The sequence below is a fragment of the Streptomyces sp. Qhu_M48 genome (genome assembly GCF_051305195.1).
In the GTDB taxonomy this organism is placed as follows: Bacteria; Actinomycetota; Actinomycetes; order Streptomycetales; family Streptomycetaceae; genus Streptomyces.
This window is the reverse complement of sequence record NZ_CP195432.1, coordinates 3,043,805-3,101,475: the sequence shown is the minus strand read 5'-3', so window position 1 is coordinate 3,101,475 and position 57,671 is coordinate 3,043,805. Positions and strand designations below refer to the sequence as shown.

42 protein-coding genes and 1 pseudogene (2 of these 43 running past the window's edge) are annotated in these 57,671 nt (G+C 73.6%); 22 read left to right on the top strand and 21 right to left on the bottom strand.

Annotated features, from left to right (window positions below):
* The 4 genes from ACRRSS_RS14260 to ACRRSS_RS14245 all read left to right on the top strand — a co-directional run.
* On the top strand, positions 1-1,882 hold the 3' portion of the coding sequence (locus ACRRSS_RS14260) for a galactose-binding domain-containing protein (protein WP_435971578.1). 317 nt of this gene lie to the left of the window's left edge; 1,882 of the gene's 2,199 nt are visible here — the last part of the coding sequence; its start codon lies beyond the left edge, outside the window; the stop codon is at positions 1,880-1,882.
* A 118-nt stretch (positions 1,883-2,000) separates the two neighbouring features.
* Positions 2,001-4,193, top strand: a complete 2,193-nt coding sequence (locus ACRRSS_RS14255) for a discoidin domain-containing protein (protein ID WP_435971577.1) — start codon at positions 2,001-2,003, stop codon at positions 4,191-4,193.
* Between the two features lie 139 nt (positions 4,194-4,332).
* Positions 4,333-5,424, top strand: coding sequence for a DUF1996 domain-containing protein (locus ACRRSS_RS14250; RefSeq protein ID WP_435971576.1), 1,092 nt, complete (start codon positions 4,333-4,335; stop codon positions 5,422-5,424).
* Between the two features lie 84 nt (positions 5,425-5,508).
* The gene (locus ACRRSS_RS14245; protein ID WP_435971575.1) at positions 5,509-6,930 is read left to right on the top strand and encodes a GH1 family beta-glucosidase; all 1,422 of its coding nucleotides are present in this window, start codon (positions 5,509-5,511) and stop codon (positions 6,928-6,930) included.
* 23 nt (positions 6,931-6,953) lie between these two features.
* On the opposite strand, the gene ACRRSS_RS14240 is transcribed toward ACRRSS_RS14245, so the two are convergent.
* Positions 6,954-7,853 carry a YhjD/YihY/BrkB family envelope integrity protein gene (locus tag ACRRSS_RS14240; protein WP_435971574.1) on the bottom strand — a complete coding sequence of 300 codons (900 nt, stop codon included), beginning with the start codon at positions 7,851-7,853 and terminating at the stop codon, positions 6,954-6,956.
* A gap of 500 nt (positions 7,854-8,353) precedes the next feature.
* On the opposite strand from ACRRSS_RS14240, the gene ACRRSS_RS14235 reads away from it, so the two are divergent.
* Positions 8,354-9,385 carry a terpene synthase family protein gene (locus ACRRSS_RS14235; protein ID WP_435971573.1) on the top strand — a complete coding sequence of 344 codons (1,032 nt, stop codon included), beginning with the start codon at positions 8,354-8,356 and terminating at the stop codon, positions 9,383-9,385.
* Between the two features lie 62 nt (positions 9,386-9,447).
* Here the strand turns inward: ACRRSS_RS14235 and ACRRSS_RS14230 are convergent, their stop codons facing one another.
* From ACRRSS_RS14230 to ACRRSS_RS14200, 7 genes are all read right to left on the bottom strand, one after another.
* Positions 9,448-10,893 (bottom strand): cytochrome P450, encoded by a 1,446-nt coding sequence (locus ACRRSS_RS14230; RefSeq protein WP_435971572.1) that lies wholly within the window; start codon positions 10,891-10,893, stop codon positions 9,448-9,450.
* Entirely contained in the window at positions 10,890-11,513 is a 624-nt protein-coding gene (locus tag ACRRSS_RS14225) for a GTP-binding protein (RefSeq protein WP_435971571.1), read from the bottom strand. Before ACRRSS_RS14225 ends, ACRRSS_RS14230 begins: the two co-directional genes overlap by 4 nt.
* The gene (locus tag ACRRSS_RS14220) at positions 11,494-11,850 is read right to left on the bottom strand and encodes a DUF742 domain-containing protein (protein WP_435971570.1); all 357 of its coding nucleotides are present in this window, start codon (positions 11,848-11,850) and stop codon (positions 11,494-11,496) included. Before ACRRSS_RS14220 ends, ACRRSS_RS14225 begins: the two co-directional genes overlap by 20 nt.
* Entirely contained in the window at positions 11,847-12,254 is a 408-nt protein-coding gene (locus ACRRSS_RS14215; RefSeq protein WP_351905908.1) for a roadblock/LC7 domain-containing protein, read from the bottom strand. Before ACRRSS_RS14215 ends, ACRRSS_RS14220 begins: the two co-directional genes overlap by 4 nt.
* Before the next feature lies 1 nt (position 12,255).
* Entirely contained in the window at positions 12,256-13,659 is a 1,404-nt protein-coding gene (locus ACRRSS_RS14210; protein ID WP_435971569.1) for a sensor histidine kinase, read from the bottom strand.
* A 668-nt stretch (positions 13,660-14,327) separates the two neighbouring features.
* Positions 14,328-15,731 carry an FAD-dependent oxidoreductase gene (locus tag ACRRSS_RS14205; RefSeq protein ID WP_435971568.1) on the bottom strand — a complete coding sequence of 468 codons (1,404 nt, stop codon included), beginning with the start codon at positions 15,729-15,731 and terminating at the stop codon, positions 14,328-14,330.
* A 486-nt stretch (positions 15,732-16,217) separates the two neighbouring features.
* Positions 16,218-18,347, bottom strand: coding sequence for a SpoIIE family protein phosphatase (locus ACRRSS_RS14200; RefSeq protein WP_435971567.1), 2,130 nt, complete (start codon positions 18,345-18,347; stop codon positions 16,218-16,220).
* A gap of 213 nt (positions 18,348-18,560) precedes the next feature.
* On the opposite strand from ACRRSS_RS14200, the gene ACRRSS_RS14195 reads away from it, so the two are divergent.
* Positions 18,561-20,996: a SpoIIE family protein phosphatase gene (locus tag ACRRSS_RS14195; RefSeq protein WP_435971566.1), complete on the top strand. Its 2,436-nt coding sequence runs from the start codon at positions 18,561-18,563 to the stop codon at positions 20,994-20,996.
* Positions 20,997-21,193: 197 nt separating this feature from the next.
* On the top strand, positions 21,194-21,838 hold the full coding sequence (locus ACRRSS_RS14190; RefSeq protein ID WP_435971565.1) for a class I SAM-dependent methyltransferase: 645 nt from the start codon (positions 21,194-21,196) through the stop codon (positions 21,836-21,838).
* A gap of 57 nt (positions 21,839-21,895) precedes the next feature.
* Here ACRRSS_RS14190 and ACRRSS_RS14185 read toward each other — a convergent pair whose 3' ends face one another.
* Positions 21,896-22,615 carry a TetR/AcrR family transcriptional regulator gene (locus ACRRSS_RS14185; RefSeq protein WP_435971564.1) on the bottom strand — a complete coding sequence of 240 codons (720 nt, stop codon included), beginning with the start codon at positions 22,613-22,615 and terminating at the stop codon, positions 21,896-21,898.
* A gap of 94 nt (positions 22,616-22,709) precedes the next feature.
* Between ACRRSS_RS14185 and ACRRSS_RS14180 the strand changes: the two genes are divergently transcribed.
* Positions 22,710-24,344: an amidohydrolase gene (locus tag ACRRSS_RS14180; RefSeq protein WP_435971563.1), complete on the top strand. Its 1,635-nt coding sequence runs from the start codon at positions 22,710-22,712 to the stop codon at positions 24,342-24,344.
* Positions 24,345-24,411: 67 nt separating this feature from the next.
* Here the strand turns inward: ACRRSS_RS14180 and ACRRSS_RS14175 are convergent, their stop codons facing one another.
* The gene (locus ACRRSS_RS14175) at positions 24,412-25,548 is read right to left on the bottom strand and encodes a LacI family DNA-binding transcriptional regulator (protein ID WP_435971562.1); all 1,137 of its coding nucleotides are present in this window, start codon (positions 25,546-25,548) and stop codon (positions 24,412-24,414) included.
* Between the two features lie 131 nt (positions 25,549-25,679).
* On the opposite strand from ACRRSS_RS14175, the gene ACRRSS_RS14170 reads away from it, so the two are divergent.
* The 5 genes from ACRRSS_RS14170 to ACRRSS_RS14150 are packed head-to-tail and all read left to right on the top strand — an operon-like array spanning position 25,680 to position 30,976.
* The gene (locus ACRRSS_RS14170) at positions 25,680-27,317 is read left to right on the top strand and encodes an ABC transporter substrate-binding protein (protein ID WP_435971561.1); all 1,638 of its coding nucleotides are present in this window, start codon (positions 25,680-25,682) and stop codon (positions 27,315-27,317) included.
* The gene (locus ACRRSS_RS14165; protein WP_435971560.1) at positions 27,314-28,267 is read left to right on the top strand and encodes an ABC transporter permease; all 954 of its coding nucleotides are present in this window, start codon (positions 27,314-27,316) and stop codon (positions 28,265-28,267) included. The genes ACRRSS_RS14170 and ACRRSS_RS14165 overlap by 4 nt, the downstream gene beginning before the upstream one ends.
* Complete coding sequence (locus ACRRSS_RS14160) at positions 28,264-29,142, top strand: ABC transporter permease (protein ID WP_435971559.1); 879 nt, start codon at positions 28,264-28,266, stop codon at positions 29,140-29,142. The genes ACRRSS_RS14165 and ACRRSS_RS14160 overlap by 4 nt, the downstream gene beginning before the upstream one ends.
* 5 nt (positions 29,143-29,147) lie before the next feature.
* Entirely contained in the window at positions 29,148-30,143 is a 996-nt protein-coding gene (locus ACRRSS_RS14155; protein ID WP_435971558.1) for an ABC transporter ATP-binding protein, read from the top strand.
* Positions 30,140-30,976 carry an ABC transporter ATP-binding protein gene (locus ACRRSS_RS14150; RefSeq protein ID WP_435971557.1) on the top strand — a complete coding sequence of 279 codons (837 nt, stop codon included), beginning with the start codon at positions 30,140-30,142 and terminating at the stop codon, positions 30,974-30,976. The genes ACRRSS_RS14155 and ACRRSS_RS14150 overlap by 4 nt, the downstream gene beginning before the upstream one ends.
* A 72-nt stretch (positions 30,977-31,048) precedes the next feature.
* On the opposite strand, the gene ACRRSS_RS14145 is transcribed toward ACRRSS_RS14150, so the two are convergent.
* Positions 31,049-31,453 carry a response regulator transcription factor gene (locus tag ACRRSS_RS14145; RefSeq protein ID WP_435971556.1) on the bottom strand — a complete coding sequence of 135 codons (405 nt, stop codon included), beginning with the start codon at positions 31,451-31,453 and terminating at the stop codon, positions 31,049-31,051.
* Here ACRRSS_RS14145 and ACRRSS_RS14140 point away from each other — a divergent pair.
* Positions 31,431-31,637 (top strand): hypothetical protein, encoded by a 207-nt coding sequence (locus ACRRSS_RS14140; RefSeq protein WP_435971555.1) that lies wholly within the window; start codon positions 31,431-31,433, stop codon positions 31,635-31,637. The genes ACRRSS_RS14145 and ACRRSS_RS14140 overlap by 23 nt on opposite strands.
* Before the next feature lie 262 nt (positions 31,638-31,899).
* Here ACRRSS_RS14140 and ACRRSS_RS14135 read toward each other — a convergent pair whose 3' ends face one another.
* Together ACRRSS_RS14135 and ACRRSS_RS14130 are read right to left on the bottom strand one after the other, a co-directional pair.
* Positions 31,900-33,291: an NAD(P)/FAD-dependent oxidoreductase gene (locus ACRRSS_RS14135; RefSeq protein ID WP_435971554.1), complete on the bottom strand. Its 1,392-nt coding sequence runs from the start codon at positions 33,289-33,291 to the stop codon at positions 31,900-31,902.
* A 191-nt stretch (positions 33,292-33,482) separates the two neighbouring features.
* A pseudogene (locus ACRRSS_RS14130) lies at positions 33,483-34,284 on the bottom strand (alpha/beta hydrolase); the annotation flags it as partial.
* A gap of 540 nt (positions 34,285-34,824) precedes the next feature.
* Here ACRRSS_RS14130 and ACRRSS_RS14125 point away from each other — a divergent pair.
* The 4 genes from ACRRSS_RS14125 (at position 34,825) to ACRRSS_RS14110 (ending at position 37,616) form a co-directional block, all read left to right on the top strand.
* Positions 34,825-35,283, top strand: coding sequence for a DUF6325 family protein (locus ACRRSS_RS14125; protein ID WP_435975327.1), 459 nt, complete (start codon positions 34,825-34,827; stop codon positions 35,281-35,283).
* A gap of 73 nt (positions 35,284-35,356) precedes the next feature.
* Positions 35,357-35,644, top strand: coding sequence for an SHOCT domain-containing protein (locus tag ACRRSS_RS14120; protein WP_435971553.1), 288 nt, complete (start codon positions 35,357-35,359; stop codon positions 35,642-35,644).
* 40 nt (positions 35,645-35,684) lie between these two features.
* Entirely contained in the window at positions 35,685-36,122 is a 438-nt protein-coding gene (locus ACRRSS_RS14115) for a DUF7144 family membrane protein (RefSeq protein WP_435971552.1), read from the top strand.
* 63 nt (positions 36,123-36,185) lie between these two features.
* Positions 36,186-37,616, top strand: a complete 1,431-nt coding sequence (locus tag ACRRSS_RS14110) for a DUF2252 domain-containing protein (RefSeq protein ID WP_435971551.1) — start codon at positions 36,186-36,188, stop codon at positions 37,614-37,616.
* A 41-nt stretch (positions 37,617-37,657) separates the two neighbouring features.
* Here ACRRSS_RS14110 and ACRRSS_RS14105 read toward each other — a convergent pair whose 3' ends face one another.
* The 3 genes from ACRRSS_RS14105 to ACRRSS_RS14095 all read right to left on the bottom strand — a co-directional run bounded on the left by ACRRSS_RS14105 (position 37,658) and on the right by ACRRSS_RS14095 (position 41,902).
* Positions 37,658-38,863 (bottom strand): DUF2254 family protein, encoded by a 1,206-nt coding sequence (locus tag ACRRSS_RS14105; RefSeq protein WP_435971550.1) that lies wholly within the window; start codon positions 38,861-38,863, stop codon positions 37,658-37,660.
* A 186-nt stretch (positions 38,864-39,049) separates the two neighbouring features.
* Positions 39,050-40,387, bottom strand: coding sequence for a cation:proton antiporter domain-containing protein (locus ACRRSS_RS14100; protein WP_435971549.1), 1,338 nt, complete (start codon positions 40,385-40,387; stop codon positions 39,050-39,052).
* Positions 40,388-40,627: 240 nt separating this feature from the next.
* Positions 40,628-41,902, bottom strand: a complete 1,275-nt coding sequence (locus tag ACRRSS_RS14095; protein ID WP_435971548.1) for a geranylgeranyl reductase family protein — start codon at positions 41,900-41,902, stop codon at positions 40,628-40,630.
* Between the two features lie 371 nt (positions 41,903-42,273).
* Between ACRRSS_RS14095 and ACRRSS_RS14090 the strand changes: the two genes are divergently transcribed.
* Positions 42,274-46,530 carry a molybdopterin-dependent oxidoreductase gene (locus tag ACRRSS_RS14090; protein ID WP_435971547.1) on the top strand — a complete coding sequence of 1,419 codons (4,257 nt, stop codon included), beginning with the start codon at positions 42,274-42,276 and terminating at the stop codon, positions 46,528-46,530.
* Positions 46,531-46,654: 124 nt separating this feature from the next.
* Positions 46,655-48,904 (top strand): alpha-N-acetylglucosaminidase, encoded by a 2,250-nt coding sequence (locus ACRRSS_RS14085; RefSeq protein WP_435971546.1) that lies wholly within the window; start codon positions 46,655-46,657, stop codon positions 48,902-48,904.
* Between the two features lie 129 nt (positions 48,905-49,033).
* Here ACRRSS_RS14085 and ACRRSS_RS14080 read toward each other — a convergent pair whose 3' ends face one another.
* Positions 49,034-49,378 carry a MerR family transcriptional regulator gene (locus ACRRSS_RS14080; protein WP_435971545.1) on the bottom strand — a complete coding sequence of 115 codons (345 nt, stop codon included), beginning with the start codon at positions 49,376-49,378 and terminating at the stop codon, positions 49,034-49,036.
* 103 nt (positions 49,379-49,481) lie between these two features.
* Positions 49,482-51,485, bottom strand: a complete 2,004-nt coding sequence (locus ACRRSS_RS14075; RefSeq protein WP_435971544.1) for a CASTOR/POLLUX-related putative ion channel — start codon at positions 51,483-51,485, stop codon at positions 49,482-49,484.
* A 213-nt stretch (positions 51,486-51,698) separates the two neighbouring features.
* Between ACRRSS_RS14075 and ACRRSS_RS14070 the strand changes: the two genes are divergently transcribed.
* Together ACRRSS_RS14070 and ACRRSS_RS14065 are read left to right on the top strand one after the other, a co-directional pair.
* Positions 51,699-52,184: a hypothetical protein gene (locus ACRRSS_RS14070; RefSeq protein ID WP_435971543.1), complete on the top strand. Its 486-nt coding sequence runs from the start codon at positions 51,699-51,701 to the stop codon at positions 52,182-52,184.
* Between the two features lie 209 nt (positions 52,185-52,393).
* Positions 52,394-55,948 (top strand): NACHT domain-containing protein, encoded by a 3,555-nt coding sequence (locus ACRRSS_RS14065; protein WP_435971542.1) that lies wholly within the window; start codon positions 52,394-52,396, stop codon positions 55,946-55,948.
* Between the two features lie 128 nt (positions 55,949-56,076).
* On the opposite strand, the gene ACRRSS_RS14060 is transcribed toward ACRRSS_RS14065, so the two are convergent.
* The 3 genes in view from ACRRSS_RS14060 to ACRRSS_RS14050 are tightly spaced (at most 46 nt apart) and all read right to left on the bottom strand, a layout consistent with a single transcriptional unit that may run on beyond the window.
* Positions 56,077-56,922 carry a hypothetical protein gene (locus ACRRSS_RS14060; protein WP_435971541.1) on the bottom strand — a complete coding sequence of 282 codons (846 nt, stop codon included), beginning with the start codon at positions 56,920-56,922 and terminating at the stop codon, positions 56,077-56,079.
* Positions 56,923-56,968: 46 nt separating this feature from the next.
* On the bottom strand, positions 56,969-57,511 hold the full coding sequence (locus ACRRSS_RS14055; RefSeq protein ID WP_435971540.1) for a nuclear transport factor 2 family protein: 543 nt from the start codon (positions 57,509-57,511) through the stop codon (positions 56,969-56,971).
* A gap of 26 nt (positions 57,512-57,537) precedes the next feature.
* Positions 57,538-57,671 carry the final stretch of a hypothetical protein gene (locus ACRRSS_RS14050; protein ID WP_435971539.1) on the bottom strand. The gene runs 586 nt beyond the window's last position, so only the last 134 of its 720 coding nucleotides appear in the window; its start codon lies beyond the right edge, outside the window; its stop codon occupies positions 57,538-57,540.

Here is a 57,671-nt window from a genome sequence, read left to right as displayed (position 1 = left end):
CTGGGAGGCCGCCTACGGCAAGAGCTACGACATCCAGGCCTCCGACAACGGCACCGACTGGCGCACCGTCACCTCGGTCACCGCGGGTGACGGAGGCACCGACAACGTCACCCTCTCCGGGACCGGCCGCTACCTCCGGATGAACGGCCACACCCGGGCCACCGGATACGGCTTCTCCCTCTGGGAGTTCCAGGTGTTCGGCACCACCGGTGGCGGCGGCGGTCCGCAGCTGCCCGGCGGTGGCGACCTCGGCCCCAACGTGCACGTCATCGACCCCGCCACGCCCGGTGTCCAGGCCAAGCTGGACCAGGTCTTCCAGGAGCAGGAGTCGGCCCAGTTCGGCAGCGGCCGGCACGCCTTCCTCTTCAAGCCCGGCACGTACAACAACCTGAACGCCCAGATCGGCTTCTACACGCAGATCGCCGGCCTCGGGCTGCGACCCGGCGACACCACCATCAACGGCGACGTGACCGTCGACGCCGGCTGGTTCAACGGCAACGCCACCCAGAACTTCTGGCGCGGCGCGGAGGGCCTGACCCTCAACCCGGTCAACGGCACCAACCGCTGGGCCGTCTCCCAGGCCTCCTCCTTCCGGCGCATGCACGTCAAGGGCGGCCTCAACCTGGCGCCGAACGGCTACGGCTGGGCCTCCGGCGGCTACATCGCCGACTCGAAGATCGACGGCCAGGTCGGCAACTACTCGCAGCAGCAGTGGTACACCCGGGACAGCGCCATCGGCGGCTGGTCCAACAGCGTCTGGAACCAGACCTTCTCAGGCGTCCAGGGCGCTCCGGCCACCTCCTTCCCCGAGCCCCGCTACACCACGCTGGAGACCACGCCGATCTCCCGCGAGAAGCCCTACCTCTACCTCGACGGCACCGAGTACAAGGTCTTCGCGCCCGCCAAGCGCGTGAACGCCCGCGGCACCAGCTGGGCCAACGGCGCCCCGCAGGGCGAGTCCATCCCGCTCAACCAGTTCTACGTGGTCAAGCCCGGCGCCACCGCCGCCACGATCAACCAGGCGCTGGCCCAGGGCCTGCACCTGCTGTTCACCCCGGGCGTCTACCACGTCGACCAGACCATCAACGTGAACCGGGCGAACACCGTCGTGCTCGGCCTCGGCCTCGCCACGATCATCCCGGACAACGGCGTCACCGCGATGAAGGTCGCCGACGTCGACGGCGTCCGCCTCGCCGGCTTCCTGATCGACGCCGGACCGGTCAACTCCTCGACCCTGCTGGAGCTCGGACCGCAGAACTCCTCGGCCGACCACGCCGCCAACCCCACCACCGTGCAGGACGTCTACATCCGCATCGGCGGCGCCGGCGCGGGCAAGGCCACCACCAGCATGGTCGTGAACAGCGACGACGCCATCATCGACCACACCTGGGTCTGGCGCGCCGACCACGGCGAGGGCTGGGGCTGGGAGACCAACCGCGCCGACTACGGCGTCCGGGTCAACGGCGACGACGTACTGGCCACCGGCCTGTTCGTGGAGCACTTCAACAAGTACGACGTCGAGTGGTACGGCGAGCGCGGCCGCACGATCTTCTACCAGAACGAGAAGGCGTACGACGCCCCCAACCAGGCCGCCATCCAGAACGGCGCGACGAAGGGGTACGCCGCCTACCGGGTCGACGACTCCGTGAACACCCACGAGGCGTGGGGCCTGGGCAGCTACTGCAACTACAACGTGGACCCGACCATCGTCCAGGACCACGGCTTCAAGGCGCCCGTCAAGCCGGGAGTGAAGTTCCACAGCCTCCTGGTGGTGTCCCTCGGCGGAATGGGCCACTACAACCACGTCATCAACGACACCGGGGCGTCCACCATCCCCGCCGGCACCTCGACCGTGCCGTCCACCGTCGTCTCCTTCCCCTGACGGTCCCGCCGGGACGCACCCGCCCGGTGCGTCCCGGCCCCCTCACCCTTCCGGGCGGCGCCAGTCCCCGCCGCGCCGCCCGGAAGGCGATCCCCTCCCCCTCCGTCCAGGAGCCGCCATGACCGCGACCACCACCCCCACGGCACGAAGGCGCACCGGCGCCCGCACCCGCACGACGGGTTCGCTCGTCTCCGTCGGGGCCCTGCTCGCCACCGCCCTCACCTCCGCCACGATGCTGACCGCGGCGCCCGCGACCGCCGCCGAGACCCTCCTCTCCCAGGGGAAGACCGCCACCGCCTCCTCGGCCGAGGGCCAGGCCTGGGCGGCGTCCGCCGCCTTCGACGGCGACCTCACAGGGACCCGCTGGGCGAGCCAGTGGAACGACGCCCAGTGGATCCAGGTCGACCTGGGCTCCCGTACGGACGTCAGCCGGGTCGTCCTGAACTGGGAGGGCGCCTACGGCAAGGCGTACGACATCCAGCTCTCCGACAACGGCACCGACTGGCGCACCGTCAAGTCCGTGACCAACGGCGACGGGGGCACCGACGAGCTCGCGGTCACCGGCGCCGGCCGCTACGTGCGCCTCCAGGGGGTCACCCGGGGCACCGGCTACGGCTACTCCCTCTGGGAGTTCCGGGTCTACGGCGGCGGGACCACGCAGCCCGGGCCGGGCGGCGCCGTCCGGGTCACCGGGAGCCAGGGAGACTGGCAGCTGACCGTCGGCGGACAGCCTTACACCGTCAAGGGCCTCACCTGGGGCCCGGCGATGGCCGACGCCCCCCGCTACATGCCGGACGTCAGGTCCATGGGCGTCAACACCGTCCGCACCTGGGGGACGGACGCCACCAGCAAGCCCCTGCTCGACGCGGCGGCCGCCCACGGCGTCAAGGTGATCAACGGCTTCTGGCTCCAGCCGGGCGGCGGCCCGGGCTCCGGCGGCTGCGTCGACTACGTCACGGACACCGCGTACAAGAACACGATGCTCACCGAGTTCGCGAAGTGGGTCGACACCTACAAGTCCCACCCGGCGACGCTCATGTGGAACGTCGGCAACGAGTCCGTCCTCGGTCTGCAGAACTGCTACGGCGGGACCGAGCTGGTGGCCCAGCGCAACGCGTACACGGCCTTCGTCAACGACGTCGCCAAGAAGATCCACTCCATCGACCCCGACCACCCCGTGACCTCCACGGACGCGTGGACCGGCGCCTGGCCCTACTACAAGCGCAACGCCCCGGACCTCGACCTGTACTCGATGAACTCCTACGGCGACATCTGCGGTGTGCGCCAGGACTGGGCCGACGGCGGTTACGACAAGCCGTACATCATCACCGAGGGCGGCCCCGCGGGCGAGTGGGAGGTGCCCGACGACGCCAACGGCATCCCCGACGAGCCCACCGACGTCCAGAAGGCCGACGGCTACACCAAGGCCTGGAACTGCGTCACCGGCCACCAGGGCGTCGCCCTCGGCGCCACCCTCTTCCACTACGGCCTCGAGCACGACTTCGGCGGCGTCTGGTTCAACCTGCTCCCCGACGGCCTGAAGCGCCTGTCCTACTACGCCGTCAAGAAGGCGTACGCCGGCTCCGTCGTGGGCGACAACACCCCGCCGGTCATCAGCGGCATGACCGTCACCCCCGCCGGATCCGCCCCGGCGGGCGGCGAGTTCACGGTCCGCGCCGACATCCGTGACCCCGACGGCGACGCCGTCACCACCAAGATCCTCCTGAGCGGCAACTACGCCAACGGCGACAAGCGCCTCGTCGAGACGCCGTTCCGCTCCCTCGGCAACAACACCTTCGCCGTGACCGCGCCCGAGAAGCTCGGCGTGTGGAAGGTGTACATCCAGGCCGAGGACGGCCGCGGCAACGCCGGCATCGAGACGAAGTCCGTCAAGGTCGTCGCCCCTCCCGTCGCCGGCACCAACATCGCCCTGAACCGGCCCGCCACGGCCTCCTCCGCCCAGGCCTCCTACGGCGACTGCCCCTGCCCCGCCACCAACGCCACCGACGGCAACACCGCCACCCGGTGGGCCAGCGACTGGAGCGACCCGCAGTGGATCCAGGTCGACCTGGGTTCGGTGCGCTCCTTCAACCGCCTCCAGCTCGTCTGGGACCCGGCCTACGCCCGCGCCTACGAGGTCCAGGTCTCCGACAACGGCACCACCTGGCGGACCGTCCACTCCACCACCACCGGCAACGGTGACATCGACACCATCGCGGCCGGCGCCACCGCCCGCTACGTCAAGCTCCAGCTCACCGCTCGCGGCACCGGCTGGGGCTACTCCCTGCACGAGTTCGGCGTCTACAGCTGACGCGCCGGACCCCCAGGACGGGTGGCGGGGCCTGCCGCTCGGCCCCGCCACCCCGGCACCACCGCACGGGAACCCACCACACCAGTCGCGTGGCGTGTTCGCGTCCACGCGAAACCATCCCCATGGGCAGGAGATCCCCATGAGAGCGAGTCCGAAACGACTCCCCGCACTCCTCCTCGGCACGGCCCTCATCGCCGGCGTCCTCGGCATCGGCACCATCGCCTCCGCCACGGGCCCGGACAGCGGCGCGCCGCCCACCGTCATCACGGCCGGCGCCCACAGCGGTCACACCATGGCCGTGTCCACACAGGCCTCGGGCGACGACGCCGACGGAGACGGCTACATCCCCGCCGTCCCACAGGTCACCGGCGTCACCCCGTCCACGGCCACCCCGCCCCCGGCCTACCACCACGAGTTCCAGGCCGGCTGCTCCGTCACCCACACCGCCCCCGACGACCCGATCGTCTACCCGGGCCAGTTCGGCAAGTCCCACGACCACACGTTCATGGGCAACACGACGACCGACGCCGCCAGCACCACCGGCTCCCTCTACGGCGGGAACACCACGTGCAAGGCGCCGGCCGACGCCTCCGCGTACTGGATGCCCTCGCTGTTCAAGGGTGACCAGAAGATCCTGCCGGTGGGTCCGCAGGTCATCTACTACAAGGCGGGCGTGACGGACTACCGGAGCGTGCGGCCCTTCCCCAAGGGCCTGCGGTTCGTCGTCGGCAACCCGATGCAGACCGCCCAGGAGTTCCGCGCCCACAAGGGCTTCGTCGAGGGCTGGGAGTGCGGTGACAGCTTCTTCAACACCGACATCCCCGCGAGCTGCCCGAGCCGTCCCGACGTGCAGCTCAACCTGCGCATGCAGGCGCCCAGCTGCTGGAACGGCCTCTACCTGGACACGCCCGACCACAAGAGCCACATGGCGTACCCCGTGGTCAAGCCCGGCACCAACGACAACATGTGTCCGGCCTCCCACCCGGTCGCCCTGCCGATGATCGAGTTCAAGATGGCGTGGCCGGTCAACGGCGACATGAGCCAGGTCCGCCTGGCCAGCGGCCGTGGCTACTCCTTCCACTACGACTTCTTCAACGCCTGGGAGGAGCGCACCCTCAAGGCCCTGGTCGACCACTGCATCAACGGTGGGTTGCAGTGCGACACACGGGGCTTCGACCTGTACCGCCCCGAACGCGGCACGGTGCTGAACGCGGACCACCGTCTGCCATGACCCGCCCCCGCCCCTACGGCCCGGACGCCCGCGAGGGCGCCCGGGCCCCTCTCCCGTCCGCCCTCTCGACCCCAGGAGGACCCCGTGACCGCCCCCGCACCGTCCCCCACCGCCGACCACGACGCGCTCATCGACCTCCTCCCCCCGCACTTCCGCTTCGGCGCCGCCACCTCCGCCTTCCAGATCGAGGGAGCCGTCGCCGAGGACGGCCGCACCCCGTCCATCTGGGACACCTTCTGCCGGGTCCCCGGGGCCGTCGACAACGGCGACACCGGCGACGTGGCCTGCGACCACTACCACCGCATGCCCGAGGACGTGGCGCTCCTCGCCGACCTCGGCCTCGACACCTACCGCTTCTCCGTCTCCTGGTCCCGCGTCCAGCCCCACGGGCGGGGCCCGGCCAACCCGGCGGGCATCGGCTTCTACGACCGGCTCGTCGACGAGCTCCTCGCGCGCGGCATCACCCCCTGGCTCACCCTCTACCACTGGGACCTGCCCCAGGAGCTCCAGGACGCCGGCGGCTGGCCCGCCCGCGACACCGCCCACCGCTTCGCCGACTACGCGGAACTCGTCCACGAGCGCCTCGGCGACCGCGTCACCCACTGGACCACCCTCAACGAACCCTTCTGCTCGGCCGTCCTGGGCCACGTCGAAGGCGTCCACGCCCCCGGAGGCCGCTCCCTCGCCGACGGCGTGCGGGCCGTGCACCACCTGCACCTCGCGCACGGCCTCGCGGTGCGGCGCCTGCGCTCCGCCGCCCGCCGCCCCCTCGACCTCGCCGTCACCCACCTCCTCGGCACCAGCGGGCCGGCCACCGACACCGCCACCGACCGGGAGGCCGCCCGCCGGTCCGACGCCCTCGGCTTCCGCTTCTACCTCGACCCGATCCTGCGCGGCCGGTACCCGCGGGACCTCGTGGACGACCTCGCCGCGGAGGGCATCGAGATCCCCGTCCGGGACGGCGACCTGGAGATCATCTCCGCCCCCATCGACACCCTGGGCGTCAACTACTACCGCTCGATGCGCACCTCGGGGGCCGACGAGCACGGTGCCACCGCCGACTCCCGTGGCGTCCCCGTCACCCGTAACCTTCCGCTCGGCGGTCTCCCGGTCACCGGCCTCGGCTGGGAGGTCATGCCGCACGACCTCACGGAACTCCTGCTGCGCGTCTCCCGTGACTACCCCGGCACACCGATGGTGGTCACCGAGAACGGCGCCGCGTACGAGGACCATCCCGACACCCACGGCTACGTGGACGACACCGAGCGCACCGCCTATCTAGCCGCCCATCTGGCCGCCGTCGCCGAGGCCCGGACGCGTGGCGCCGACGTCCGCGGCTACTTCGCCTGGTCGCTCCTGGACAACTTCGAATGGGCCTACGGCTACGACAAGCGCTTCGGCCTCGTCCGCGTCGACTACCCCACCCAGACGCGCACGCCCAAGCGCAGCGCCCTGTGGCTGCGCGACACGGCCCACCGCGTCCGCGGGGGCGCCGGGCACGGGTGAGGCGTGCGCGCGGGGCGGTCACGTCAGCCGTCCGTACCGCCCCGCGCGTCGCCTTCCGTACTCGACTCGTCGTCCTCCGTCCTCAGCGCGTCGTCGTTCGTGCCGAGGTAGTGGCAGAGGGGCGGCTCCTGCGCGAGGACCGCCCCGATGGTGAACGCGAACGTGACGGAGGCGCACACGACGATCAGCCAGGAGAACAGGGTGAGGACGAGCCCCAGCGCCCCGTACTCCGCCAGCGTCCTGTTGAGCGCCGGAGGCATGTACAGCCGCGCCGTCAGCGCCAGGGCGCTCGTGGCCGCCGCCGCCAGGACCGCGCCGGGCAGCAGGGGCAGCCAGGGGACGCGGTTGACCAGCAACAGGTGCTGCGTCCACATCCAGATGCCGGTGCTCACCAGGAAGAACACGGGGATGCCGAGCCAGAGGCCGGCGCCGAAGCCGTCCCGGATCGGCGCCTGGAGGAGGACCACCAGGACCAGTGCCAGCAGCCACACCACCCAACGCCAGACGGCGACCCGCGTCCTGGCCTTCGGCAGCGCCCAGGCGCGCTCGCAGACCCGTGCCATGGCCCGGCTGAAGCTGGTCGCCGAGGCGAGGGCGACGACCAGGCCGATCACGCCGGTCGTCTCCCGCAGGTCCTCGTCGGTGGAGTCGCCGCCCAGGACCTGTTGCAGTTCGACGTCGGAACGGCCGCTGAGACCGAACATGGCCCGCAGGGATTCCCTGAGCTGGTCCCGCACGGAGTGGGGGGCGAACGCCGCGACGGCGAAGAGCAGCGGCACGGAGGCCAGGAACGCCTGGGCCGCCAGTCTCGTCCCCCCGTCCAGCAGGTTCCCGGACAGCAGCCGGTTCGCGAGTTCGGTCAGGACGGGGAAGCGGCCCTCGGCCGTCGCGCGCAGCCGCCGCCACCGTGCCGCCCACGCCATCCGGCCTCCTCCGCGCACCCGCCCGTCCCCTGTCAGTACAGGGGACGGGCCCCGGGTCCGCGACCGGAACCGGGCCGACCGGCCCGGACCGGCTCACTCGGCAGACCGGCCGGCTCGCGTGGGCGTCCTCCTGCGCCGGGCGTCGGCCGGGCGGCCCGGCCGCCGGATGGCGTGGTCGTGGGCATCGGCGCCGCGGGGGATCCCGGACCGGCGCGGGCCGCCGTCGCCCTCACCGCCTGGCGTCGGCTCGACCGCTGAGGGAGTGCGGGGCGGACGCCCCGGAAGGATCGGTCCGCTGCGCGAAGCAATCGCACACCCACCTCTTCTGACCGCAGACCAGCGGAAGTTGAGGGATTGACGGTCGTCCGTGGCGGGCAGGTTTGGAGAGCCGCAGGCGGGGCACCGTCCGGCCTCACCTCCGGGTGCGGGGCGGTGGCCTCCCCACGCGGGTGCGTGCACAGCGCACGATGCGGGCCGAGGAGAGAAGGAGGTTGGTCCCCATGACAGTGCGTGCCGTCGAGCTCCCCCGGCTGTGGATGCCCTATCCGCTGCGGGTGAATCCGTATCTGTCGGCCCTGCACGAGGAGAGCGAGTCCTGGGCCCGCGAGATGGGCATGCTGGCCGGCGGTGAGGGGCCGCCGGACCACCGCCCGGTCTGGACCCGGTCCACGTTCCACGCCATGACCGTCGACCAGCTGACCGCCTGGACCCTGCCCGACGCCTCGCTCGCCGACCTCCGGCTCAACCACCGTTTCAACATCTGGGCGCTGGCCTGGGACGACTACTTCGCCTCCGCGTTCAAGCAGACCGGCGACCTGCCCGGGGCGCTGGTGTTCACCGCTCGGCTGCACGCCTTCCTCCGTCCGGAGCAGGGCGCCCGGCTGCCGGAGCCGACGAACGCCGTCGAGCGGGGAATCGCCGATCTGCAGCAGCGTCTCTTCCCTCCGCGACTGGCGCACTGGCGGCACGAGTTCAACCGGGCGCTGGCGAAGTACATCGACGCGGGGGTCGAGGAGCTGTCCAACAGCCGCAGCGGCCGCATACCCCACCTGATCGACTACGCCCCGTTCCGGCGCGAGAGCTTCGCCGCCTACACCGCCCCCTACTCGGTCGAGTTGGCGACCGGCGCGCGCATACCCGAGCAGATACGGAACAGTCGCACCGTCCGCGCCCTGCTCGACGCCTTCATGGACGTCATGGGTCTGGCGAACGACATCGCCTCGTACGAGCGGGAGGTGAACGAGGAGCGCGACGTCAACAACCTGGTCCTGGTGGTCGGTACGTCCCTGGGCATCACGCTCCACGACGCCGTACCCGCGGCCCTGAATCTGGTGAACGCCCGGCTGCGTGACTTCGAGCACCTCCGACAGAGCGAACTGCCCCTGCTCGTACGGCGATCCGGTCTCGACCACGAGGAGCGGGCCGAGCTGGAGACCTGGCTCCACGGGGCCGAGGGCTTCCTCGCCGGCCTCCATGCCTGGTACACCGGCGCCCCCCGCTACGCGTCCTCGGACGCCCCGTACCCCACGTAGGGGCGGCGGGGACCGCGGGAGGGGTACCGGCACGGACGCGCCGGCACCCCTCGGCCGCGGGGCTACCCCCTGCGCAGAAGACGCTTCACGCGGGTGAGCCACGAGGCACGCGGCTCGGGCACGCGGGCCGTCCCCGGATCGGTGACCTGCCACGGCGGCACCGAGGGCGTCCCGGTGCTCTGCACCGGCGGGGCCGGAAGCGGGGCCGGGGCGTCGAAGGCCTGCGGGAAGCGTGACGCGAAGGTCACCGGAAGCGCCGTCAGATTCCGCGCCCAGGTGGAGGAGCGCCAGCTGAGACTCTCCTCGGGGACCGCGAGGACGACGTCGGGAAGCCGGGTGAGGAGGATGTCGATGCCGGTGTCGGCGATGATGCGGCCGATGTCCTGACCGGGGCACTCGTGGGGACCGGCGCTGAAGGACAGGTGCGCCCGGTTGTGGTGCGCCGGGGCCGCGGAGTCCGGACGGATCGCCGTGTCGACGTTTCCGGCGGCCAGGCCGAGGAGGAGCATGTCCCCCGCCTTGATCTCCTGTCCGCCGAGGGTGGTGTCGGCGTTGGCCCAACGGCCCGGGCACACCATCAGCGGCGGCTCGTCCCAGAGGACCTGCTCGACGGCCTCGGGCAGGGTCATCTGGCCACCGGTGAGCGTCCCGCGGAACCGGGGGTCGGTGAGGACCATGCGCAGGACGTTGGACATCAGGTTGGCGGTCGTCTCGTAGCCGGCGAGCAGGATGAGACGGAGGTGGTGCTGCACCTCCTCGTCGGTGAGCCGGGCCGGGTGGGCCATCAGCGCGGAGGCGATGTCGTGGCCCGGATGGGCGCGCTTGGCGACGACGAGCCGTTCGAGGCTCTCCAGGATGTAGGCGTTGCTGGCGAGCGAGGTCTCGGTGGCCTTGAAGAGGTCACGGGCGGCGTGCACGAGCCGGGAGCCGTCCTCGTCCGACATCCCGAGCAGATGGGTGAGGGTGAGCATCGGCACGTGTTCGGTGAACTGTCCGACCAGTTCCGCCTCGCCCTTCTCGCAGAACGTGTCGATCACCTGGTGGGAGAAGCGCGTGATGTGGCGGCGGACCCCCCGGTGGTCGAACATGCCGAGGCCGGCCGTGACCGCGGCCCGCAGTCGCTGGTGCTCCTCGCCGTCCGCGCAGACGCAGTCGGGGCGCCAGCCGATCATCGGGACGAGCGGCGAGGTGGCGGCGTCGATCTCGCCGCTCTTCCAGCCGTGCCAGACCCGGGGGTCACGGGAGAACTGGGTCGGGCGGCTGGCCACGTCGCGGTTCTCGAGGTAGCCCAGGACGAGCCAGGCGCGGACGTCTCCGTCAAGCAGGACGGGCGCCACCGGGCCGTGGGTGGCGCGCAGCTCCTCGTACAGACCCATGGGGTCCGTCTCGGCGACGGGGCCGTAGAGCCGGGCCGCTCCGCCGGGTCCCGTGGCGGCGTGGGCCGGGCAGCCCGGGGGCGGGGTCTGCCCGGGCAGCGCGGTGGCGTGGTCGGCGGGTGGGACGGTCATGCGGTCTCCTGGGCGGCGGCGAGGGTGCACAGGTAGACCATCAGCGAGAGCAGGGCGTCGCGGCAGGACGCCCGGTCCCGTGCGTCACAGGTGATGATGGGCACGGAATCGCTGAGGGCCAGAGCGGTGCGCAGGTCTGGTAGGGGGTACTGCGGGGCTTCCGGGAAGGTGTTGACGGCGACGACGAACGGGACGCGGCGGTCCTCGAGACGGGTGATGACCTCGAAACAGACTTCGATCCTGCGGGTGTCGACGAGGACCACGGCGCCGAGCGCGCCTTCGAAGATGCCGTTCCACAGGAACCAGAAGCGCTCCTGTCCCGGAGTCCCGAACAGGTAGAGGATCAGTTCCCGGTTGACGCTGATGCGTCCGAAGTCCAGTGCGACGGTCGTGGTGTTCTTGCCCTGGGCGCCGGGGTTGTGGTCGATCCCGACGCCCGCCTGGGTCATGGTCTCTTCGGTGGTCAGGGGTGGGATCTCGCTCACCGCGCCGACCATGGTCGTCTTGCCGACTCCGAAGCCGCCGACGATCACGACCTTGACTCCTCTGGCACCGTGGGGCAGCAGCACGTCGATGTCGCGTGGCGGTGCGCCGCGTGTGTCAGAGCTTGCGTAGTCCATGGATCACCGCCTCCAGTAGGCCGCGTTCGGGGAATGCCGCCACGGGCACGGGCGCGATGGCCTCGACCCGCTCGTTCTCGACGAGTTGGGACAGCAGCACGGTGACCACGCTGAACGGAAGGCTGAGGTAGGCCGATACCTCGGCCACCGAGAGCGGGTACGTGCACATGGTGAGGATGGCGGCCTGCTCGGGCTGCATCGCCGGGTCGGGTTCCGACCTCGACGCGATCAGGGTGACCAGGTTGAACCCCTCGGCCGAGGAACCCGTGCCACCGGTGACCACGTAGAGCGGAACGGGAGTGCCTTCCTCCCAGGGAGTCTGGTGCTCTGATGTCACATCGCCTGCCCGACGTCGTCACGGGGCGGGCTGGTCATGTGCTGGCCGATCCGGACCACCAGGGTCCGCATGCGGTCGCCGAGCAGTCCGGCGTCCACCTCCTGGTCGGCTAGGACCGCGAGATAGGCTCCCGGGCCGGCCGCCATCAGGGAGAAGTACCCGCCGTCGGCCTCGATCCCGACCATCCGCGTCGAGCCGTCCCCGTGCGGGAACATCTGCGAGATGGCCCGGGCGAGGCTCTGGATGCCGGAACAGGCGGCGGCGATCGCGTCGGCGGTGTCCGACGCCGTGTTCGCCTGCCCGATGCAGAGGCCGTCCGCGGACAGGACGACCACGTGGCGGACGTACGGGACGCCGCCCACGAGCTCCTTGAGCATCCAGTCCATGTTGGGCAGTGGCTGCATGTTACTCGACCTCATCTGACGGCTCGCTGGGGGAAGGGGAAGGTTCGGCGACCGCTCTCCTGTCGCCGTTGAACGCCTCCCACATCAGCCCCGGCTGGCGGGTCGGGCCGGAGGAGGGCGGAGCGGCGGGGGTCGTGGGACCCGCCTGGACGAGCGGCGTGGGGACGGGTGAGTCACGGCGGCGCTGCGGGAGTCCGTTGGTGGTCTTCCTGACCGCGCCGGTCTCCGTCACGACGTCGCGCGGGAGTGCGGGCCTGGGCAGGACCGGGCCGCCCATGCGCCTCCGGGGGGGCTCGCGGTGCCTCGCGACGGGCTGCGGCACGGTGGTGATCAGGTTCCGGGGAACGAGCACGACGGCCCGTACGCCTCCGTAGGCGGAGGTGCGCAGGTCGACCTCGCAGCCGTGCTCGCGGGCCAGCCGGCTGACGACGGGCAGGCCGAGCTGGGTCACCTCGCCCAGGTTGGCCAGCTGGAGGCCGGTCGAGGCGTCGGCCATGACGCGCTCGACGCGCTGCCGGACCTCCTCGGTGAGTCCGACGCCGCGGTCCTCGATCTCGATCGCGATGCCCGAGGGCACCTCGCTCGCGGTCACCTCCACCGGGGTGTGCGGCGGCGAGAACGTCGTGGCGTTGTCGAGCAGTTCGGCGAGCAGATGCATCATCGGCTCGGCGCCGGGGCCGGTCACGGCCACCTCGGCCACCGACGTCAGCTTCACCCGGGGGTAGTCGACGATGCGTGACATGGCGCCGCGCAGGACGTCGTACAGTGCGATCGGCTTCGACCACTGCCGGCCGGGCCGGGCGTCGCCGAGGACCGCGATGCTGGCCGCGAGGCGGCCGATCAGGGCGTTGCGGTGGTCGACGTCCTGCAGACCGCGGGAGACCACGAGGTCCGTGCCGTGCAGGATCTGCATGGCGTGGAGGTCCTTGGCGAGCTGGTGCACGATCGCCTGCACCCGGCGTGCGACGGCCACGAGGGCCCGCTGGGAGATGTCCCGGATGTTCTCCTCGGCCTCCACGGCTTCCAGGAAGGTCCTCAGTGTTGCCCGGAGCGCCTGGGCGTACTCCTCGTCGAGGTGCTTCCCGAAGGTGACGTTGCGGATGATCTCCGAGGAGGGGGTGCCCCGCTGCATCCGGGCGACGGCCGCGGGGAGGAGTTCCTCGGCGAGCCAGACGGTGGCGGCGCGCTGGTCGGCCAGACGTCCGAGCAACGCGGCCTCGCGTTGCGCGTAGTACTCCTGTGCCTCGGCGCTCGCCCGTGCGAAGCGGGCCGCGTCCGCCGCCCGCAGCCGGCGGACGGCCGCGGCGGAGGTGACGGCCGTCAGCGCGACCGCGGCGAGGCCGCACCAGGCGAGTGGTGTCCGTATCTGTGCAGGGAGGAAGAGCAACGCTATTGCGAAGGCCACGGCCAGGGCCCCGGGGGGAAGGAGCCACACCCGGGCGCCCGCGGGTGGCCGGGCTCTGGAGATTGAACCTGCACGAACCATCGGGGTCCCTAAACAGTCTGGAGATGAGCGGACTGAGGTGATGTGATGCGCCGACGGGAACACGTCGGGCTTTCGTTCGGGCGAATGCGCATGCTCCGACGACGTTCCGACGGGTCGCTCCGGGACGGCGCCGATGATCGCGTCGCTTTCCCTCGCAGCCACGTTCCGTCCGCGCGCGCACCCAGCGTTCATGACTCGCTGTGAGCGCATCGCAACACATCGGGGAGCATAGTCAGTTCGGGTTCGCCATGTGCCCATGCTGGAAGGCCGCCCTCCACCGGTCATTCTGGCCGCATAAAACGACCAATCACCGCACGGAAAATGCCATGAACCGATCACATCAAGGCGCCATTTCCCATGGCTCCGACCGGGCCGACGCAGAACCGTACATCTGCGCGGCGATTCACCCGGGCCCGTCCTGAGGGAACCGGGGGCGAGCGGGCGGCGAGGCCGACCCTCACCGAGCGCGGGACGACCGAGTTCCGGGCCGACGTCCTCGCCGATCCCCCGCTCGTGATGCTGCGTGGGCGCACGGGCCGACCAGCCCGCGCCGCGATGTCATACGCCCCCGACGGCGGCGGGCCCGGTCAGTCCTCCAGGGGACGGGTGGCCGGGCCCTGGAGCACTGTGCCGTCGGGCGCGAAGCGGGAACCGTGACACGGGCACTCCCAGGTCTGCTCGGCATCGTTGAATCCCAGCTCACAACCCATGTGCGTGCAGCGGCGACCGGTCCGGAGGCCCGCCATGTAGTCGCGGGCCACGGTGGTCTGTCGCCGGGCGACCTCGGGCACCTCGCGCACGGGCAGCAGCCGGCGCGGGTCGAAGAGCTCCGTCCAGGGCGGGCGCGGTGCGCCGGTCACGTGGGCGGTGAGCAGGCGGCCCGCGGCGATCCCGTTGCCGAGCCCCCAGCCGCCGAAGCCGGTGGCGACATGGACGTGCTGGGTGTCCGGGTGCTCATGGCCGACGTAGGGCAGGCCGTCGACCGTGTGCACGTCCTGCGCCGCCCACCGGTGGACCCGCGGCGCCTCGGCGAAGCCGGGCAGGTGGCCGCGCGCCCAGGCCTCCAGGCGGGCGTGCCGTTCGCGCACGCCCCCGCTCCCCGGTTCGAACGCCTCGCCCGCGACGATCAGCAGCCGTCGTCCGCCGCCCAGCGGGGCGGTGCGCACCGACCGGACGCCGTGGTCGGGCGTCCAGTACATCCCGTACGGGGCGTGCCGCTCGTCGACGGCGGCGGCGACGACGAGCTCCCGGCGTACCGAGAGCCGCATCAGCAGGGTGCGGTGGCAGCGGAGCGGGAACTGGGTCGCGAGGACGACGTCGCGGGCGTGGACCGTGGCTCCGCCCTCCAGGGCGAGCCGGCATTCGGCGCCCTCCCGGAGGCCGGTGACGCGGGTGCCTTCGTGGACGCGGCCGCCGTGCGCGACGACGTCGTCCGCCACGGCGAGGAGGAAGCGGCGCGGATGGAACTGCAGCTGGTCCTCGACCCGTACGGCCGCCGCGACCGGGTACGGCAGGTCCGTCTCGCTCACGGCCGTGGCCCGCAGGCCGGCCTCCGCGGCGGCCGCCGCCTCCGCGCGGATCTCCGCCGCGCCCGCCTCGTCGAGGGTGTACGAGTAGGCCGGCCGGCGTTCGAGCTCCGCGTCGACACCCAGCTCCGCGCAGAGCGACACCGCCCGCCGCAGTGCGTCCTCCTGCGCCTCCGCGTACAGGGCCGCCGCCTCCGCGCCCCGCCGGCGGCGCAGCTGTGCGTAGCGGAGTCCGTGCAGCGACGTCAGTTTGCCGGTGGTCCGCCCGGAGACCCCGGCCGCGATCCGGCCGGCTTCGAGCACCACCACGTCGCGCCCCGCGCGCGTCAGCTCGCGCGCGGTGCAGAGCCCGACGACTCCGGCTCCCACCACGACCACGTCGGCGACGAGATCACCCTCCAACGGCGCCCTGGGCTCGTGGGGCGGTGCCGACTCCATCCAGTACGAGCCACCGGATCCGCGCATGATCACTCCTTGCAGGCGGCGGAGGTCACCGTGTGGCCGCTCCGCGTCGTCTTCCGCGACCTGGCCCGATCGAGGTGTCCGAAACGGGCGGCCATCGCCGTTTCGCCCCTCTCCATTCTCGCCGTTCCGCCCCGATCCGCGGGTTCGCCGGAGGGCGGGCGTGACGTGCGGCGGTGGCCGGGGGGAGTCGCGCGGTGTCGGCGCCGTCCGATCCGATCGGTGGTGTGTGATGTCCCTCTCCCCGCACGGCGACGCCCCGGAGACGGGCGGCGCGCGGAGGGCCACCCCCTCGCCGCTCCGTGTCCGGCCGCCCGCCGCAGCGCCGCTGCTCATCGAGGGGCCCGTCGAGACCGTCACGCCGGACGGGTCGGTGATCGCCTGCGACCGGCCCGTGATCGCCCTGTGCGTGTGCTCGGCTCGTACCGAGTGGGCGGCCGCCCCTCTCCCGGGGGCCCACGCTACGCAGGCTGTCCGGCGATCACACTCCTAGTCGCGCTCCCCCAGCTCGGCCCAGACGGTCTTGCCCTCACCGGTGTAGCGCACGCCCCAGTTCTCCGCGAGGGTGGCGCAGATGAGCAGGCCGCGGCCGCCCTCGTCGACGGCCCTGGCGTGCCGGAGGTGGGGTGCGGCCTGCCCCGCGTCGCCGACCTCGCAGATCAGCCCGGTGGCGGAGTCCGTGATGAGGCGCAGGGTGATCGGGGCGGCGCCGTAGCGGACGGCGTTGGTGACGAGCTCGCTGGCGACGAGGGTCGCCGTGAACGGGTCGGCGGGGTGGTTCCAGCGTCGGAGGCACTCCTCGACGCACGTCCGCGCGGTATCGGCGGCCGAGAAGTCGAAGGGGAGCGTCCACTCGGCGAGTTCGCTCGGCGGGAGGTGCCGGGTCCGCGCGAGGAGCACCACGCGGTCGGGGGCCAGGAGCCCTTCCACCGCGTCCGCCATCGCCTCCACGCCGCGGTCCGGGCGCCCGAGGGCGCCGAGGAGCTCCCGCGTACCGGGGTGTCCGTCCTCCGACGTGCCGGGAGAGACCATGCAGAGCGTGCTTCCTTCGGGCAGGTGGTGGGTGGCGCAGGCGAAGGGCGGGCCGCCGGAGCCGAGCAGGGGGCCCTCGTCGACGGGATGCGTGTCGGTCGATCCGTCGGGCCGGACGACGACGAGGAGCGAGGTGCCGGCGCGGGCGATGTCGAGCCGTCCGTCGACGGGGTCGTGGACGGCGACGGTGCAGCCGGCCGTCGGGCGGTCGGTCCCGGAACCGTTCGCGTGCTCGGCGGCGAGTCGGAGCGTGGTGGCGTGCAGGCGGGCGAGGAGTTCGTGCGGGTCGAGGTCGAGCGTGGTCAGGCTGTGGACGGCGGTCCTCAGCCGGCTCATGGTGGCGACGGCGCTGAGTCCCGCGTGCTCGACCTGGCCGACGACGAGCGCCACCCGCGCGCCCGGGAGCGGGACGACGTCGAACCAGGCCCCGGCGCCGCTCCCGCCGGGGAGGTGCCGCTGGGCCACGTCGACGGCCCGCTGCGTGGCCTCCTCCTGGCGCAGCGGCCAGCTCTGCAGCGCGGTCATGATCACGTGCTCGCGGGTGAACCGCAGGGCGTTCTCCAGACACGTCGCCGTACGGTCCGCGAGGCCCTCGACGAGTTGGGTGTCGTGGCCGCCGTACGGTTCGGCGCCGGGCGCCCGCTGGAAGGCGACGACCCCGAATATCTGCCCCCGTACGGTCAGGGGGGCGACCAGTCGGGTCCCGGTGGTCCCGTCCTCCTCCTCGCACGGGATCAGGACGGCCCGGGGCGGCAGGGTGGCCCCGAAGATCCCGGGGAGCAGGGCGGTGCCCGGCTGCGGGACGGGCGGCCCCGCCTCGGTGCGGCCCGCCGCGGCGCAGCGCAGCAGGGGGGCCGGGTTCCGGGACCGCAGTCCCGGCTCCCTGCCCCTCAGCACGGTGTCGGTGAGGGCGACCACGACGGAGTCGGCGAACCGCGGCAGTGTCAGGTCGACGAGTTCCCGTGCGGTCCGCTCCACGTCGAGGCTGGAGCCGATGCTCTCGTGGGCGTCCTGCAGGAGCCGGAGCCGGGCCTGGGCGCGTTCGCGTTCGGTGATGTCCGTGCTCGTGATGACCACGCCGAGCACGCGTCCTGCGGCGTCCTGGAGCCGGTAGACGGAGGCGGAGAAGACGTGCTCGGTCCGGGGGTCGGCGAGGGGCCGGCCGGTGACGCGCCGGTCGAGCACGGGGCGGCCCGTGGCGAGGACGGTCCGCAGCACGTCCTCGTCGACGCTCACCCCGGCGGGGGCGTAGGCCTCGGCCGCCGGCCGTCCGACGAGCTGGTCCGCCGGGAGGCCGCGGATGCCCACGGCGACCGTGTTGACGCGGACGACGCGCAGCTCGGTGTCCAGGACGTGGAGTCCCACGGCGGCCTGGGTGAACACGGACTCCAGGACCGCCTCGCCCCAGAGCGCCGCGTCGTCGGGTCCGGGAGCGGCGGCAGGGCCGGGGGTGTCGGGGCCGCCGGGGGCGTCGGGATCGGGAGCGGCGGGGCCCGGACTGGGGGCGGGGCCTGGGCCAGGGGTGGCGGGCACGGGGCCGGGAGCCGCTGCTCCAGGAGCGAGCTCGACGTCCTTCGATCCGGACACGACCTGACCTCCGATACGACGGAACCGGGCGCAGAGCGGTCGCGTCGGTCCCACCGGGCCGTCGCGCGCGCAGAGCGGTCGCGTCGGTCCCGCCCGGCCGTCCGCCCCGCATCGAGCCTCTCCCACTCGCTCCCGTCGTGCGAACGGAGCGCGGAGGCGGGGGCCCGGCGGCACCGGCGTGCGCCAAGCGCCCCGCGTGGCATGCTCAGACCTATGGAGGGCGAATTCGTGGCCCCCGACGCGGATGAGGGTGCGCCACCCGAGATCCTCGCCCTGGCCATGGTCGTGGCCAGGCTGCGCGCCGAGGTCGCGGACCTGGAGGGCAGCGCCTCGATGACGGCCGTCCTCGAACGGGCCAGGGGCGTGCTCATGGCCCGGACGGGTCTGTCGGCGGACGCCGCCTACCGGCTGCTGCTGGACCGCGCCGAGCAGGACCGCAGGACCCTCCTGGAGGAGTGCTGGCTCACCCTGGGGGGTGTCGGAGGGGAGTCCGGTCCGGCGCCCGCGCCGACCCTGAGCGGCCTGGCGCGGAAGGAGGGCCCGTCGCCGTTCAGCGCCGGCCGTTACGTCCTCCGCGGCGCCCGGACGGACGGACGCCGGGAGGCCCTGGCCCGGCTCGCCCGGGGGCTCGCGGACGCGCGTCCGCCGGCAGGTGTCGCGGAGCTGCTCCGGTCGGTGCTGGGTGGACCGGTGGGGGTGGACGCGGTGATGATCTACACCGTCGCGACGCCCGGAAGCCTGGAGCTGGTGGGCAGCGCGGGCCTCGCCTACGCGTTCGCCGAGCAGTGGAGCCACATTCCGCCCCTCAGCGGTGTGGCCGCCCTGGAGGCCGTCGAGGTCCAGGAGGCGGTGTGGCTGGAAGACCCGGTGCGGGACGCCCTGCGGTACCGGCTGATCGGGGACCCGCCCGAGCGGTGGCCCTCACGGGCCTGGCTCCCCGTGCCCGGCGGCCTGCCGATGACGACGGTCGTCGGCTTCCTCCGTCACCGGCCCGGGCCCTTCGACACGCCGACCCGGACGCTGCTGCGGCGAGCCGTCAGGCTGTGCGGCGGGCCCCTGCGGGAGGACCGGGCGCCCCGCGGAGCCGATGCTCCCGCCGATGACGTCTCCGTCGTGCAGAGGGTCTTCGACGCCCTGGCGGGCCCGGCGGTGCTGCTCACCCCCCTGCGGACGGAGGACGGTGACATAGAGGACTACCGGATCGACGCGGCGACGCGGGAGGCGGTCGACGTGGCCGGGCGGCGCGGGAAGGAGCTGGTGGGCCGCCGGATCCTGGAGACGTACCCGACCGTCGCGGGGACCGCCCTGTGGGACGGCTACCTGGAGACGCTGGTCACGGGGACGGCGTACGACGGCGAGCCCTTCACGTACGAGGAGGTGACCGCCGGTGTGCAGCAGGAGTCGGTGTACGCGGTGCACGCCTCCCGGCTCGACGGACGTCTCGTGGTGTCCTGGGTCCGCCACGACACCAGCGCGCGCGAGACCCGCCGGCTGGCCGACATGCAGCGTCTGGGCAACCTCGGGTGGGCGGGCTGGAACCTGGTCACGGACACCCTCACCTGGTCGGACCAGGTCTACGTCGTCTTCGACCGTGATCCCGCCCGGGGACCCGTGCGGCTGGAGGAGCTGCCCCGCCACCTGGTGGCCGAGGACCTGCCGCGGGTGGGCGCGGCCGTCCAGCGGCTGCTCGTCGCCGGAGACCCCATCGACCAGCCCTTCCGCATCACCACCGCGCACGGCGTACGCCATCTGCGGATCGTCGCCGAGGCGCAGCGGGATGGGGACGGCACCCCCGTCGAGGTACACGGCTTCTTCCAGGACCTGACCGCCCAGAAGGACGCCGAACTCGCCCTGCGCGACAGCGAACGCGACAACCTCGTCCAGCGCGGCATGCTCAAGGCGGAGCGGGCGCTCGGGGCCCGTCTGCAGGACACCCTGCTGCCGATCCCCGAGCAGTCGCTGGAACTGGCGGGGCTGCGCGTCGACGTCGCCTACGTCCCGGCCGACCGGGGTCTCAACGTCGGGGGCGACTGGTACTCGGCGATCGAACTCCCCGACCAGAGCGCGCTGTTCGTCGTCGGTGACGTCGCCGGCCACGGCTTGGCGGCCGTCGGCACCATGGCCCAGCTCCGGTTCACCACCAAGGGCATGACGGTCACGGGATCGCGTCTGCCCGACGTCCTCGGCCGGCTGAACGCCCTCCTCCTCCACACGGCGCCGAACGAGCGCCGTGCCACCGCCACCATGGTCATGGGGCGCTACCGCCCCTGGGACCACCGCCTGACCTGGGTACGGGCCGGGCATCTGCCGCCTCTGCTCGTGCGGGGCGGCAGGGCGAGCTTCCTGGCCCAGCCCGAGGGCTGTCTTCTCGGCGCCGCCCCCGACTCCCGGTACGGACAGGCCGAGGTCACCCTGCTCCCCGGGGACCATCTCCTCTTCTACACCGACGGGCTCGTGGAGCTGCCGGGCGAGGACCTCCGGGTGGGGCTCGACCGTCTGGCCTCCCAGGCGCTGCGCCTCCTGAGGGAGGGCGGCCACCCGGTGCTCGCCCGGACGCTGGCCGCGGCGGGCCCGGCGAACCGGGACGACATCTGCGTCCTCGCCGTCCACCTGCCGGAGGACTCCCCGCCCGGACAGCGGGGCTCATGAGGCCGTTCGGGTGACGGGACACGAGCCGGGCTCGGCCGTCCGGGTGAACCGGCGCCCCGCGCGGTGTCCGGGCCACCGCCCGGGTTCGCCGGTCCGGCCGATCCCGCCACCGATCCCCTGGCGCTTGGCATGCTGGGGCCGACGGCCCCGGCCGCAGGTGCCGTGGCCCCGTTCCACCCGGACCAGGAGGTTGTGCAGTGAGCGACAACTCACCGCCCCGAGGGAAGTCCGCCGCGGCGGTCTTCGACGAGGTCGGCGCACGGTACGAGGAGGTGTTCGCCGACATCCCCGGCCAGCTCGCGGCCCTGGACTGGCTCACCGGGCGCCTCGCGCCCGGCGCGCGCGTCCTGGACGTGGGCAGCGGCACCGGACGGCCGACGGCGGAGGTGCTCTCCCGGGCGGGCTTCGACGTCACCGGCATCGACGTGTCGGGCGAGATGGTCCGGCTGGCCCGGCGGCGGGTGCCCGCCGCCTCCTTCGAGCAGGCCGACGTGCGCTCGTACGCGCCCGCGGCCGGGGGGTACGACGCGGTGTGCGCCTTCTTCCCGCTGCTGGTGATGGATCAGCCCGAGGTCGCGGACTCGCTGGCGCGGATGGCGTCGTGGGTCGCCCCGGGCGGGTCGTTCGTGATGGCCACGGTGCCGGGTGACATCCGGGGGCTCGACATCGTGTGGATGGGGCACGAGGTGAGCGTGAGCAGCCTGGCGGCCGAGGACCAGGTGCGCGTTTTGGAGGAGGCGGGCCTCGACGTGGTCCACCACGACACCGCGCTCTACCGGCCGCACGGCCCCGGAGCCGAACCCGAGCAGCACCTCTACGTGCACGCCCGCCGCCCGGCCTGATCCGGACGACAGGCCCTGGGTCGTGTCCGGAGAGCCCCGCCCGGCCCACGTGCGGCGCTACTCTCCGGCCACGGCCTGACCCTCCGGGCGGAGCGCCCCCACCGCGCCGATCATCAGTTCCAGGGCGAAGGGGTAGCCGCTGTCGCTCATGTCGGCGGCGAGCAGGGGGAAGGTGGCGGCGATGTGCGGATGGGTGGCGGGCGACAGCTTGCCGTACACCGCGTGCCAGACCGCCGCCTCCTTCTCCTGTGCCGCGGGCGGCAGGGCGAGCGCGGCGGCGTCCTGGGCGGCGAACGCGAGGGCCTGGTCGACGAAGGCGTGGTAGATCCGCACGGCGAGGACGTCGGGGAAGCCCGCGGTACGGAGGATGCCGAGGATCCGTTCGACGGCGCGGGTCTCGTGGGGGCGGCCGGTGGTGCGGTGCGCCGCGAGGAGCGCGGCCTGCGGATTGGTCTGGTAGCAGGCGTGGATCCGCAGCCCCATCTCGCGGAGGTCGACGCGCCAGTCGCCGGTGGCCGTCCAGCCTTCCTGGGCGCGGCCGATCATCTCGTCGGCGACGGCGAGGAGCAGGGCGTCGGTGTTGCGGAAGTAGCGGTAGAGCGCGGTGGGGTCGGCGCCGAGCGCGGCGCCGAGTCTGCGGACCGAGAGCGCTTCCGCGCCGTGCTGGGCGATCAGACGGAGCGCGGTCTCCACGATGAGCCGCTCCGAGAGGACCGCGCCCTGCTTGGTGGGGCGGCGGCGCTGCCTGCCGCCTTCGGGGACGACGCGTTCGGACATGGCCGGAACCTTACGTCAACACCATTGACGTGTAAACGGCTGTCCCGCTTGCATGGCGCCCAACAATCCGTCACCCCACGCTCTGGAGCGCCCCATGACCACGGCCGATCTGGTCTTCACGCGCGGACCCGTCTTCACGGTGGATCCGGCCCGTACCCGGGCGACCTCGCTCGCCGTCGTCGGCGAGCGGATCGCGGCTGTCGGGCACGACGAGGTACGGGAGCTGATCGGCCCCCGTACGGAGGTCGTCGACCTGACCGGCAAGCTGCTGCTGCCGGGGTTCCAGGACGCCCACGTCCACGCCGTGTCCGGCGGCAAGGAGCTGGCAGAGTGCGATCTGACCGGCACGATCGGGGTCCAGGAGTACCTGGACCGGATCCGCGGGTACGCGGACACCCACCCGGACCACACCTGGATCACCGGCGGCGGCTGGTCGATGGAGAGCTTCGAGGGCGGTCTGCCCACACGGCAGTTGCTCGACTCGATCGTCCCGGACCGGCCGGTCTTGCTGTCGAACCGGGATCACCACGGCGCCTGGGCCAACACGCGGGCGCTCGCACTCGCGGGGATCACCGCGGACACACCCGACCCCGCCGACGGCCGCATCGAACGGGAGCCGGACGGCACCCCGAGCGGCATGCTCCAGGAGGGCGCGATCGGCCTGGTCTCCCGGCTGCAGCCGGCGTCCACCCCCGAGGAGCGGCTGGCCGGGCTGCTGCGGGCCCAGGAGCTGCTGCACTCGCTCGGCATCACGGCCTGGCAGGACGCGCTGCTCGGCTCGTTCGGCGGGATGCCCGACCCCTCGGACGCCTATGCGACCGCCGCCCGCGACGGCTCGCTCACCGCCCGGGTGACCGGGGCGCTCTGGTGGGACCGGGACCGGGGCTCCGAGCAGATCCCCGAACTGGTCGCCCTGCGCGAGAAGTTGAGCGTCGGACGGTTCCGCGCGGGCTCGGTGAAGATCATGCAGGACGGGATCGCGGAGAACTTCACCGCCGCGATGACCTCCCCCTACCTGGACGGCTGCGGCTGCGCCACCGCCAACAGCGGCCTGAGCTTCGTCGACCCGCGGGAGCTGCGCGGGTACGTGACGGAGCTCGACGCCCTCGACTTCCAGGTCCACTTCCACGCCCTGGGCGACCGGGCCGTGCGCGAGGCCCTCGACGCCCTGGAGGCGGCGATCGCCGCCAACGGGCGCCGGGGCAACCGCCACCACCTCGCCCACCTCCAGGTGGTCCACCCGGAGGACCTCACGCGCTTCGCCGAACTGGGCGCGCTCGCGAACATCCAGCCGCTGTGGGCCGCGCACGAACCGCAGATGGACGAGCTGACCATCCCGTTCCTCGGTCCCGAACGGGCCGCCTGGCAGTACCCGTTCGGCGACCTCGTGCGGGCTGGCGCCACCCTCGCGGCCGGCAGCGACTGGCCGGTGAGCAGCCCGGACCCGATCGCCGGCATCCATGTCGCCGTCAACCGCCGGGACCCCGAGGCCGACGACGACCGGGTGTTCCTCGCCGAGCAGCGGCTGGACCTGCCGACGGCGCTCGCCGCCTACACCGCGGGCACCGCCCATGTGAACCGGCTCGACGACACGGGCAGCCTGCGCGCCGGAAACCTCGCCGACCTCGTCGTCCTGGACCGCGACATCCTCACCGGCCCTCCGGAGGAGATCGCCGAGGCCCGGGTGGAACGGACCTACGTCGGCGGGCGGCTCGTGCACTCCCGCTGACCGGACCTGGACCGAGGGGCCCGGACCGTACGGCCCGGTCCTGCCGGACCGCCGGATCCCTTACGGCCTACTCCGGCCGGACGGACGAGGCCCGTACGTCGAGGCGGGTCGGGACGAGGGTCCCGGCCGACTCCCGGCGGCCGTGCTCCAGGACCGCCACGAGGTGCTCGACACCGGCCTCCGCCACGGCTTCGGGGCGCAGGCTCAGGGTCGTCACCGGCGGCGCGGTGTGCTCGGCCGTCACGTCCTCGCTCACCAGCACGAGGAGCAGGTCGTCGGGCACCCGGTAGCCGTGCCGGCGGACCGCCTCCAGGACGAGGGGCGGGCTGGCCTCGGCCACCACGAGGAGGGCGTCGGGACGCTCACCGTCGAGGTGTTCGCCCGCGGGGTGTTCACCCGCGGGGCGTTCGCCATCAGGGCGTTCACCGCCGGGGCCCTGCCCGCCGGGGCTCCAGGCTCCCGCGAGGGCCGTCTCGACGGCACGCACCACCGGTCCGTTGCCGGGTTCGGCGACCCGCACGACCCGTTCCGGCAGGTCGTGGGCGGTGCACCACGCGCGGTGCGCGGCGAACACCTCGTCGTGGAAGCGGGTGGTGCTGTCCGGCACCACGAGGACGGGCCGGCGGGCGCCCTGCTCGCGGACGTGGTCGAGGATGTCGCGCACGGCGGCGCCGGCGTCCACGTCCACCCAGTACGCCCCGGGCCGTCCCTCGACGGAGCGGTCGCTGAACACGGGGATGTGCGCGGCGAGGAGGTCGTCGACGACCGGGTCCCCGGCGACGGGGTCGGCGACGACCACCGCGTCGAGGGACAGGTCGGCCCACTCGCTCCGCAGGGAGCCGGCGGGCAGCAGCACCACGGCGTAGCCGCGTCGCAGCGACGTCGCCGCGGTGGCCGCGGTCAGCCGGGCGAAGTACGGCGACTCCAGGAAGGTCCAGGGGGCGTCGGCGAACTCCCCGACCACGTATCCGATCAGTCTGGCCCGTCCCGCGCGCAGGTGGCGCGCGGTGGGGTTGGGCCGGTAGCCCATTCTGCGGGCGGTCTCGCGGGCCTTCTCCCGGACTTCGGGGGAGAGCCTTCCGGTGCCGTTCAGTGCCGCCGAGACGGTCGTCTTGGAGAGGCCCGCCTCGCGGGCCACGTCGACGAGGCGGACGCGTGGGAGGGGCGGCGAGGGCTGCCCGCCGTGCGGTGTGGCGTCGGTCATGGGACTGATGCTGCCACCCTCGCGACCTTTGCAAAACCGTTCCCGCAGAGGGTTGTGCGGGAACGTTCCCGCATCAATACTCGCTCCATCCCCCAGCGCCCGTCACTACACCCGTAAAGGGGTGGGTCTGCATGCGCATGTCCAGAACCATCGCGCTTCTCGCCTGTACCGCCGCTCTCGCCGCCACCACCGGCGCCTGTTCCGGCGCGACGACGCCCCGTGCCGCCGCCGGCGGCACCGACTTCAAGGTCGCTCCGCTGTCGCCGCCCGCCCAGGGCCCACTGGACTCCTTCACCTGGTCCCTGTACGCCGAGCCGTACACACTCGACTACGCCCTCGCGTACGACTACCCGCCGAACACCGTGCTCGCCAACGTGTGCGAGCAACTCCTGCGGGTCACGCCCGACCTGCGGATCGAGCCCGGCCTCGCGGTGAAGTACGACCGCCCCGACCCGCGCACGCTCGTCTACACCCTGCGCCCCGGCGTGAGGTTCCACGACGGCACGACCATGACCGCCGACGACGTGGTCGCCTCCCTCAAGCGGCAGATGGACCCGAAGACCGGCTCCCCCTGGGGCTCGTCCTTCAAGAACGTCGACGCGATCGAGAAGACCGGACCGCTGGAGGTGACGCTCCGGCTCGGCAAGCCCGACATCCTGCTCCACGAGCTGATGGCCGCCTCCCCCGGCACCATCGAGAGCGCCGCCACCCTCGCCGCGGCCGGCAAGGACTACGGCACCCCCAAGGGCGGGATCAACTGCACCGGGCCGTACGCCCTGGACACCTGGTCCCAGGGCACCGAGATCACTCTCAAGAAGCACCCGGACTACTGGGACCCGAAGCTCTCCCCCAAGTCGGAGAGGGTCAGGTTCACCTTCGTCGAGGACCCTGCGGCCCGCACCAACGCCTTCCTGTCCGGCACGGCCGACGGCGGCTACATGGTGCCGTCCTCCTCGCTCGGGCAGCTCCGCGCCAGCGGCAAGGGCTCGGTCCTCTTCGGTCCCAACACCGCCGCGTCGAACCTCGCGGTCCTCGACTTCCACGGCCCGCTCGGCGACCTCAGGGTCCGCAGGGCCCTCTCCCTGGCGCTCGACCGCAAGAACATCATCAAGGCCGCGGCCGGTGGCGTCGGCGTCCCCGCCAAGGCCCCCGCCGCGCGCGGCGCCTGGGCCCTGGCCCCCGAGAAGACCGCCGCACTGTACGACACCCAGCCCGAGCCCGTGTACGACATCGAGGCCGCGAAGAAGCTCGTCCAGGAGGCGGGCGCGGCCGGCCGCTCGATCACCCTGGTCACCAGCACGCTCGCCCCGGAGATCAGCGTCGTCGCCAACGCCGTCCAGGCCGCCGGGCGGCAGATCGGACTCGACGTCAAGCTCAAGTCCGTCGCCCCGGAGGCGTACAGCGCCATCTTCGTCGACCCGAGCGCACGCGAGGGCCTCGACCTGGTCATCACCAGCGGGTACGACAACACGCCCGATCCGCTGGAGTTCTACCAGTACCTGCGCACCGGCGACTTCGGGAACTACGGCACGTGGTCGAACGCCGAGTTCGACGTCGCCTTCGACCGGGCCAACTCCGAGCCCGACGCGGGGCGGCGTGCGGAGCGGACCGCCGAGCTGCAGACGATCGCGATGCGCGAGCTCCCGGTCATCCCCCTGTACGAGGCGCCCCACTCCGTCTTCCTCGGCAAGCGCGTGACCGGCGCCCCGACCGGGATCGCCCAGCTGTACTACCCGTGGGCCGCGACGATCGGGGCCGCGAAGAAATGACCCGCTTCCTCGTCGGACGGCTCCTCGGCCTGGTGGCGGTGCTGTTCACGACCTCCCTCGTGGTCTTCGGCAGCGTCCACCTGGCACCCGGCGACCCGGTGTCGTTCCTGCTCCACGGCCGCCCCGCGACCCCCGAGGCCGTGGCGGCCCTGCGCGCCCAGTACCACCTGGACGACCCGCTGGCCGTGCAGTACGCGAAGTGGCTCGGCGGCGTCCTCCAGGGCGACTTCGGCACCTCCGCCCAGTTCCACCAGGACGTCGCCGCGCTCATCGGCTCCCGGCTGCCCGGCACGGCCCTGCTCGTCGGGTACGCGGCCCTGCTCGTCGCCCTCGTCGGTGTGGGGGCCGGGATCCTCGCCGCGCTGCGGCCCGGCCCGCTCGACCGGACGGTGCTCCTCGGCACCGGCGTCGCCACGGCCACCCCCTCCTTCGTGACCGCCATCGCGCTCGTGTCGCTGTTCTCCGTCCAGCTGGGCTGGTTCCCGGGCCCCGGCGGCACACCCACCGGGTTCTCCGAACGGCTCCACCACCTCACCCTGCCCGCCGTCGCCCTGGCACTGACCTTCGCCGGTCTGCTCGCCCGGGTCACCCGCTCGGCGATGCTCGACGAACTCGGCCGGGAACACGTCGAGGTGGCGCGGGCCCGTGGCGTCGCGGGGCGGACCGTGGTCCGCCGGCACGTGCTGCGCAACGCGCTCGGCCCGGTCGTCACCGTCGGCGGCACCATGCTCGCCGGCCTCCTCATCAGCACCTCGATCGTCGAGACCGCCTTCGACGTGCCCGGCCTCGGCTCCCTGCTCGTGCAGTCGGTCTCGGCCAAGGACTTCGCCGTCGTGCAGGCGATCACCCTGCTCAGCGTGGCCGCGTTCGTCCTCGTCAACCTCGCCGTCGATCTGCTCGCCCCCCTCATCGACCCCCGGCTGTCTCTCCACGGGGAAGGCTCCTCATGACCACCACCGCGCCCCCGGCGCCCACCGTCCCGCTCCGCAGGCCCGGCCTGCGCGCCCTGCGCCTCCTCGGCCAGGGGCCCCTGTTCACCGCCTCGGTCGCGGTGCTCGCCGCACTGGTCCTGGTCGCCGTCCTCGCCCCCGCCCTCGCGCCGTACGACCCCGAGGTCCTCGACCTGTCGGCGAGCCTGGCCGGCACCACCGGCGAGCATCCGCTCGGCACCGACCAGTCCGGGCGCGACATCCTGTCCCGGCTGATCCACGGCGCCCGCACCGGCCTGCTCGGCCCCCTGCTCGTCGTCGGCGTCTCCACCCTGCTCGGCACCGCGGTCGGCGTGGTGGCGGCCTGGCGCGGCGGCTGGGCGGACTCGCTCCTGTCCCGCTCGATGGACATGGTCTTCGCGATCCCGGGGCTGCTGCTCGCGATCCTGCTCGTCTCCGTCGTCGGCTCCGGGATGACCGCGCCGGTGATCGCCATGGCGGTGGCCTACACGCCGTACGTGGGACGCCTGGTGCGCGGCATCGCACGCCAGGAGAAGGCCCGGCCGTACATTGAGGCCTACCGGGTGCAGGGCTGGTCCGGCTGGACCGTCTGCCTGCGCCACCTGCTGCCCAACATCGCGCCCACCGTCTTCGCGCAGTCCGCGATGAACTTCGGGTACGCGCTGATGGACCTGGCGGCACTCTCGTACCTCGGCTTCGGCGTGCAGCCGCCGACCGCCGACTGGGGCGCCATGATCAACGAAGGCCAGGCGGCCGTCCAGCAGGGGGCGATGCTGCCCGCCCTCGCGCCCTCCGTGTGCATCGTGCTCGCGGTGGTGGCGTTCGGCATCGTCGGCGAGGGGCTCGCCGACCGGATCGCGAGGCGGGAACGGTGAACGGCATGCCGGACACGAGGAAGCAGCGGGACACGGACCCGGTCCTGGAGATCGACGGGCTCGGGGTCCGGCTCGCCGACGATCGCGCCGCGCGGCCGATCCTCGACGGTGTCGGGCTCCGGGTGGCGCCCGGGGAGAGCGTCGGCCTGGTCGGCGAGTCCGGCTCGGGCAAGTCCGTGGCCTGCCGCAGCGTCCTCGGGCTGCTGCCCGCTGGCGCGCGCACCAGCGGCGAGGTCCGGGTCGCCGGGCGGGACGTCCTCGCCATGAACCGCGCGGAACTGACCGCGCTGCGGGCCCGGCAGGTCGCGATGGTCTACCAGGACCCGCGCGCCTCCGTGAACCCGCTGCGCCGCGTCGGCGACTTCCTCACCGAGGGACTCCGCGCGGCCGGCACCCCGGCCGCCGCGGCGACCGCGCGGGCCCTGGACCTCCTCGACGCGGTCGGCATCCGCGACCCGCGCGGCGCCCTGCGCCGCCGTCCGCACGAGTTCTCCGGCGGCATGCTCCAGCGGGTGGTCATCGCGGCGGCCCTCGCGGCCGAACCCGCGCTGATCGTCGCCGACGAGCCGACCACCGCCCTGGACGTCACGACCCAGGCGGAGATCGTCGGCCTCCTCGCCGGACTGCGGGCGGAGCGCGGCACGGGCCTGCTGTTCGTGACCCACGACCTCGAACTGGCCGCCACGGTCTGCGACCGGGTGTACGTGATGTACGCGGGCCGGATCGTGGAGACACGGGGCACCGACGAACTGTTCGACCGGCCGCGCCACCCGTACACGGCCGGGCTGCTCGCCTGTACGCCGGACATCACCGCGGACGCGGCCCCGCCCCGGCCCATCCCCGGACGGCCCGTCTCCCTCTCCGAGGCGCCGCCGGGGTGCGCCTTCGCCGCGCGCTGCGCCCACGCGGTGCCGCGCTGCTCGGAGGAGAAGCCCGTGCTCGCCCGGCACGGCGACGGACTCGCCGCCTGCCACCGCGCCGACGAAGGGATCACGCTGTGACCGTCTCAGCGAAGGGGGGACCGGGCGCCGAAGGCCCGGTCGTCGAAGGCTCGGCCGTCGAAGGGCTGGTCGTCGAGGGGCTGCGGAAGCGGTACGGGGACCACGCGGCGGTCGACGGCGTGTCGTTCACCCTGGCGCCCGGGGCCTCCCTCGCCCTCGTGGGGGAGTCCGGCAGCGGCAAGACCACCACCGTGCGGATGCTCGTCGGCCTGGAGCGCCCGGACGGCGGGACCGTCCGCCTGAACGGCCGGGACCGCTCCACGCGGCCCCGGGGGCGGGCCGAACGGCTGGCCAGGGCCCGGGAGATCCAGATGGTCTTCCAGGACCCGTACCTCTCGCTCGACCCCCGGGTGACCGTCTCCGGCTGCCTCGACGAGGTCCTGCGCCTCCACACCGCCCTCGGCCCCGCCGGACGCCGGGCCAGGGTCGCCGAACTGCTGGACCAGGTCGGCCTCGGCACCCGCGAGGCCGCCGCCCTCCCCCGCGGTCTTTCGGGCGGCCAGCGGCAGCGCGTGGCGATCGCCCGCGCGCTCGCCGTGGAACCGCGGGTCCTCGTCCTCGACGAGGCCGTCGCCGCGCTCGACGTCTCGATCCAGGCCCAGATCCTCGAACTCCTCGGCGCGATCCGCCGCGCGTCGGGCATCGGCTACCTCTTCGTCACCCACGACCTGGCGGTGGTGCGGCACATCGCCGACGAGGTCCTCGTGCTCAGGTCCGGCCAGGTCGTGGAGACGGGCCCCGCCTCGCGGGTCCTGGCGGCCCCGGAACACCCGTACACCCGCCTGCTCCTGGACTCGGTCCCCCGCCGGGGCCGTTTCCCCGCGGGCCGGTGACGGATCCTGCGGCGCCCGGACGAGGCGAACGAAGGCGGCTGTCATGCCCCCCGGCGGGGGCCGGCGCCGCTCTCAGCGGACGGGCGGCCGGGCGTGCTCCCACGCCCAGGCGGCGACGCCGACCCGGTTGCGGGCTCCGACCTTGCGCTGGATCGTGGCGAGGTGGTTCTTCACCGTCCCGGGCGAGATGAACAGGGCCGCGCCGATCTCGGCGTTGGTGGCCCCGTCGCCGACGCGTCCGGCGATCTCACGCTCCCGGGCGGTCAGCGCCCCGACGCCGCCCGGCGCCTGCGCCGCCCGGGCGCGCTCCCGTGGCGCGGGCTCCGGGGCAAGCCGCCTCAGCAGCCGGACGGTGATCTGCGGGCTGATCAACGCGTCGCCGACGACCGCCGCCCGCACCGCCCCCGCCCCCCGCTGGGCCGTGCGCGCCGCCAAGGCGGCGGTCTGGTCGACGGTGCCGTCCGGACTGTGGCGCATCGCCTTCGCCTTCGGCGCGCCGATGGGGTTCTCCGGCGAGGCGCTCGCCCTGCTCCACGCGGACGTCATCGGGTGGGGCACCTTCTCCATGCTGACCCTGAGCACGCTCGCCGAGGTGCTGGCCTTCCTCACCCTCGGCCTGGTCCGCCCCTGGGGCCGGGTGGTACCGCGCCGGTTCCCCTGATCGGCGGCCGCCGGATCCACCCGCTCGCCGCGATCGTCCCGGCGGCCCTGGGCGCCCTCGTCCTCACCGCCGGCGGCGTCCTCGGCGCCCTCCAGTGGTACGGCCCCGACAACCTGGGTTCCCCCGACGCGCCGCAGGGCTTCGCCGGCCTGGTGATGACCGCCGCCTACCTCCCCCTGGTCGCCTGGGGTCCGCTGCTGGCGGCCGTCACCCTCGACCACGCCCGACGCGCCCTGCGCCGCCGGTGACCCCGGCGGCCGGGTCAGCTGTCGAAGCCGAGGCCGAAGCGGTCGAGGGTGCGCAGCCAGAGGTTGCGGCGTCCCTCGTTCAGGTCGGCGCGGGCCATGGACCACTTGGTGAGGGCGATGCCGAGCGAGCGGGCGGGCTCGGGCGGGAAGGGCAGCGGCTTGCGGCGTACGAGTTCCAGGCGGGTCCGCTCGGTGGACTCGCCCGCCAGCAGGTCGAGCATGACGCCGGCGCCGAAGCGGGTGGCGCCGACGCCGAGGCCGGTGAATCCGGCGGCGTAGGCGACCTTGCCCCGGTGGCTCGTGTCGAAGAAGACACAGAAACGGGTGCTGGTGTCGATGGCCCCGCCCCAGGCGTGACTGAAGCGGACCCCTGCCAGCTGCGGGAAGGTCGTGAAGAAGTGCCGGGCGAGTGTCGCGTACGTCTCGGGCCGCCGGTCGTGTTCGGGGCGGACCGGGCCGCCGTGGTGGACGGCGTCGTAACCGCCCCACAGGATGCGGTTGTCGGCGGAGAGGCGGACGTAGTGGAACTGGTTGGCGCAGTCCGCGAAGCCCTGGCGGCGCGCCCAGCCGACGGAGGCGAGCTGCGCCTCGGTGAGCGGCTCGGTCATCAGCGCGTAGTCGTAGACGGGGACGGTGTACGGGCGGTGGCGCCGGAGCAGGGACGGGTAGGCGTTGGTGGCGAGGGCGACGCGTCCGGCGGTGATCCGGCCGTAGGGGGTGCCGACGCCGATCACGGCGCCGCGCTCGTCGAACGAGGTCGCGGGGGTGTGCTCGTGGATGCGGACGCCGAGGTCGAGACAGGCCTGCCTGAGGCCCCAGGCGAGCCGTGCCGGGTTGACCATGGCGACGTCGTCCCGCTGGAAGAGGCCGCCGAGGAAGGTCGGGGAGTCGATCTCGGCCCGGACCGCCTCGCGGTCGAGGAGGAGCGGCCTGCCGCCGTGGCGGGCGGCGGCCTCGGCCTCCTCCGCGAGGCCGTCGAGCTGGTAGGGCTCGGTGGCGACGACGAGGGAGCCGGTGCGCTCCCAGTCGCAGTCGACGCCGTAGCGCTCGATCGTGTCCTCGATGGCCTGGAGGTTCTCGCGGCCGAGCCGTTCGAGGAGGCCGATCTCCTCGGGCCAGCGCTGGAGGCCGTTCGCCAGGCCGTGGGTGAGGCTGGCCTCGCAGAACCCTCCGTTGCGGCCGGAGGCGGCGCCGCCGACCTCGTCCGCCTCGACGAGGAGGACGTCGGTGGAGGGGTCGCGCTCCTTGGCGAGGAGGGCGGTCCACAGGCCGGTGTAGCCCCCGCCGACCACGAGCAGGTCACAGGTGGTGCCGCCGACGAGGGCGGGGGCGGGCCGCGGGCGGCGGGGGTCGTCGAGCCAGAAGGGGGTGGGGTCGACGTCCCGGAGCGAGTCGAGGTGGTCCATGGGCGTTCCTTCGGGTCGCGGAGGCACCCGGGCGCGGGGAGCCTCCGAAGTGGGCCCATGAGACTCCGCGGTGCTCGACAAGGTCAAGGGTGTTGACGTAAGCGCGGCGGTGTCGCTCCACCCGCAGAGCACGACGGTGGGGCTCTCCCCGCGGGGGGAGAGCCCCTTTCGTCAGGGGGCCGGGGGTCCGGTCAGAGGCCGAGCCGCCGGCCCGGGATGCCCGGGGGTGTCGGCAGCGGAAGCTCCAGGCGGTTCCGGGCCTGGGCCGGCGTGGCCTGGCACGTCACGTCCGCGGGGGGGCAGTCCGCCCGTCACCAGATAGGCCGTGGCGGTGCGGTCGGCGCAGGACCCGGAGCCGTAGACGCCGTGGCCCTGGCCGCCGAGGACCGTGACCATCCGGGAGCCCTTCATGGTGCGGCGCAGCCCCTGGCCGCTGACCAGCGGGGTCTGGGAGTCCCACTCGTTCTGCAGGATGAGCGCTCCGACGGTGTTGTCCACCTTGGTGGCGGGTTCGGACCCGTTCCCCCAGAACGCGCACGGCTTGATGTGGGACGCGAAGTCGCCGTACAGCGGGTACCTGGCCTTGTCGCGGACGGCGTCGCGGCGGTACCGCTCCGGGTCGCGCGGCCAGGCGCGGGTGTCGGCGCAGACGACGGCCCAGAAGCTCGTGCGGACCTCGGCCGGGGTGTCCCCGAGTCCGTACGTCGCGTGCCGTTCGGCGGTCCACCCGCTCCACCGTGTGAACGCCGGTTCCGCGCCCTCCGCCCACACCTGGATCATGCCGCGCCAGATCCGCGCCGGATCGACCGCGCTGTCCCGCACGAAGCGGTCGGCACGCCGCGGGAACATCTGCGTGTAGACGGCACCGAGGTATGTGCCGTAGGAGTACCCGAGGTACGAGATCTTCTTCTCGCCGAGCGCGGCACGGATCACGTCGAGCGGACCCCTGATCGTCGCGCACTCGTACTCCGCCGGCGCCTCGGCGTCGCAGCGCTTCCAGCGCGGTTTCTGCTGCGTGTACGGCTTCAGGGGATCGACGGCCGCCCTGGGCGCCGGGACGGCCGGGGCGGCGGCCGGCGGCGTGAGCGCGGGTATGAGTGTCTCGAGGGCGCTGAGGGCCACGCCGGATGCCGTTCGTCTGCTTCTCACAGTGCGTCAGGTCCTTGGCGGGGTGAAGGGACTCGTCTCACGCACCTTCGCTCAGAAGGGAGTTGGACGAATCCCTCCCGAGGCCGGATTCCCGTCCGACCGCAGGAGGAGCGGGCCGCGGCGAACTGGTTCCCGATGAGGAGAACCCGGCCCGCCGTTCTCGCGTCGGGGGTCCGTGTTCCGGCTCGCCGAAGGCCCCCCGGACGCGCCCCTCCGCGAGGGTGTGGGGCGGCCCCTCCGTAAAGGTGCGAAGCGGTCCGGCGGCTGTTGCAATGGAGGGAGAGTTCCGTCGGATCTTGCCTTCCCCCACACGACGGCGGACGAGGCCGGAAGCTGTCACGGCATCCAACCAGCGGGTGTGGAGTGGTCATGAGCGATCTGGACATGAGCGACGACTTCGAGGACATGGGACCGGTCGACTATCTGGTCGTCGAGTTCCCGGGCAACCGGATGACGGGCGAGGGGTTCTCCCTCCTCCTCGACCTGGTCGACCGCGGCATCGTCCGCATCCTCGACCTCCTGTTCGTCCGCAAGGACCTCGACGGGGGTGTCGTCGTCGTGGAGCTGAAGGACCTCGACGGTGACGGCGAACTCGACCTGTCGGTGTTCGAGGGCGCCTCGTCCGGACTCCTCGGTGAGGACGACGTCCTGGAGGCCGGCACCGCCCTGCAGCCCGGCAGTTCGGCCGGGATCCTGGTGTACGAGAACCTCTGGGCCGCCCCTCTCGCACGGGCGCTGCGGCGCAGCGGCGCGCAGCTGGTGGCCGGAGGCCGTATCCCCGTACAGGCGCTGCTGGCCTCGCTCGACGCCGAGGAGCCCGCGACGGGCGACGGCTACACCTGAGGAGCGGGATCCACCCGGTCGGAGTACGGCCGGGGCAGAGACAGGGCTCGGCAGAGGCAAGGAGACAACCGTCATGCCAGGACTTCTTCGAGGGGTCGCGCGGACCGCGGTGGTGGCCGGAACGGCGACCGCCGTCTCCAACCGCGTCTCGCGGCGTCAGGCCGGGCGCTGGGCCCAGCAGGAGCCGCCCCAGCAGCAGGCGGCGGCACCCGCCGCCGCGCCGGCGTCCGCACCGGCCGCGCCGGCCGACGACATGAGCAGCAGGATCGCCCAGCTCAAGGACCTCGGCGAGCTGAAGGCGCAAGGCGTCCTCACCGAGGAGGAGTTCGCGGCCCAGAAGAGCCGGATCCTCGGCTCGTGACCGCCTCCGCCCAGGTCGTCCGTACCCCAAGGAGAGCCCCATGACCAGCAACACGAGCGGAACCCAGCAGGGCGGGACGGCGCGAAGCCACGGCGGGAGCGGTCCCGTCGTCGGTGGGTGGGTGGTCTTCGCCGCGGTCCTCATGATCTTCGTCGGCCTGATGACCCTGTTCCAGGGGATCGCCGGCATCGCCAAGGACGACCTGTTCGTCACCACCCGCAACTACGTGTACCAGTTCAGCCTGACCGGCTGGGGCTGGGTCCACCTCATCCTCGGCATCATCATGCTGCTCGCGGGTTTCGCCCTGTTCAAGGGAGCCCTGTGGGCCCGGATGATCGGCGTCGCGCTGGCGGGTCTGGGCATGATCGCGAACTTCATGTGGCTGCCCTACTACCCGTTCTGGGCGATGCTCCTGATCGCCATCGACGTCATCGTCATCTGGGCGCTGTGCGCGGCTCCCCGGCTGCCGCGGACGTGACCCCGGGGTGAACCCCGGACGCACCCCGACGACGGTTCGACGGGCCAGGCAGGAGGGCTTTCGATGCCCCGGAAGACCAATGCGGCGACGCGCGCGGCGCCCCACGCCACGCCCGAGGAACGCGCGGCGCTCGGCAAGAAGGCCCGGCGCGGCGCACCCCGGTCGAGCCATGCCGAGTACCGGCCGTCACCCCACAGGCCGGACCCGCTGACCATCCTGGAGGCCCAGTCCGCGACACGGGTGCCCGAACTGGTCCCGATCCGGTACGCCCGGATGACGGAGTCCCCGTTCCGCTTCTACCGGGGCGCCGCCGCCATCATGGCCTCCGACCTGGCCGCCACCCCGCGCTCGGGCTTCACGGCCCAGCTGTGCGGGGACGCGCACATGCTGAACTTCCGTCTGCTGGCCTCGCCGGAGCGACGGTTGATGTTCGACATCAACGACTTCGACGAGACGCTGCCGGGCCCGTGGGAGTGGGACGTCAAGCGGTTGTCGGCGAGCTTCGTCATCGCGGGCCGGGCGAACGGCTTCGACGACGCCGAGCGCGCCCGCATCGTCCGGAACACGGTCCGTTCGTACCGGGAGGCGATGACCCGCTTCGCCGCCATGCGCACCATCGACGTCTGGTACGCCAAGATCGACTCGGACCGCCTCGAGGCCCTGGCCGCCGACCGGCTCCACCGGCGCGGTCAGCGGAACCTGGCCCGCGCCATGGCGAAGGCACGCACCCGGGACAGCCTGCAGACCTTCGCCAAGGTCACCGAGACGGTCGACGGACGGCCCGTGATCGCGGCCGATCCCCCGCTGCTCGTCCCCATCGGCGACATCCTCCCGGATGTCGAGCGCACCGAGCTGGAGCGCCAGTTCCGTGCCCTGATCGGACGGTACGTCCGCACCCTGAGCTCCGACCGGCGCACGCTCCTGGAGGAGTACCGCCTGGCGGACGTGGCGCGCAAGGTGGTCGGCGTCGGCAGCGTCGGGACCCGCTGCTGGATCTTCCTGCTCCTCGGCCGGGACGACGAGGACCCGCTCTTCCTCCAGGCCAAGGAGGCCGACACCTCCGTGCTCGCCGCACACGTCGGCGCGAGCATCTACCGCAACCAGGGCGAGCGGGTGGTCGCGGGACAGCGGTTGATGCAGGCCGCCAGCGACATCTTCCTCGGCTGGGAGCGGGTGGACGGCATCGACGGCCGGAAGCGCGACTTCTACATCCGCCAGTTGCGCGACTGGAAGGGCATCGCCATGCCCGAGCGGATGCGGCCCAAGGACATGGAGGCGTTCGGCGAACTGTGCGGAGTCACGCTGGCGCGGGCGCACGCGCGGTCCGGAGACCGGATCGCGATCGCCGCGTACCTCGGCGGCGGGACCTCCTTCGACCGGGCCGTCGCACAGTTCGCGGAGGCCTACGCCGACCAGAACGAGCACGACCACCGGGCACTGGTCGACGCGGTGGCAGCGGGCAGGCTGCCGGCGGAGGAAGTGCCGGCGTCCTGACCGGGGAAGGGCCCCGAGGGCTGAGCCGCGCTCCGTGCGGCTCAGCCCTCGGGGCCGTCCGCCGTCTCCCGCCACAGGGCGGGGAAGCCGTCGGCGAGTTCTCGCTCGACCCAGGCCAGCCGGCGGGTGAGGACCTCCCTGCCGTCCGGGGGGCTCTGGGCCGTCAGGCGCTTCAGCAGGGTGCGCAGGCGGACGAGGACCATCGGTGCGTCGGAGGCGGCGGCGATGACGTCGTCGAGCCCGGTGCGCAGGAAGGCGTCCCGGTCCGGCAGCTCGATCACGAGGCGCACCTCGCCGTCGGCGTCGGCGATCCGCAGGGGTCGGCCCGAACGGGTGGCGACGGGTCCGGTGAGCAGGTCCTCCAGGTGGTCGAGGCCCTGCACCGCGGTGGCGGGGTCGTTGACCGCCGGGGACAGGGCCCGCAGCACGATGTCGGCCAGGAGCCGGAAGGCGAGCAGGGGGTCCTGCTCGAAGGTCCGCTCGGCCCCGGTGACCAGCCCGTCCAGGACGGCCGCCGCGGGCAGTCGCGCGCCGTGCACGTCGGCGACGTGGGTCCCCCGGAGCAGTGTGGTGCCCGGGACGACGTGCAGGACGATGACCGCGTTCGCCGCCCGGGCGGTGGTGAGCAGCCGCTGCGTGTCGACCTGTTGCAGCACGGCGAGGGGTTCGGGCCAGGTGATCGTCGTACTCGGCGGGGGAAGCGGGGCGGGCGTCCCCTGTCCGGCGCTCCGCGCGTACAGGTCGTCGAGGAGTGCCCGGCCCCGCTCGGTGACCGCCTGGAGGACCGGAGCGAGCTGGACGGATTCGAAGGCCCTCAGCTGCAGCCTCCGCAGCAGGGCCAGCAACGCCAGCAGGACGAGCCCGGCGAGGCCCGGCACGGCCGCCGACACCTCGGGGTGGGCGCCGATGGCGAGGGCCGCCGTGACGCAGTACACGGCGAGGCCGAGGGCGAAGGCGAAGGTCCGCCAGACGATGGGGGCCTCGCGGAACAGCGTCAGCCGGGGCGAGAACGACGTGTGGGCCCACTGCACCACCAGGAACAGCAGCGAGAAGATCACGGCGGTGATGCCCAGGACGCCGAAACCCAGGGCCAGCAGCATGTCGACCACCTGCCGCGCCGGCATCCGCGGTCCCCGGGCGATCCTCGGCAGGGCGAGGCCCAGGGCCAGCCCGACGAGGACGAACAGCAGCTGGGTGGTGCCGGCGCGGAGGCGGCGGCTGCGTCGCAGCGGGGTTCCGCGCCTCATGCGGCGGCGCCCGGCCTCGGACCCCGGACGCCGTCGACGCCCGGCGGGGTCGGCAGTGCGATCAGCATGGTCGGATTCTCCCGCAATGCCCGGCCGGGCGCCTGATCTGCCACCCGTGACGATCCGGTGCTCCCCCGGACTCCGGAGAGCCCCGGGGGGCCCTCGACCCTGGAGAGCCGGGGCTCCCTAGCCGGAGGAGGCGCGCCCGCCCGGCGCGGCGTCGGCCGCGAGCGCGTTCTCGCGCAGATCCGGTGCGGTACGCAGGGTGCGCGCGAACCAGTCGCCGTAGCGCCGCCCCAGGAAGGGGGCCGAGGCGCCGTGCAGGAGGACGCTCAGACCGACGGTCACGGCGACGACCTCGCTCAGCAGGGCCACTCCGGGCAGGTGCTCCTCGAACGCCATCAGGCCGAACACCAGGGAGGCGAGTCCTCGCGGGCCGAACCAGCCGATGTAGGCGACGGAAGCCGGCCGCAGGCCCGTGCCGATCAGGGCGAGGGCGACCGGCAGCATCCGGATGACGGTCAGGCTGAGCACCGCGTAGACCACCGTCCGCCAGGTGAGGTGCTCCAGCACCGGCCCCAGGATGACCGCGCCGAAGACCAGGAAGCTCAGCGAGCTGAGCAGCAGACCGAGACGCTCGGTGAACTCCGTACTCCGTGCGGGGTCCGAACCCTCCTCGCGGACGCCGCCGCGCGGTGCGCCGCCTCCGAGCGGTGCGCCGCCGCCGGCCGGTGCCCGGCGCACCCGGATGCCGAACGCCAGGCCGGCGGTCCAGGCGCCGATGAAGCCGCTGCCCTCGGCCGCCACGCACAGCGCGTAGGTGACGACGGGAACGGCGATCGTCAGGAACGGCCGCCACGCGGCGCTGCTCCAGCCCCGGTCCGCCGACCGGCGGAGGAGGGCGGCACCGGCCCCTCCCACGACGATGCCGACCACACCGCTCAGCAGCAGCGCACGCAGAAACGTCTCGACGACGCCGGACTCCCCCGGGCCCTCGCCGGCGGCCGCGAGCGCCAGGACGAAGAAGGGCAGGGCCAGTCCGTCGTTCACACCCGACTCGACCCCCAGACCGCCCCGGACCAGGGCCGGAACCCGCTTGTCGGCGACGGCCTGCTGCCCGAGGGCGGCGTCCGTCGGCGCCAGGATGATGCCGACGAGCGCGAGTTCCCACAGGCCGAGCCCTGGCAGCAGGGGCCAGGCGAGGAGCCACCCCAGCGCGATGGTGAGCGGCAGACCCACGGCGAGCAGCCGCAGCGGCAGGAACTCCTCCAGGCGCAGGTCGCGGGGGCGGATCGCCGCCGCGTCCGCGAACAGCAGCAGGACCAGCGCACTCTCCAGCAGGCTCCGGGTGAGCTCGGGCTCCTCGGCCAGGCTCATCAGGTCCAGGCCCAGCGGGCCCATCGCCAGGCCGAACGCCATGAACACCAGGGGCCCGGAGATCACGGTCGTGGAAAGGCGTCGCGAGAACGCCCCGTACCCGGCCACCACGCCCCCGGCGACGACCAGGGCCCACTGGCTGCTCATCGGCACTCCTCACGCGGCGACACGGAACCTCACCCTACGTGTCCACCGGGAGGGGTTCGCGGCACCGCGCCAGCGGTCCCGGATCGCGAGGGTGGAGCGAGGTCACGGCTGCCTCGCCCACGACGAGAGCCTTCCTGACGGGCGCACGGGCGCACGGGTGTACAGGCGTGGGCGTACGGGCGCGGGCGTACGGGTGTAGGCGCACGGGCGTACGGGCGGCGGAGAGGTCCGTGCGGAGGGTCAGGCCGCCGGGACCGCGCGCTGGAGCGCGGTGATGACGCGGTCGAGGGCGTCGTCGCTGTGCGGGTCGGTGAGGTTGGCCCAGAGTTTGAAGATGAAGCGCTGGAGGACGGGCCGGCGGAGGCCCTTCGTGGCGACGATCTTCATGACACGGGGGTGGTTGAGGGCGTGCACGACGAGGCGCCCCACGGTGAAGTAGCGGCCGTAGGCCGCGCGGACGGCTTCGGGGTAGGCGAGCAGGGCCGCCTCGCGGGCGTGCGCGGTGGGCTGCCGCAGGGCGTGGGTGATGGTGTCGGCGGCCAGTCGGCCGGACTCCATCGCGTAGTCGATGCCCTCGCCGCTGAGCGGGTTGATCATTCCTCCGGCGTCGCCGGTCAGGAGCAGACCGCGGGTGTACTGGGGGCGCCGGTTGAGGCCAGCGGGCAGCGGCGCTCCGCGCAGCGGGCCGGTGGCGTGGGCCTCGTCGAAGCGCCACACCGGGGAGATGCGCTCGGTCCACTCCCCGAAGAGCCGCCGGTGGTCGAGTTCGGGTCTGCGGCCGATGTGGAAGGTGCCCAGACCGACGTTGAAGGAGCCGTCGCCGACCGGGAAGGCCCAGCCGTAGCCGAACGGCATGTACGTCCGGCCGCGCGGGTCGCGGGTCTCCAGGTCGAGCCAGGCCTCCAGGTGGTCCTGGTCGCGGTGGGGCACGGTGTAGTAGCGGCGCACGGCCACGCCCATGGGCCGGTCCCTGCGCTGGTGCAGGCCGAGGGCGACGGCCAGCCGGCTCGACGCGCCGTCCGCGGCGACCACCAGCGGCGCCCGGTAGGTGTGGGGCGCGCCGTCCCGCCGGGCGACCACGCCGCCCACCCGGTCGGTGCCCGGCTCGAAGACCGGCCCGGTGGCCTTGGTCCCCTCCAGGAGGCGCGCTCCGGACGCGACGGCCGTTCGGGCGAGCAGGTGGTCGAGGTCCATCCGGCTGCGCACGAGTCCGAAGTCGGGGAAGGACGCCACGCTGGGCCAGGGCATCTCCACCGTGGTCCCCGAGCCGTGGACCCGCAGGCCCCGAGTCCTGACCCAGCCGGCCCCCTCGGTGTCGACGCCCATGTCGACGAGTTCCTTCACGGCGCGCGGGGTGAGCCCGTCTCCGCAGATCTTGTCCCGGGGGAAGGTCGCCTTCTCCAGGAGCAGGACGTCGAGGCCGGCGAGGGCCAGGTGGTGGGCCGTGGCGCAGCCGGCGGGTCCGGCTCCGACCACGATGACGTCCGCCGAGTCGCGGTGGGGGGACAGGTCCATGGGTTCTTCCTCTGCTGCGGCCGGCACGAGGTGGGGGGAACGGCTCCCCATGTGTACCCACGGCCGAGGGCTTTGATCACCCGTCACCGGACGGTTGTCCCTCGTTCCGGGCCGCGGAGCCGCCCGTACGCGGGGCGGTACGCGCCGCCGGCCGCCCCCTGACCCCGCCCCGACCCCGTCCGGACCGTGCGCGCCCCGCTCACCGCGGGCGCCCGGCCGTCGTGCGGGCGGCGTAACCCTCCGTGCGACGGGGGCGTGATCATCCGGAAACCGGGCCCTTCTACGGTCGAGGGGTGGGAGACCTCCCACCGTCCGCCGCGCCGACGCCGGTGGGACGTGGGAGTGCCCGCACAGGGGAGGGAGGAGTCCAGGTGGCGTCTTCGGACTCGCGGACCGAGGCCGCACGGACCGAGGGGGTCCGGACGGTCTGCTCGTACTGCGGGGTCGGCTGCGGAATCGTCCTCGACGTGGCGCGCGACCCGGCGACCGGCCTGCGGCGGGCCCTGAAGGCCTCCGGGGACAAGGCCCATCCGGCGAACCGCGGCCGTCTGTGCACGAAGGGCTCCACCAGTGCCGACATGATGGCGGCCACCGGGCGGGCCCGCACCGCGCTCGTCCGGACGGAGCGCGCGGTTGAGCCCGCCGCGACGGACGTCGACGAGGCGGTCACGGCGGTGGCGGGCCGGCTGCGCGCGATCCTGGACGAGCACGGGCCGGACGCGCTGTCGTTCTACGTGTCGGGGCAGATGTCGCTGGAGGCGCAGTACCTGGCGAACAAGCTGGCCAAGGGGTTCGTGCGCACGCGGCACATCGAGTCGAACTCCCGGCTGTGCATGGCGTCCGCCGGCTCCGGCTACAAGCTGTCCCTGGGCGCGGACGGCCCGCCCGGCTCGTACCAGGACTTCGACCACGCCGACGCGTTCCTCGTCATCGGTGCCAACATGGCGGACTGTCACCCGATCCTCTTCCTCCGCATGATGGACCGGGTGCGGTCGGCGGGGGCGAAGCTGATCGTCGTCGATCCGCGGCGCAACGCCACCGCCGACAAGGCCGACCTCTTCCTGCGGATCAAGCCCGGCACGGACCTCGCCCTCCTCAACGGCCTGCTGCACCTGCTCGTCGAGAACGGACACGTCGACGAGGAGTTCGTGGCCGAGTTCACGGAGGGCTGGGAGGCGATGCCGGCCTTCCTCGCCGACTACCCGCCCGACCGGGTCGCCGCGGTCACGGGGCTCGCCGAGGCCGACATCCGGCGGGCGGCGCGGTGGATCGGCGAGGCGGGCGCGTGGATGAGCTGCTGGACCATGGGCCTGAACCAGTCGGTCCACGGCACCTGGAACACCAACGCGCTGGTCAACCTCCACCTCGCCACCGGGGCCCTCTGCCGTCCGGGGGCGGGTCCCTTCTCCCTGACCGGCCAGCCCAACGCCATGGGCGGTCGCGAGATGGGGTACATGGGCCCGGGACTCCCCGGCCAGCGCTCGGTGCTCGTCGACGCCGACCGGGCGTTCACCGAGGAGCTGTGGAACATCCCCGAGGGATCGCTCCGCACCGACGTCGGCCGCGGCACGGTGGACATGTTCGAGCGGATGGCGGCCGGGGACATCAAGGCGTGCTGGATCATCTGCACCAACCCCGTCGCCTCGGTCGCCAACCGCAAGACCGTCATCGCCGCCCTGGAGGCGGCCGAACTCGTCGTCACCCAGGATGTGTTCGCCGAGACGGAGACCAACGCCTACGCCGATGTCGTGCTCCCCGCGACGCTGTGGGCGGAGTCCGACGGCGTCATGGTCAACTCGGAGCGCAACCTCACCCTCGTCCGGGGCGTCGTCGACCCGCCCGGCCAGGCCCTGCCGGACTGGCGGCTCATCGCCCGGGTCGCCTGCGAGATGGGCTTCGCCGACTCCTTCACGTACGCCTCGTCGGAGGAGGTGTTCGAGGAGCTGAGGCGGGCGTGGAACCCGCAGACCGGGTGGGACCTGCGCGGCGTGACGTACGAGCGGCTGCGTGCCACCCCCGTCCAGTGGCCCGCTCCCACCGTCGACGGCCCCGACCGCAACCCGGTCCGCTACGTCAACGACGGTGTCAGCCAGACCCTGCTGGAACGCGAGGACGGCAGCCGCCCCCGGCTGGTCTTCCCGACGCCCGGCGGACGCGCCCGGTTCTTCGGCCGCCCGCACCTCCCGCCGGCCGAACTGCCGGACGACGACTACCCGTTCGTCCTCAACACCGGGCGCCTCCAGCACCAGTGGCACACCCTGACCAGGACCGGCAAGGTCGCCCGACTCGCCAAGCTGGACCCCGGTCCCTTCGTCGAGATCCACCCGGAGGACGCCCGGTCCCTCGGCGTCACCGAGGGCGACCACCTGGAGATCGCCTCGCGCCGCGGCCGCGCCGTCCTGCCCGCCGTGGTGACCGACCGGGTCCGGCCGGGCGACTGCTTCGCCCCCTTCCACTGGAACGACCTGTTCGGCGAGTACCTCAGCGTCAACGCCGTCACCCACGACGCCGTCGATCCGCTCTCCTTCCAACCGGGCTTCAAGGCGTGCGCGGTGGCGCTCGCGAGGACGACCGCCCCGGTCCCCCGCGTACGCCAGGACCGGCGTCCCCCGGCGGACGCGGAGGTCCCCACCGCGTCGCCGCCCGCCGCCCTTCCCACACCGTCGAGCGGCCCGGCGCCCGCGCTCGCCGCCCTGTTCGGCGTCGCGGACCTCGTCCCGCCACCGTTCACGGCGTCCGAACGCCGCTATCTCGCGGGATTCCTCACCGGCCTCGCCACCGCGCCCGCCGACGGCCGCGTCCCGGTGCTGCCGGCCTCCGCCCCCTTCGCACCGGACCACGGCCTCTGGGTCGACGGGGTCCTCGCCGGAACGTACGCGCGGGCCGACGCCCCGGCGCCCGGGCGCACGGCACCCCCCGTCCCGGCGGACCCGGCGTCCGGACCGGAGGCGCGGGGCGCGGAGCGCGCGCGCCGCCTGCTGGTCCTCTGGGCCTCCCAGACCGGCAACGCCGAGGAGGTCGCCGCCACCGCCGCCGGCCGCCTCGGCGAGGCCGGGTACAGTCCGGTGCTCCTCCCGATGGAGTCCGCCGACGTGACGCGGATCGGCCCCGAAGCCGATCTGCTGGTGGTGACCAGCACCTTCGGGGACGGCGACGCCCCGGACAACGGGGCGGCCTTCTGGCAGGCGCTGAGCTCCCCCGACGCCCCGCGCCTGGAAGGCGTGCGCTTCTCCGTGCTGGCCCTCGGCGACTCCAGCTACGACGACTTCTGCGGCCACGGCCGCCGCCTGGACGGGCGCCTCGCCGAGCTCGGTGCCACCCGTCTCCATCCCCGTACCGACTGCGAACCCGACCACGACGCCGGCTCCGAGGCCTGGCTGACGGCGCTCCTCCCCCTGCTCGCCGCCCCCGTCCCGGCGCCCGCCCCCGCGACGGTGGCGGCGGCCCCGGCGCGGACGCCCGCAGCGGCCGTCACCGCCGCCGCGTCCGGCCCGGCGCACCCCGCCGCGTACACGAAGGCGTCGCCGTTCACCACGCTCCTCGTCGGCAACCGGCTGCTGAGCCTGCCCGGCTCCCAGAAGGAGGTGCGCCGGTTCGCCTTCGACACCCGTGACGGCGCGCTCTCCTACGCGGCGGGCGACGCCCTCGGCGTGTGGCCGGCCAACAGCACCGACCTGGTCGCCGAGTGGCTCGCCCTCACGGGACTCGACGCCGCCGAACCCGTCGTGGCCGACGACTCCGGCTCCCTCCCCCTGGCCGAGGCGCTGCGCACCCGTCTCGACATCACCCGCATCACACCGGACCTGCTCAGGTTCGTGGCCGAGCGCACCGGGAGCCATGACCTGCGACGGCTCCTGCGGCCCGGCAACAAGGACGAACTCGCCAAGTGGAGCTGGGGACTCCAGGGGGCCGACCTGATCGGCGCCTTCCCCGTGCGCGCCACCGCCGCCGAATGGGCCGGTGTCCTCAAGCGCCTGCAGCCGCGCCTCTACTCGATCTCCTCCAGCCCGCTCGCCCACCCGGGCGAGGTCCGCCTCACCGTCTCCGTCGTGCGCTACACCAACGACCGGGGCCGGGACCGCACCGGAGTGTGCTCCGCCCACCTCGCCGACCACGCCGACGACGGCCCCGTCCAGGTCTTCGTCCAGCGCTCCCCGCACTTCCGCCCGCCCGCCGATCCCGGCACGCCCCTGATCATGGTCGGGCCGGGGACCGGCGTGGCCCCGTTCGTGGGCTTCCTGGAGGACCGGCGGGCACGCGGGCACTCCGGACGGAACTGGCTGTTCTTCGGCGAGCAGCGCGAGGCCACCGACTTCTACTACCGGGAGGAGCTGGCGGAACACCTGGCGTCCGGTCACCTCGACCGGCTCGACACCGCCTTCTCCCGCGACCGGCGCAACAAGGTGTACGTGCAGGACCGCATGCGCGAACACGGCTCCGCCCTCTGGTCCTGGCTCCGGGACGGCGCCCACTTCGCCGTCTGCGGCGACGCCGCCCGTATGGCCAAGGACGTCGACCGGGCCCTGCGCGACCTCGTCGCCCGTCACGGCCGCATGGGCGAGGAGGATGCCGCCGCGTACGTCCGGCAGATGGCCGCCGACAAGCGCTACGTCCGCGACGTCTACTGAGGGCCCCGGGGCGTCGCTCGGCGCTCGGTGCTTGGGGCTCGGTGCTTGGGGCCAAGTCGGTGAATCACGGCCCGCCGACTGCGGCGGAGCCGCCACGGTGGAGCCGGGTGCTCAGGATGGTGGCGTGAGAAGCCTCAGATCCTGGGCCTGTGTCCACGCGACGGTCCTGGCGCTCGCCGCCACCCTGCTGGGAGGCCCGTTCGCTCCCCCGGGCGCGACCGCGGCCCCCCGTGCCTCCGCGCCCGGCCCCGCGATCTCGGCCCTCGCGCGGCTGCTGCCGGCCCATGCCGCCCAGTTCACCCTCGTCCAGGTGAGCAGACCCGCGTCCGGCGACTACTTCACCCTCTCCGGCGGCGCGGGCCGCGTCCGGGTCGAGGGCACCACCCCGGCCGTGATCCTCGGCGGGGTGAACTGGTACCTGAAGCACACGGCCCGGGTCGACATCGGGTGGCCCGGTTCCAGCACGTCCATGCTCCCGGCGACCCTGCCCGCCCCCGTGCCGGTCCGCAAGGACGCCTCGGTCCCGCACCGGTTCGCGCTCAACGACACGGACGACGGCTACTCCGGCGCCTACCGCACCTGGGCCGACTACGAGCGGCAGATCGATCTGCTCGCGCTCGGCGGGGTCAACGAGGTGTTCGTGCAGATGGGCGCGGACGCCGTCTACCACGCGGCGTTCCAGGAGTTCGGCTACTCCGAGGAGGAGACGCGCGCCTGGATCCCGGGGCCGGCCCACCAGCCGTGGTGGCTGATGCAGAACCTGTCGGGCTTCGCCGGGCCGGAGTCCCGGCGGCTGCTCGGGCAGCGCGCCGCCCTCGGCCGCAGGATCGCCGACCGGCTGCGGAGCCTCGGCATGGTCCCGGTGCTGCCCGGCTACTTCGGCACGGTGCCGCCCGGTTTCACCGCCAGGAACCCCGGCGGGCCGGTGGTCCCGCAGGGACGGTGGGTCGGCTTCGACCGACCCGACTGGCTCGACCCGCGCAGCGCGGTCTTCCGCGAGGTCGCGGCGGCGTTCTACCGCCACCAGCGCCGGCTGTTCGGCGCGTCGACGCTGTACAAGATGGATCTGCTCCACGAGGGCGGCCAGGCGGGCGACGTACCCCTGGAGGCGGCCGGGAAGGCCGTCATGGACGCGCTGCAGACGGCCCACCCCGGTGCCACCTGGGTCCTCCTCGGCTGGCAGAACAACCCGTCGCCCCGGATCATCGACGCGGTCGGCGCGTCCAGGCTGCTCATCGTCGACGGGCTCTCCGACCGGTACGACGGACTCGACCGGGAGGCCGCCTGGCACGGGGCGCCCTACGCGTTCGGCACCATCCCCAACTTCGGCGGGCACACCAGCGTCGGTGCCAACACGGCGGTGTGGGCGACCCGGTTCGACGCGTGGCGCAGCAAGCCGGACAGCGCCCTCCAGGGCATCGCGTACCTGCCGGAGGCCACCGGCGGAAACCCCGTCGCGTACGAACTCTTCACCGAGCTGGCCTGGCGCACCGGCCCCCTGGACCACCGGGCGTGGTTCGCCGACTACGCCGCACGACGGTACGGAGCGGCCGACCCGCACGCCGCCACGGCGTGGGAGCTGCTGCGCACCGGCCCGTACAGCACCCCGTCGGGAACCTGGAGCGAATCCCAGGACAGCCTCTTCACCGCGCGTCCCCGGCTGACGGCCGTCACGTCGGCGAAGTGGAGTCCGCCGTCGATGCGCTACGACGCCGCCACCGTGCGGCAGGCGCTGACCGAACTGCTGCGGGTCGCGCCGGAGCTGCGGCGCACCGACGCCTACCGGTTCGACCTCGTCGACGTCGCCCGCCAGGCCCTGGCCAACCGCAGCCGCACCCTGCTCCCCCAGGTCAAGGCCGCGTACGACGCCGGGGACCTGCCGGTCTTCCGTGCGCGGGCCGCCGAGTGGAAGGAGGACCTGGCGCTCCTGGAGCGGCTCCTCGCCACCGACACGCGGTTCCTCCTCGGGCCCTGGCTGGAGGAGGCGCGGTCCTGGGGCGCGACGGAGGCGGAGCGGGCCGCGGCCGAGTTCGACGCCCGCTCGATCCTGACCAGTTGGGGTCACCGCGCCGGCAGCGACACGGGCGGACTGCACGACTACGCCAACCGTGAGTGGTCCGGGCTCGTGGCCGACTTCTACGCCGTGCGCTGGACGATGTACCTCGACTCCCTCGACACGGCCCTCGTCACCGGACAGTCCCCCGTCCCGATCGACTGGTACGCCTGGGAGAGCGCCTGGAACGGGCAGCGCACCACCTACCCCGTCACGCCGTCGGGCGACCCCGTGGCCCTGGCCACCGAGGTGCGCGACTCCCTCCTCACCGCCCGCTCCCCCGGGCCGGGTCAGGCGCGCCCCTGGCGGGTACGCCCCTGACGCGCGCACGGCGCCACCGGTCGACCGGCGTCCCGCGGTCTCCGCCCGGCGGAGCCGACCGAGCCGACGGGGGCACCGCGTCCGACCGGGCCGACGGACGCCCGCACCGCGCCGCCGTCGGACGCGGTGTCAGGGCCGCGCCAGGAGGCCGGCCAGCATGTCGTGGCTGCGGCGGAGGTCCTCGATGCGCTCCTCGGCGGCCGCCAGTTCCCGGTCCAGGACGGCCCGGACGTCGACGCACCAGTCGAACTCGGGGAGTTCGCCGTGCACGCACGGCAGGACCGCGCGGATCACCTCGGTGGTGAGGCCCGCGGCCAGGAGCACGCGGATCTGCCGGACGGTGACCACCGACTCCTCGTCGTAGACGCGGTAGCCGTTCGGACCGCGCCTGGCTTCGAGCAGGCCCTGCTCCTCGTAGTACCGCAGCAGCCGCGCGCCGACTCCCGTGCGCCGGGACAACTCCCCGATCAGCATGCCTACCGTCCGTTCCGAGACCGACCTTCGCACCGATGTCAGGCCCCAACGTCCCCGCGTGTGCGGGTATTCCGCGTGCGCCTGCCATGGACGCGCCGGGCGGTCACTCCGCCGGCGCGACGACCACGATCCGGTCGTCCGGATGCCAGGACCGGACCTGGGACTTCGGAGGGTTGACGCTCACGCCGTGCGGGGAGCCGTGCGCGCGGTAGCCGAGGGCGCACTCGCCTCGGCGGGCGGCCGATTCGACGACGGTCGCGAAGGAGACGTCACGGCCCGTCGTGATGTACCGGCCCACCGGGCGGAGGTGGAGGGTGGCCCCTCCCGGTGCGAAGAGTTCCTCGAACACCGCGGTCAGCCGGGGGTTCTGGGAGATCTGTGTCATCAGCAGCCCGATCAGCCTGCCGCTGACGACGAAGTCGGCCCCGTGGGCGAGGGGGGCGATCAGCCGGTTGCGGTCGTCGGTCATCTCCGTGACGACGGGCACGCGCCCGCCCGCCGACCGGATCCGCTCGCCTGCCCGTTCCCGCTCCCGGGCCCGGAGGTGGAGCAGGGTCACGAGGGTCCGGTCGTCCGGGTCGTCGTGACCCGGACGGGGGTCGGGGCCGAGGACGATCACCGCGTCGTGTCCGGTGAGGTCCAGGGCGTCCGTCGTGTCGCGCAGGGTCGGGTCGCCCGGATGATGGCGTACGGACAGGCGGTGGCCGACGGCCTCGGTGACGGCCCGGATGCCGGAGACCGTCGCGGTGCGCGGCTCGGCCACCACGTCGAGGACCGAGCCGGGGGGCGTGCGCCGGGACAGGTGCTCGATGATCCGCGGTGCCCTGCGGTTCCACCCCAGGAGGAGGAGGCGTTCGGCCGGGGCGGACGCCGCGGGCTGGGCGGGCAGGATCGCCGTAGGGTCGTACGGGGCGGGTGTGGCCGCCCAGTGGGTCGTGCCGGCGTCCTCGGCGACCACGACCAGGCTGTCGCCGTCCAGGATCGGTGTGCGACCGGGTGGGTTGAGGACGACGGTGCCGTCCTCGCGGACGATGCCGACGAGACTCGACACCGGGCTGACGGCGTTGGCCTCGTGGAAGGTCAGACCGATCAGTCCGGGTTCGCGGAGCGTGTGGAACTCGTGCCCGGCGAAGTCCAGCAACTCCTGGTGGACGAGGGAGAGTCCGGGTTGCCGTGCGCACTGGACCAGCAGGCGTGCGGCGATGTCGTCCATGTCCAGGACGGTGGACAGGGGGCCGCCGGCCAGCCGGGCGGCGCTGAGATAGCGGTCGTCGCGGACGGCGGCGACGACCCGCACCGGATGCTCCTCGCCCACGGCCGCCGAGAGGGAGAGCAGCGTCTTGACGACCTCGGCGTCGTCGTGGGGGCTGTCCCTGGGGAGGACGAGGACGCAGTCCGCCGTCGTCGGGCTCACCCGGGCGAGCGCGACCGGGTCGGTGGGACGGCCGCTGCGGCAGATGAGCCGGGTGCGTCCGGTGGCGCCGACGGTGGCGTGGAGTTCCTCGTCCATGTCGGCCTTCGCCCGGTCGGCGAGCACCGTGATGACGCCGCGGCGCCGATGGGCGTGTGCGGCGACGAGTTCGGTGACGACGGTCGGGATCTGCTCCGACCATCCGAGGACGACGGTGTGCCCGCTCTCCAGGACGGGGGCGTGTCCCCGGTCGAGGGCGAGCAGCTTGTCGGTGATGCCGGTGGTGATGAGGCTGACCAGGGTGGAGACGTAGAAGAGCGCGATGAGGGCGAGGAGGACCGACAGGACGACACGGAGCGGCGGGCCGACTTCGCCGCCCAGGCGCAGGGTCTGTCCGGTGTTGCGCCACACCGCGGCGATCCTCGAACTCAGGGTGGCGGGGGCGCGCTGGTCGGTCCACACGAGCAGGGCGCTCACGGGGACGACGAGGGCGAGGCAGGCGAGGGCGAGCCAGCCGACGAGGGCGGGCGTCCCCCGGGTCAGCGTGGTGTCGAACCAGTAGCGGAGACGCGCCTCGACGGACCCGGTCCGCCTGCCCGGGCCGCGGGGGGCGGGCGGCACCACGGCCCGGTCGGTCCCGGGTCCCGGTGCGGCGCTCCGCTGGGCGGGAACGGCCGTGTTGCCTTGTTTGCGCACGTCGGCAGCGTGGCGCCTCGCCCCGGCCGCCGGGACGCCATCGCGGCATATTCATCCCTTCGTGCTCAGCCGGCGGAGAGCGGGGCGGCGGATCGGTCAGACGTACGGGGTGACGCGGATCTCCCTGGCGGGGCGTCAGACGGCCTGCGGGGTCCCGGAGTCACGCGTTACCGTACGGGCCTGATCGACCGGACACGGGGAGGGCGGGCGGGAATGCTGGAACAGGCGCTGGTGGCGCTCGCCGGTGCGGGCGGCGTCGCCGTGGTGCAGGCCGCGGGCACGGACGCGTGGGCCGGTCTCCGGCAGGCGGTGGCGCAGTGGTTCGGCCGGGGTGACGGGCAACGCCGACAGGCGGAGCTGGAACGGCTGGACCGCACCGCGGCGGAGCTCGCGGCCGCGCGGGACGACGGCGGGGCGAGCGCGGAACGCGTGCGCGCCCGGCACGACGCGGTGTGGCAGTCCCGCATCGAGGACCTGCTCGAACAGCTGCCGGAGGAGGAACGGAACCACGCGGCGGACGCCCTGCGGGAGCTGCTGCGGCGGCACGGCCCGCGCGGCGGGGGCGCGGAGGGCGGGGGCGGGATCGCCGTACAGGGGGACCTGCGGATCCAGGCGGACCGGGGGTCGGTCGCGTTCGGCATCGCGCACGGGGACGTGACCGTCTCCGGCCCTCCCGCGCCGGATCCGACCCAGGGCTGAACGGACCGGCTGACACAGGCCCCCCACGCGCCGCCGACGACACCGGCGACGACGGCGACGACGGCGACGACGGCGACGGCGACGCGCCTTCCTCCCGCACCACGGACCGCGAGGCGCGTCCGCCCCGCCGCGCCGACGCACACCCGTCCCGTACCGCCGGACACCCGGCGGACCGTGAGGGTTTCACCGTCCGCGCCGACCACGGCGGTGTGGCGTTCGGCAGCGCCGAGCAGGTCCACCTCCACGTCCCCCGGACGGACGGGGGCGGACCCGACGTGGTGGTGCACGCCTACCGGACCGGCGACATCGTCTATCAGCAGGCCGCTCCCTCACGCTCGGAGCGGGCCGCGCCCGCGTCCGCCGTCCTCGTGGGCGTCCTGATCGCCGCCGGTCTGGCCTGGGACGGCGCCCGGCTGGGCTCGCAGACCGGGGACCGGTGGGCCGCAGCGGCGAGTCTCGTCCTGGGTGTCGTGATCGCCGTCGTCCTCGTTCGGGGCCGCGGGCGGCGCCGACCCGGGTCCCCGTCGGCCGGGGAGCTGCGCCGGGCCGCCTCGTCGTTGGCGCGCACCCTCGCGGAGCAGTACGCGCGGGAGGAGGCAGGCGTCCGCGTGCACGATCCCGGTCCGCTGCCGGTGCGCTGGACGGCGGCCCCGCGCGGCATCGGCGACCACGCGGTGAACCTCGTGGGCCCCGGGCAGGAGGCGCCCCGGCTCGACGGCTCCTTCTCCGACATCGTCCGGCTGTACGGGGGTCTGAGCCACGGGCGACTCGTGGTCCTCGGCGACGCGGGGGCCGGGAAGTCGGTCCTCGTCCTCCACCTGGCCGCCCGTCTGCTGGCAGGGCGCGGGGAGGGCGATCCGGTGCCCGTCGTGCTCCCGATCTCGTCCTGGGACCCGCGGGACGGCACACCGCTGTGGTGGTGGGCGGCCGGACGGCTGGCCCAGACGCACTCCGGCATCCTGGCCGGGGACGGTTCCCACGCCTCGGCCCGCACCGTCGCCCACCACCTGATCACCTCCGGACGTGTCCTGCCCGTCCTGGACGGTTTCGACGAACTCCCCTCCACGGCGCGGGCGAAGGCTTTGGAAGAGCTGTGCGGCAGCCTGCTGCCCGAGGGCCGCTTCGTCCTCACCAGCCGCACCGCCGCGTTCACCGACGCGGTGGAGGCCACGGGTCTGCGTCTGCCGGGGGCGGCGGCCGTCCGGCTGCTGCCCCTGGACATGACCGACCTGCGCGCCTACCTGCCGCGCACCAGTCGCGAGCAGGGCGACTCCACCACGAAGTGGGACCGGCTCCTGGACCGGCTGACAGCCCCCGACGGCGCGGGCGGCGACGCGGCCCGGAACCTGCGCGACGTCCTGCGCACCCCGCTGATGGTCTCCCTCGCCCGCGCCGCGTACAGCGACACCCGCGCCCGCCCCGACGACCTCCTGGACCGGCGCGACCTCACCACCCGGGACGCGGTCGAACGGCATCTGCTGAACGCCTTCGTCGACGCCTCCTACCAGCCGGACCCGGCGGGCGTACCGGGCCGCCGCGACCGGTTGTCCGCCGACCGTGCCCGCCGGTACCTGGCCCGGCTGGCCCGCGGTCCGGGCCAGGACATCGCCTGGTGGCGCCTCGGAGAGGAGGTGCCGTGGACCTTCCGCACCCTGTGCGTCTCCCTTCCGCTGGCGCTGCTCCTCGCGGTGACGGTCACCGCCGCGTCGCTGCCCGCGGCCGGACAGGCGGTCGTCCCCGGCCTCGGCCTCCGGGCGGGTCTCCTCGTCCTGGTGGCAGCGGTGTGCGCCGGGGCGCTCGACTGGATCGCCGAGCACCGGAGCCTGGTCCGTCCCCCGCAGCGCCTGCGCTCACCCCGCGACGCCGTGCTCCACGCCCTGCGGCACCGGCCGGTGGGGGCCGTCCTCTCCGTACTGCTTCCGGCGGGCGCGCTCGCGGTCTGGATCCGGGCCGTCGTGTCCGGCAACGGCGTCGCCGTCCTCTTCGCCACCTTCCTGTTGATCCTCCCCGTCGCGGCGATCACCCGCGCACTCGCCGTCGTCCGCCGCCCGGCCGACCTCCGGGCGAGCGATCCCGTCACCCTGCTGCGCGAGGACCGCCGCACCGCGCTGGCCCTGGCACCCCTCTCCTTTCCCGTCGCCCCCTCCCCGCTGTTCGCGCACAAGGCGGTGCTCGTCCCGGTCGTCGGCACCCTTCTGCTCTGGGGCCTGGGACGCGGGGAGGACGCCGTCACCGCCGGGCGCTGGGCGGCCGTGTACGGGGCGCTGGCCCTGTGGTGGTGGCTGTGGAACTGCGCCATGTCGGCGTGGGGCCGCTACACGGTGGCGCGCTGGTGGTTCGCCGCCACCGGACGCCTCCCCCGCCGGCTCATCGGGTTCCTGGAGGACGCGCACCGCCGTGGCGTGCTGCGGCAGACCGGCGGCGTCTACCGGTTCCGCCACATCGAACTGCAGCGCTGCCTCGCCGAGGGAACGGACCGGGAGGACCCCGAGGAGCCGGTGCGCCGTACGGGCCGGACGCGGCGGCTGCTCGTCGGAGCGCTCCCCCTGCTGGCGGGTGTGACCGCCCTGGTCACGCTGGCCGGGGCGGTGTTCACGGCCCCGGGGGCCATGGGGCCGCTCCGCACCCTCGCGCCGGCCTGCGACCTGCTCCCGCTCGGCTCCGTCCGCCCCCTCATGGAGCACCCGGCGGCGGGCGGGCGGCCGCGTACCGACATCTTCTCCGACGCCCTGCACTTCCTCGAGGACGGATTCCGGCAGCCGCAGTACGGGGACCGGCGCGCGCACGCGCGCAGCTCCTGCGTGGTGACGGAGCAGTCCGCGGTCCGGCCGGACAGCGAGGTCACGTTGACCGTGGCCCTCGCCTCCGGCGCGGGAACGGCGAGTAGCGCGGAGCGCGCGGAGGAGGAGGTGCGACGGCCCGGACTCCTCGATGCCCGGATCCGGAGCGCGGGCGTCGACTGGTCGCTCGTCGCCGGTACGGAGTGGGCCTCGTCGCCCGACTCCCTGGCGGCGCGGGCCGATCAGGACGTCCCCGTCGGCTGGGTCCGCGCCCGCATCGCGAACGTGGTGGTGGCCGTGGACGTGGCGGTGGAGTTCGGCACCGAACGCCAGGCCCTGCGTGCGGCGGAGACGCTCGGCCGCGAGGTCCTCGACCGAGTCCGCCGCGCCTACGGCCTGTCCGCCGCGCCCGTCCCGGGCGGAGAACCCCTCACGCGCGTCCCGTCCGGCCAGATCTCCGAGGAGTCGCGCTTCGGGCTCTTCGACGCGAAGCGGACCGCCCGGCTCGCGGGCGCGGTCTGGGAGGAGGGCGAACCCGCGCGCATCGAGACGCTCGACGGACTGGTGGCCGTGCGCGTGCCGCGCGAAGCACGGTGCGACCTCCCGGAGGCCACCGGGGAGGCGGGCATCGGCGGCGGGCTCACCTGCACGGCGACCCACGGCCGCGCGGCCGGCTTCCGCATGGACCTCCTCTTCGCGAACTGCGGCACATCCTGCTCGACCGCCGAACGACAAGCCTTCACGGAGCGGCGTGCGGGCAGGCCCGTGGCCGACTGGGACCACCGCGGCGCCGTCGACCACGACCGCTCCCCGGGCTCCGCGTACCTCGGCTGGACCGCCGCGGCCACGTACCGGGAGAGCGAGGGCGAGCCCGAACCGATCGAGGTGCTCCTCTGGCTGCGGGTGAGCTCCCCGCCGCGGTACCAGGACCTCGCCGACAAGATCCTCAACGACCTCTGGGCCCAGTCGGCGAGCCCCCGCTGAACCCGAACCAGCGGCGGCAGGAGGTTCTCCGTCACGAGGACGGTACCGGTGGTGCCGGAGGCGACCGTGTCGGCCACAGCCCCGTCGGGTACCGAGAGGGCGTCCCGCCGGGGTCGCGGCTCAGCGGCTCAGCGGCCGAAGGTGTCGATGTTCTCGACGAGCCAGCGTCCGTCCCGGTGCACGACGTCCACGGCGAACATGGCGCCCGCGTAGACGCCTTGGTCCTGGGCCTTCGGCTTCTGCGCGCCGCCGGTCCCGCCGGTCCCGGCCGTGCTCACGCTGCTCTGGTCGGCGTAGACGAGGACCCGGGCCCGGTCGCCGTCGATCCGCTCGACCGCGCTGTCGGTGACCGTCGTGGTGATCACCGTCTTCTGCCGGGCCGCCTGGGCGAGCACCCCGCCGAGGAGCGTCCGGTGCTGAGCGACGGCCTTGCCGGTGAGGAGGGTCTTCCCGGCCCGTTCGAAGGGGGCGGTGTCGGCGTGGTCGTACGAGAAGAGCGCGGCGACGGCCGCGGCCGTCTGCCCCTTGATCTCGCTGGTACGGGCGAGGTCGGTGAGGGCCGTGTTGCCGCGCGCGGGCTCGTCCCGCAGCTCTCCCGCGCGGCTGGACGCCCACCCGGCGAAGCCGCCGAGCAGCAGGGTCAGAACGCACAGGACCACGAGGGGAACGACGTGACGCCGCCGTGCCCCGTCCCCGGTGGCCCGGGTTTCCGACCCGCTGCCGTTGTCCTCACCCGGTGCCTCACCCGGTGCCTCGCGCTCCGGCGTTCCGGCCGGTCCTCGCGCGGGCTTCACCGCCGGTCGCTGCCGGGTCCGGGGGGCGGGTTCGGTCAGGAGACCCGTGGACGTACGGGACCTGCCGCCGCCGGACGGCCGGGCGTCGGCGTCCCCGGACACGGCGGTGCCGGAGACCGGCTGCTCGGCGAGGGCCTGGCGGCGGCGCTGGCGGTTGAGGTGGTGGCGGGGCGTCGGCATCGTGCGTGTCCTTTCGGGTGCTGGCGGCTCTCGCGGTACGGCCCGGTCAACCGGTCGCCGTGCCGCCCACGGGGGCCTGCCCCAGACCACTGAGCTTCCACTGGCCGTCGGTGCGGGTGAGTTCGCCCAGCATGCGACTGTCCTTGTCCGTGCTCTTGCTGTCGGGCGTCGTCACCGTGATGCGCAGGGCGACGAGCACCCGGGCCCGCCCCGCCCGGTCGTCGAGTTCCGTGACGGCGCCGGAGAGCACCCGGGCCGTCGTCACGGTCTTCGCCGTCCTCACCTGGCTGGTGAACTCCTTCCGTCCGTCGACGAGTTGCTTGTTCAGCTCGCCGGTCGTGGAGGTCTCCCACAGGTCGAGCCCCTGGTCCACCCGCCGGTGGTCGAGCGTGTTGAGGTTCTGCACGGCCTGCTCCCCCGCCGCGAGCGCCCGGTCGCGTTGCACGGCGTACGCGGCGGAGTCGTCGTGGGCCGCGGCGTACCAGGCCCGGCCCGCCCAAGCCGCGAAACCGCCCGCGACGAGGGTGAGCACGAGGGCCACGGCCAGGGCCGGCCGGATGCCCGCCGGGCTGCGGACCGTGCGTGTCATGGGGTGCTCCCGTCTCCCGCTCATCGTCAGCGGGCCTTGATGTCGACGATCAGCCACCGCTCGCCCTGGAACGTCGCGGTGACGGTGAGCTGGGCCGCGGCGGACGTGGCGGCGCCCTCGTCCCGCCGCGAGGTCTGGTCGAGGAACACCAGGAGGCGCG

Coding starts and splice junctions, on each gene's coding strand:
- ACRRSS_RS14255 (WP_435971577.1), top strand. CDS start 2,001: ATGACCGCGACCACCACCCCCACGGCACGAAGGCGCACCGGCGCCCGC.
- ACRRSS_RS14250 (WP_435971576.1), top strand. CDS start 4,333: ATGAGAGCGAGTCCGAAACGACTCCCCGCACTCCTCCTCGGCACGGCC.
- ACRRSS_RS14240 (WP_435971574.1), bottom strand. CDS start 7,853: ATGGCGTGGGCGGCACGGTGGCGGCGGCTGCGCGCGACGGCCGAGGGC.
- ACRRSS_RS14235 (WP_435971573.1), top strand. CDS start 8,354: ATGACAGTGCGTGCCGTCGAGCTCCCCCGGCTGTGGATGCCCTATCCG.
- ACRRSS_RS14230 (WP_435971572.1), bottom strand. CDS start 10,893: ATGACCGTCCCACCCGCCGACCACGCCACCGCGCTGCCCGGGCAGACC.
- ACRRSS_RS14225 (WP_435971571.1), bottom strand. CDS start 11,513: ATGGACTACGCAAGCTCTGACACACGCGGCGCACCGCCACGCGACATC.
- ACRRSS_RS14215 (WP_351905908.1), bottom strand. CDS start 12,254: ATGCAGCCACTGCCCAACATGGACTGGATGCTCAAGGAGCTCGTGGGC.
- ACRRSS_RS14205 (WP_435971568.1), bottom strand. CDS start 15,731: ATGCGCGGATCCGGTGGCTCGTACTGGATGGAGTCGGCACCGCCCCAC.
- ACRRSS_RS14195 (WP_435971566.1), top strand. CDS start 18,561: ATGGAGGGCGAATTCGTGGCCCCCGACGCGGATGAGGGTGCGCCACCC.
- ACRRSS_RS14185 (WP_435971564.1), bottom strand. CDS start 22,615: ATGTCCGAACGCGTCGTCCCCGAAGGCGGCAGGCAGCGCCGCCGCCCC.
- ACRRSS_RS14180 (WP_435971563.1), top strand. CDS start 22,710: ATGACCACGGCCGATCTGGTCTTCACGCGCGGACCCGTCTTCACGGTG.
- ACRRSS_RS14175 (WP_435971562.1), bottom strand. CDS start 25,548: ATGACCGACGCCACACCGCACGGCGGGCAGCCCTCGCCGCCCCTCCCA.
- ACRRSS_RS14170 (WP_435971561.1), top strand. CDS start 25,680: ATGCGCATGTCCAGAACCATCGCGCTTCTCGCCTGTACCGCCGCTCTC.
- ACRRSS_RS14165 (WP_435971560.1), top strand. CDS start 27,314: ATGACCCGCTTCCTCGTCGGACGGCTCCTCGGCCTGGTGGCGGTGCTG.
- ACRRSS_RS14160 (WP_435971559.1), top strand. CDS start 28,264: ATGACCACCACCGCGCCCCCGGCGCCCACCGTCCCGCTCCGCAGGCCC.
- ACRRSS_RS14155 (WP_435971558.1), top strand. CDS start 29,148: ATGCCGGACACGAGGAAGCAGCGGGACACGGACCCGGTCCTGGAGATC.
- ACRRSS_RS14145 (WP_435971556.1), bottom strand. CDS start 31,453: ATGCGCCACAGTCCGGACGGCACCGTCGACCAGACCGCCGCCTTGGCG.
- ACRRSS_RS14135 (WP_435971554.1), bottom strand. CDS start 33,291: ATGGACCACCTCGACTCGCTCCGGGACGTCGACCCCACCCCCTTCTGG.
- ACRRSS_RS14125 (WP_435975327.1), top strand. CDS start 34,825: ATGAGCGACGACTTCGAGGACATGGGACCGGTCGACTATCTGGTCGTC.
- ACRRSS_RS14120 (WP_435971553.1), top strand. CDS start 35,357: ATGCCAGGACTTCTTCGAGGGGTCGCGCGGACCGCGGTGGTGGCCGGA.
- ACRRSS_RS14115 (WP_435971552.1), top strand. CDS start 35,685: ATGACCAGCAACACGAGCGGAACCCAGCAGGGCGGGACGGCGCGAAGC.
- ACRRSS_RS14110 (WP_435971551.1), top strand. CDS start 36,186: ATGCCCCGGAAGACCAATGCGGCGACGCGCGCGGCGCCCCACGCCACG.
- ACRRSS_RS14105 (WP_435971550.1), bottom strand. CDS start 38,863: ATGAGGCGCGGAACCCCGCTGCGACGCAGCCGCCGCCTCCGCGCCGGC.
- ACRRSS_RS14100 (WP_435971549.1), bottom strand. CDS start 40,387: ATGAGCAGCCAGTGGGCCCTGGTCGTCGCCGGGGGCGTGGTGGCCGGG.
- ACRRSS_RS14095 (WP_435971548.1), bottom strand. CDS start 41,902: ATGGACCTGTCCCCCCACCGCGACTCGGCGGACGTCATCGTGGTCGGA.
- ACRRSS_RS14080 (WP_435971545.1), bottom strand. CDS start 49,378: ATGCTGATCGGGGAGTTGTCCCGGCGCACGGGAGTCGGCGCGCGGCTG.
- ACRRSS_RS14070 (WP_435971543.1), top strand. CDS start 51,699: ATGCTGGAACAGGCGCTGGTGGCGCTCGCCGGTGCGGGCGGCGTCGCC.
- ACRRSS_RS14060 (WP_435971541.1), bottom strand. CDS start 56,922: ATGCCGACGCCCCGCCACCACCTCAACCGCCAGCGCCGCCGCCAGGCC.
- ACRRSS_RS14055 (WP_435971540.1), bottom strand. CDS start 57,511: ATGACACGCACGGTCCGCAGCCCGGCGGGCATCCGGCCGGCCCTGGCC.